The organism is Streptomyces sp. NPDC093510, from assembly GCF_040683555.1.
Taxonomy (GTDB): Bacteria; Actinomycetota; Actinomycetes; order Streptomycetales; family Streptomycetaceae; genus Streptomyces.
On sequence record NZ_JBFBEE010000038.1, the window covers coordinates 1 to 56,099 of the forward strand.

Consider the following 56,099-nt stretch of genomic DNA (forward strand, 5'->3'; position numbering starts at 1 on the left):
CGCGGCCCTGCGCCTGCTGTGCCGCGAGCCGGCGCCGGCCGCGGCGGGCGCGAGGCCGGTGTCGAAGATGAAGGTGCGCGCGGCGTTCACCAGGTGCTCGATGACCTTGGCGGGGCCGAGTACGGCGCCGCCCTGGCTGCCCAGCGACTTGGAGAGGGTGAGGGTGACCACGGTGTCGCCGGCGCCCGCGAGCCCGGCCGCGCTGGGGGCTCCCCGGCCGCCGTCGCCGAGCACGCCGAGCCCATGGGCGTCGTCGATGATCAGTCCGGCACCGAACTCCCGGCAGACCGCGGCCAGTTCGGTGAGCGGTGCCATGTCGCCGTCCACCGAGAACACCGAGTCGGACACGATGACGGCGGGGCCGCCGTGGGCGTCAAGGGTCTTGCGGACCGCTTCGGGGTCGGCGTGCGGCACGACCTGCGTCGTCCCGCGCGCGAGCCGGCACCCGTCGATCAGCGAGGCGTGGTTGCCCGCGTCGGAGACGATCAGCGAACCGTGCGGGGCGAGCGCGGTGACGGCGGCGAGGTTCGCCGCGTAGCCGGAGGAGAAGACGAGCGCCGCCTCGAAGCCGCAGAAACCGGCGAGCTCACGCTCCAGTTCGGCGTGCAGCTCCGTGGAGCCGGTGACGAGCCGGGAACCGGTGGCGCCGCCGCCCCAGCGCCGGGCCGCGGCCGCCGCGCCCTCGGTGACCTCGGGGTGCCGGGTCAGGCCGAGGTAGTCGTTTCCCGCCAGATCGAGGAGGCCGTCCGGACCGGCGGGGCGCGGGCGCAGAACGCGGACGAGCCCGGCGTCCGCACGCAGCCGCGCCTGCTCGTCGAGCCAGCCGAAGGCGGCGCTCGATGCGTCCTCGAGCACGTTGTCCGAAGCTCTGCCCGGTGTGGTGGACGCGCCCGTCGCGGGGTGCCTGTTTGTAGACATTGCACAGACCTTAGTCGCCGTGCCACCTGGCCAGGGTGTGGCAATACCCACACCTCAAACCGTTTCTGTTGTGCGAACTCTCCTTGGCCAGGGAGGCTGCCGTGCGTAAGGATCAGCGCCATGGACCTGCTGAACACGCTGGTGGACAAGGGGCTTCGGCGCGAACTGCCGACCCGAGAAGAGGCGCTGGCCGTCCTGGCCACCTCCGACGACGATCTCCTGGACGTAGTGGCCGCCGCCGGGAAGGTGCGGCGGCAGTGGTTCGGGCGACGGGTGAAACTCAACTATCTGGTCAACCTCAAGTCGGGCCTGTGCCCCGAGGACTGCTCGTACTGTTCGCAGCGCCTCGGTTCTAAGGCCGAGATCCTCAAGTACACCTGGCTGAAGCCCGACGAGGCCTCTCAGGCCGCGGCGGCCGGGGTCGCGGGCGGCGCCAAGCGGGTCTGTCTGGTCGCCAGCGGCCGCGGCCCGACGGACCGTGACGTCGACCGTGTCGCGCAGACCATCGCGGCGGTCAAGGAGCAGAACGAGGGCGTCGAGGTGTGTGCCTGCCTCGGCCTGCTCTCGGACGGGCAGGCCGAGCGGCTGAGGGGCGCGGGCGCCGACGCGTACAACCACAACCTCAACACCTCGGAGGCGACGTACGCGGACATCACGAAGACGCACACGTACGCCGACCGCGTCGACACCGTCCAGAAGGCCCACGCGGCGGGGCTCTCCGCCTGCTCGGGGCTGATCGCGGGCATGGGCGAGAAGGACGAGGACCTGGTCGACGTCGTCTTCTCGCTGCGCGAGCTCGACCCGGACTCCGTGCCGGTGAACTTCCTGATCCCGTTCGAGGGCACGCCGCTGGCCAAGGAGTGGAACCTCACGCCGCAGCGCTGTCTGCGCATCCTCGCGATGGTCCGTTTCGTCTGCCCTGACATCGAGGTGCGCATCGCGGGCGGCCGCGAGGTCCATCTGCGCTCGATGCAGCCGCTCGCCCTGAACATCGCCAACTCCATCTTCCTCGGCGACTACCTGACCAGCGAAGGCCAGGCCGGCCAGGCCGACCTGGACATGATCGCGGACGCCGGTTTCGAGGTCGAGGGCACGGACCAGGTGACGCTGCCGCGGCACCGGGCCGACGCGGCCGCCGCGGCGGGCTGCGGCTCGCACGCGAGCGGAGACGGCGGCTGCGGTTCGCACGAGGGCGGCGGATGCGGCCCCTGCGGGTCGGCGGAGCCCGCCGCCGAGCCGGTGGCCGAGCCCCTGGCCGAGCCCCTGGCCGATGCGAACGAGGCACGTACGGACCTGGTGGCAGTACGCCGCCGGGGCGCGGGAACGGACCTGGCCCCCAATGCCTGACCTGTCCACGGCGGACCTGCTCGCGCTCGATCGACAGCACGTCTGGCACCCCTATGGCCCCATGCCGGGCCGCCAGGAACCTCTGGTCGTCGAATCCGCGAGCGGCGTCCGCATGCGCCTGGCGGACGGCGGCACCGAGCTGATCGACGGCATGTCGTCCTGGTGGTCGGCGATCCACGGGTACAACCACCCCGTCCTCAACGACGCCGTGCGCGGCCAGCTCGACCGCATGAGCCACGTGATGTTCGGCGGGCTCACGCATGAACCCGCCGTCGCGCTCGCCAAACGCCTTGTCGACATGGCGCCCGACGGCCTGGAGCACGTCTTCCTCTCCGACTCGGGCTCGGTCTCGGTCGAGGTCGCGGTCAAGATGTGCCTCCAGCACTGGCGCTCGCTCGGCCGCCCCGAGAAGCGGCGGATGCTGACGTGGCGCGGCGGCTACCACGGCGACACCTGGCAGCCGATGGCCGTGTGCGACCCCGAAGGGGGCATGCACGAGCTGTGGCAGGGCGTCCTGCCGCGGCAGGTGTTCGCGGACGCGCCGCCGGACGGCTTCGACACGTACGAGGAGTCGTACGCCGAGCACCTCCATGAGCTCATCGGGCGGCATGCCCACGAACTCGCCGGCGTGATCGTCGAGCCCGTCGTGCAGGGGGCCGGCGGGATGCGGTTCCACTCCCCCGGCTACCTCCGCGTCCTGCGGGAGGCGTGCGACGCCCACGACGTGCTTCTGGTGTTCGACGAGATCGCCACCGGTTTCGGCCGCACGGGCCAGCTGTTCGCGGCCGACCATGCGGGTGTCACGCCCGATGTGATGTGCGTGGGCAAGGCGCTGACCGGCGGCTATCTGTCGATGGCTGCGACGCTCTGCACGCCGCGCGTCGCCGACGGGATCTCGCGGGGCGAGGTGCCGGTCCTGGCGCACGGGCCAACGTTCATGGGCAATCCGCTGGCCGCCGCGGTGGCCGGCGCCTCGATCGACCTGCTGCTCGGGCAGGACTGGCGGACCGAGGTCAAACGCATCGAGTCGGGGCTGCGGGACGGTCTTGCCGAGGCGGCCGCCCTCCCCTCGGTGCGGGACGTCCGTGTCCTCGGGGCGATCGGCGTCGTACAGCTCGATCATCCGGTGGACATGGCGGCGGCCACGCGGGCGGCGGTGCGCGAGGGCGTGTGGGTGCGACCGTTCCGCGACCTGATCTACACGATGCCGCCGTTCATCACGGGCGACGACGACGTGGCACGGATCGCGCGCGCGGTGTGCGTGGCGGCGAAGGAGGGCTGACGTGACAGTGATCGTGGTGTCCGGTACGGGCACGGAGATCGGCAAGACGGTGACGACGGCCGCGGTGGCTGCCGTGGCCCTCGCGGCCGGGCGCAGCGTCGCCGTGCTCAAGCCGGCGCAGACCGGTGTCGGGCCGGGCGGACCCGGCGACGCGCAGGAGGTGGCGCGGCTCGCGGGGGACGGCGTCACCACGCTCGAACTCGCGCGCTACCCCGAGCCGTTGGCGCCGGACGTCGCGGCGCGGCGGTCCGGCCTCGCGCAGGTCCACCCGCAGGACGTGGCCGACGCGGCGGGGAAGCTCGCCACCGAGCATGACCTGGTCCTCGTCGAGGGGGCGGGCGGGCTGCTCGTGCGCCTCGACGACGAGGGCGGCACCCTCGCGGACGCGGCACGGCTCCTGGACGCGCCGGTGCTGATGGTCGTCTCGGCGGGCCTCGGCACGCTCAACTCGACGGCGCTGACGGCGGAGGCGCTGCGGGCGCGCGGCGTGCGCCTGCTGGGCCCCCTGATCGGCAGCTGGCCGGCCGCCCCCGACCTGGCCTCCCGCTGCAACCTCGCGGACCTTCCGAAGGACGCGGGAAGCCCCCTGCTCGGCGCGGTCCCGGCGGGCGCCGGCTGTCTCGAAGGCCCCGACTTCCGTTCTGCGGCCGGGAGTTGGCTCGGCCCGGAGCTCGGCGGCACGTGGGATGCGGCGGCGTTCGGGGAGCGGGAGGCGCCGGGGGCGTGGGTGGGCTGAGGGTGCGGCTCGCGGGGTGATGTGGTGGGGCGGGCGGACCTGCTGGGGGCGTACGCCCCGGCGCCGGGGCACCATGGCGGTATCCGCTCGCTCCGCCGAGGAGGTCCCATGCCGCCGCGCTCCGCCAAGCCCGTGCCACGGGCCGTCGTGCACCACCCCGTCTTCGCCCGGTTCTACGCCCGTCAGAGCGTGGCCGCCGAACCCATGATCGGTGCTCATCGGCGGGAGCTGCTCGCCGGTCTCTCCGGCCGGGTCATCGAGGTCGGCGCGGGCAACGGTCTCAACTTCGCGCACTACCCGGGCGCGGTCTCCGAAGTCGTGGCGATCGAACCGGAGCGCGTCCTGCGGCGCCTCGCGGTGTCCGCGGCCCTGCGGGCGGACGTGCCGGTGGACGTCGTGCCGGGCGCGGCAGAGGCGCTGCCCGTCAAGAGCGAGGCGTTCGACGCGGCCGTCGTCTCGCTCGTGCTGTGCAGCGTGCGGGACGTACCGCGGGCGCTGGGCGAGCTGCGGCGGGTGCTGCGGCCGGGGGGCGAGCTCCGGTTCTTCGAGCACGGCCGGGCACCGGGAGCATTGATGGCGACCACCCAGCGCGTCCTGGACCGCACGGTGTGGCCGCCGCTGTTCGGCGGCTGTCATGTCGCGCGGGAGCCACTGACCGCCCTCTCCGAGGCGGGGTTCGAACTCGGCGCGCACCGGCGGTTCCTGGTGCCCGCGAAGGGACCGCGCCTGCCGACGTCGTTCTGTGTGCTCGGGACGGCACACCGGCCCGACACCACCGACTGAGAGCCTGTGGCAGCGGCCACCTCATCGGCTCGTCGGCCCGACCGCCGCCGGACGACGGCCGGGCCGACGGTGCCGGTCAGGACAGGATCTCGACGTACCCTTCGGTTCCGTGCACGCGGATCCGCTGCCCGTCCCGGATCAGGCGGGTGGCCTGCTCCACGCCCACGACGGCCGGCAGGCCGTACTCCCGGGCGATCACCGCGCCATGGGTCATCAGGCCGCCCACCTCCGTCACCAGACCCGCGATCCCGACGAACAGCGGCGACCAGCTGGGGTCGGTGAAGGCCGTGACCAGGATGTCGCCCGATTCGAGATCGGCGTCCGCCATGTCGACGATGACGCGGGCCCTTCCCTCGATGGTCCCGGCGGAGACCGCCAGGCCGGTCAGGGCGCCCGCCGGCACGTCGTCGCGCCGGTACGACCCGGTGAGGGCCTCACCGTCGGAGGTGAGCACTCGGGGCGGCGTGAGGGCGTGGTACGACCGGAACGCCTCCTTGCGCCGCTCGATCAGCCGGCCGTCCACCCGGTGCGAGCGCACGACGTCGCGGAGCTCCTGGAAGGTCAGGTAGAAGATGTCCTCCCTGCGGGAGAGCACACCTGCCCGTACGAGGCGCTCGGCCTCCTCCAGCAGGGCCTGCTTGTAGACGTCGTAGCGGCTGACGATGTGGTACTTCGGGTACTCGCGGTAGCCGATGAAGGTTCTGACCCGGTCGATCATCCGCTTGGTCTCGTCGGCTTTCCGGTCCCCGTCCGGCAGGGCCCGCAGCCGTGACAGCACATCCCGCTCCTTCTGCTGCGCCTTCTGCCGCCCTTGCTCGAAGCGTCGCTCGGCGGCGCCCGGTCCGAAGTTCCTGACGTTGTCGAGGATCGCGGGCACGAGCGTGTCGGGGCGCTCGCGCCAACGCGGTCTCGTGATGTCGATCTCGGCGACGCAGCGCATGCCGTACCGGTCGAGGTAGCTCTCGATCGCGTCGCGCGCCTCGGTTCCGCCCGGGAGCTTGGCCAGCTCGTCCAGGAAGTCCTCGTCCTCGACGCCTCGCAGGAACGCCACGACCTCCCGATGCGGGCGGATCACGTCCGCGACATCGAGCAGCTCGAGTCCCATCTCCGACGTGATGTTGGCCGGGGCGGACAGCGTGAGCGCGTCAGCGGCGTTCTTCTCGCCCAGCCAGTCCAGCAGCTTGTCGTTGAGCCACCAGGTGGCCTCCATCCCCGCCAAGATCGCCTGAGAGCTCAGCGGGTCCATGAGCACGCGCTTGTGCTCCTCGAAGGCCTCCAGCAGGAAGTCGAACAGAGCCGGTCCGCTCTTCGTCCGGATCTCGCGCCGCAAGGCGGCGATGGACACCTGACTGCGCTCGATGAGTTCCGTGACGACGGCCGGATCGGTCTCGATCGGGGCGGGCGGGCCGTCGGCCGGCGGCGCGCCCGGAGGCGGGTCCGACGGTGGTGGCGGCGAGAGAACGAAGTCCTCGCGGTCGAGGACGCTCTCCAGGGCGTCCCTGGTCAGCGGATCGCCTCTGCCGATGAGGTCCAGGAGGCCGGCGCGGGCCGTCGGCGAGGCCAGCCGCCGGGCGGTGTCGACGAACAGCCTTCCGCCCGCCTCGTGCATCGGAACCATCGCCGTCAGCCGCCACATGGAGAGGCCCAGGGGCTTCATGGGGTCGGTCATCATCTGCTGATGGCCGACGGAGACGTAGACGTGGTTCTCCCCGTCGTCGGCCTCCGGGATGGGGAACAGCGTGGTGATGGGCCGGCTCTGCACGATCTGGAAGTCGTCGTCGGCCAGGCACCATTCGATGTCCTGCGGGCGACCGAAGTGCGCTTCGATCCGCCGCCCGAGCCGCACGAGACGCAGGGCCTGCGCGTCCGTCAGCGCGGGCTGCTCCTGCCGCCGCGGGTCGACCGCCACCTCCCGCGTACCGCCGGTGGGCAGGGCTTGCACGGCACGCTGCTTGGCGGCGATCGTCCTGGCGACGACCTCGTCCTCCCGCACCCTGAAGACGTCCGGGTTCACCAGGCCGGAGACCAGGGCCTCGCCGAGTCCGAAGCCGGCGTCCACCGTGGCGACCTTCCGGTTGCCCGTGACCGGGTCGGCCGTGAACAGGATGCCGGCCGCGTGCGGGAAGACCATCCGCTGCACGACCACGGCCATGTGGACCGTGCGGTGATCGATGCCGTTCCGCTGCCGGTACGTCACGGCCCGCTCGGTGAACAGCGAGGCCCAGCACCGGCTGACGTGCCGGAGGATCGCCGTCGGCCCCATGATGTTCAGATACGTGTCCTGCTGCCCGGCGAAGGACGCCGTCGGCAGGTCCTCCGCCGTCGCGCTCGACCGGACGGCACAGGCGCTCTGTTCGCCGAGGCGGGCGAGCGCGCGGGTGATCGCCGCCGTGACCTCGCCCGGCACGGCGATCTCTTCGATGGCCTGACGGATGCGCGCGCTGAGCGTACGGATGCCCTCGCGGTCGTCCGGGTCCAGGCCCGCCAGCTCATCGAGCCGATCGCCGAGCGACGGCGCCCCCGCCATGGCCCTCAGGAAGGCGTTCGTCGTCACGCAGAAGCCATCGGGCACTCGGACGCCCTCGATCCGTGAGAGCTCGCCCAGGTGGGCGCCCTTGCCGCCGACGACCGCCGACTGCGTCGCGTCGGCCTCTTGGAGGTCCACCACATACTCCGACGAGTCTGCCCGTCGGCTCCACCACTGGTTCGACCTCACCGCGTCCCCTGTACATCGACAACCACATGAATGTGTCGGGCCACCGTTTACGCAGGTGGTGGCCTCGGCCGATGATTCTGCGGCCTGCCCCGGGCCTTGTGGCAAGCCCCCCTGTGCGCTATATGTTGAGAGTGGCAAGGAGAGGTCTCTCCTTGCCTTTCCCTTTTTCGCGGTCCTCGTCGGCTCCGGCGGCCGTCGTCGGCTCCGGCGGTCGTCGTCGGCCGCGGCCAGGACGAGCCCGCTCACAGGCTCCACTGGCGCAGCTGGTCCGCGATGGCGTGCACGCTCGCGCCGTCCTCCTTCACCAGACGGGCGAGGTCGCGCACCTGCTCGGGCGAGGTGACGACCTTCAGGCCGCTGGAGACGAGGTAGGCGTAGGCGACGGAGGAGGCGAAGAGCGCGTTGGAGCGTTCGAGCGCGGGGATGTGGAGCAGAAGTTGGAGGAGCGCCGCCGCGCGGTCGTGCGGCGTCTCGTAGACGGGCATCCCGAATATCTCCGCCTCGTGTCTGCTGACGGCGGCGACGAGCGCGCCCCAGTCGGTGACCTGCGGGTCTCCGGGCGTCTTGTGTTCGGCGATCATCAGGAGCCAGGCAAGGTCGATTCTGAGGTCCAACGGCTCAGCAGCGACCTTCACGCACCGGGCGGCTGCCCTCGCGCTCGACGCCGAACTCCTCGGCGAACACGGACTCGTACTGCTTCATGAAGTCGGCGGCGGCTTCGACGAAGGTGTGGCCGACCTCGCCGGCGTCCTGTTTGACCAGTTCTTCGATGTAGCGGTTGACGCTCATGCCGCGGGCCAGGGCGCGTTCCCGCGCGGCCCGGGCGGTGTCCTCGTCCACCCGCACGTTCAGCTGTGTCTTCGCCATACCGTCAAGCTAGCGCCGGGGTGCTAGCACGACAAGAGCGCCTGTCCCCTGCCCCTTACATGCGTTTCGGGGCGCGACCTCGGAGGGATACCGGACACCCGGGCGACCCCACTACTCTCGGCGGGGTCACGGGAGTTGGAACGGCCACAACCCAGGAGGCCGCCTTGTCCACACCTGCTTCGGCACCGTCCACGGGCCGCTCGGGGCCCGCCGGTGTCGCCGCGCGCGCCCGCGGCCTCACCAAGGCGTACGGCTCGGGCGAGACGACCGTGCTCGCCCTCGACTCGGTCGACGTGGACATCACGCGCGAGCGCTTCACAGCCGTCATGGGCCCTTCCGGCTCGGGAAAGTCCACCCTGATGCACTGCCTGGCCGGGCTCGACAGCGTCTCCGCGGGCCAGGTGTGGCTCGGCGACACGGAGATCACCGGCCTCAAGGAGCGGGAGCTGACCCGGCTGCGGCGCGACCGGATCGGCTTCATGTTCCAGTCCTTCAACCTCATCCCGACGCTCAACGCCCTGGAGAACATGACGCTCCCGATGGACATCGCCGGGCAGCGGCCGGACCACGACTGGCTGGAGCACGTCATCGACACACTGGGGCTGCGGGACCGGCTCAAGCACCGTCCCGCGCAGCTGTCCGGCGGGCAGCAGCAGCGGGTGGCCTGCGCGCGGGCGCTCGCCGCCAAGCCGGAGCTGATCTTCGCCGACGAGCCGACGGGCAACCTCGACTCACGGGCCGGGCTTGAAGTCCTCGGCTTCCTGCGCGAGGCGGTGGACCAGCTCGGCCAGACCGTCGTGATGGTGACCCACGATCCCGGTGCCGCCGCCCACTCCGACCTGGTGGTCTTCCTCGGGGACGGGCGGATCGTGGACGACATGGAGCGGCCGACCGCGGAGGCGGTGCTCGAACGCATGAAACGGTTCGACGCCCTGCACGCGGTGGCCCCGGGCGCGCACGCGGTGGACCCAGGAGCGCACGCGGTGGACCCAGGAGCGCCGGCGCCCTCCGACAAACCGTCCGAGCAGAGCTGAGCCGGGGGCCTCGGTGCTGAAAGCGACACTCAGGAGTTTCCTCGCGCACAAGGGCCGACTCGCGCTGTCCGCGCTGGCCGTCGTCCTCTCCGTCGCGTTCGTGGCGGGCAGTCTGATCTTCTCGGACACGGTCACGCGCACCTTCGACCGTCTGTTCGCCTCCACGTCGGCCGATGTGACGGTGGCCCCGAAGGAGGACCTCGACGAGGCGGTGCCCTCCGGGCAGACCCCGACGGTGCCCGCGAGCCTGAAGGAGCGGGTCGCAGGGGTCGCGGGCGTCGCGGACACGCACATCGACGCGTCCGTCGAGAACATCACCGTCGTCGACCGCGACAACGAATCCGTGGGGTCCACGACCGGCGCGCCCACCGTCGCCACCAACTGGTACCCCACCGACCGCAGCCCCGTGGAGCTCACTTCCGGGCGTGCCCCGCGCGGTGCGGGACAGGCCATGATCGACGCGGACACCGCCGACAAGAAGGACGTGGAGATCGGGGACACCCTCACCGTTCTCGCGCGCCCCGGGTCGTTCGAGGTCGAGGTCGTCGGCATCGCCACGTTCACCACCACCAACCCCGGCGCCGCCCTCGTCTACCTGGACACACCGACCGCCCAGCGCGAGCTCCTCGGCTCGAAGGACGTGGCCACGAGCATCTCCGTGACGGCCGCCGAGGGCGTCGGCGACACGACGCTCAAACGCCGTGTCGCCGCCGAACTGGGCTCCGGATACGACCTGGAGACCGCCGACGAGCAGGCCGAGTCGGCGGCGTCCGAGCTCGGCGGCTTCCTGGACGTCATCAAGTACGTGATGCTCGGCTTCGCCGGTGTCGCCGTGCTCGTGGGCGTCTTCCTGATCGTCAACACCTTCTCGATGCTCATCGCCCAGCGCACCCGCGAACTCGGCCTGCTGCGCGCGCTCGGCGCCGACCGCAAGCAGGTGCGCCGCTCCGTGCTCTTCGAGGCGCTGCTGCTCGGCCTGGTCGGCTCGACGCTCGGGCTCGCCGCGGGCATCGGGCTGGCCCTCGCTCTGATCGAGCTGATGGGCCTGCTCGGGATGAACCTGAAGTCCACGGAGATGGTCGTCGGGTGGGCGACTCCCGTCGTCTCCTACGTCGTCGGGGTCGGCGTCACCTTCGTCGCGGCGTACCTCCCGGCCCGACGAGCCGCGCACGTCTCGCCGATGGCGGCGCTCGCCGACGCCGAGATCGCCGGGGTGGGGCGGCCGTTGAAGGTGCGGGCCGCCGTCGGCGCCGTCGTCGGGGCGGCCGGTGCCGCCGCGCTGGTGGGCTGCGCGACCGCGAAGGAGACCTCGTCGGCCGCCTCACTGCTGGGGTTCGGGATCGTCCTGACGCTGATCGCCACGGTCATCGCGGGGCCACTTCTCGTGCGCCCGGTGATCCGGGTCCTCGGCGGCGCGTTCCCCGCGGTCTTCGGCTCGGTGGGCCGAATGAGCCAGCGCAACGCGCTGCGCAACCCCCGCCGCACGGGTGCCACGGCGGCCGCGCTCATGGTGGGCCTCGCGCTGGTCGGCGGCCTCTCGGTGGCCAGCGCGTCGATGACGAAGTCGTTCGACCGGCAGATCGACAAGACGCTCGGCGCGGACTTCGTCGTCCAGAACAGCAACTTCCTGCCGTTCTCGCCGGAGATCACCGGGAAGGTCGAGGACACCGACGGCGCCGGCCTGGTCGTACGCCAGCGCTTCACCCCCATCGAACTGGCGCTGCCCGACGGCAAGAACGTCGAGTCGACCGCCGCCGGTTACGATCCGCGGCTCGACGACGTCGCCAAGGTCACGTACGCGCAGGGCAGTTCGCGCGCCGCGCTCGCGGCCGGCCGGATCGGCATGGACAAGGACTTCGCCCAGAAGCACGAGGTGCGGATCGGTGACGCGCTGCCCGCGACGTTCCCGGGCGGGCGCGAGACGAAGCTGACGGTCGGCGCGCTCACCGACCAGGACTCACCGGAGGGCTTCGGCGTCGAGGGCGGGCTCTTCCTCGGATTCAAGACGGTCGACAAGTACGTGCCGGGCGGACAGGACTCCGCGCTCTTCGTGAACGCCGCGCCGGGCACGGACGCGGACACCCTGCGCGAGCGCCTGGAGAAGACCCTCGATCCGTACCCGCAGGTGCAGGTGCGTGACCAGGCCGACTACAAGGAACTGATACGGCAGCAGATCGCCGTGATGCTCTACCTCGTCTACGCCCTCCTCGGCCTCGCGATCGTCATCGCGGTCCTCGGCGTGGTCAACACCCTTGCCCTCTCCGTCGTGGAGCGCACCAGGGAGATCGGCCTGCTGCGCGCCATCGGCCTCGGGCGGCGCCAGTTGCGCCGGATGATCCGTCTGGAGTCGGTGGTGATCGCGGTGTTCGGGGCGCTGCTCGGGCTGGCGCTCGGCCTGGTCTGGGGTGTCGCCGTGCAGCAGGTGCTCGCGTTGCAGGGCATGAAGGAGCTGGCGTTTCCCTGGACGACGATCGTCGCGGTGGTGATCGGCTCGGTGGTCGTCGGGCTCGCGGCGGCGCTGCTGCCCGCGCTGCGCGCATCGCGCATGAATGTGCTGGCGGCCATCGCGCACGAGTGATGGACGGACATCCGTGTCTGCCTGTGCGGGCAGCCAAGTGCACGGCACAGGAGGAGAATTCATGAATCGGCCGTTCCGCTTCGGTGTCAACATGGTCACCCCTGCGGCAGGGGACGAGTGGCGCAGGAAGTGCCGCAAGGCGGAAGAGCTCGGCTACGACGTGATCCTCGTCCCCGACCACCTGGGCATGCCCGCACCGTTCCCCGCGCTCGTCGCGGCCGCCGACGCCACCGAACGTCCGAGGGTCGGCACCTTCGTACTGAACGCCGGATTCTGGAACCCCGCGCTCCTCGCCCGCGAGGTCGCCACGGCGGACGCGCTCACCGGCGGCCGGCTGGAACTGGGGCTCGGCACGGGCTACGTCAAGCCGGAGCACGACGCGGCGGGCCTGCCCTGGGGCTCGCCGGGCGAGCGCGTGAGCCATCTGCTGCGCACGACCGAGGAGTTGGCAAGGCTCCTCGGCTCCGAGGAGCACCAGCCGCAGCCGGTGCAGAAGCCCCGCCCGCCGCTGCTGGTCGGCGGCAACGGCGACCGCATGCTGAAGCTGGCCGCCGACCACGCCGACATCGCGGCGTTCACCGGCGCCCGGGCGATCCCGGGGGACGCGAGCGGGAAGATGCGCCACCTCTCGCCCGCCGAGCTGGACGAGCGGGTCGCCGCCTACCACCGCTTCGCCGCGGGCCGGCCCGTACCGGCCGAGCTGAACCTGCTGGTCCAGCTGGTCGAGGTGACGGGCGACCGGCGCGCCGCGGTCCGGCCCGTCCTCGAGTACCTTCCGCACCTCACCGAGGACGCGGCACTCGACCTCCCGCTCCTGCTCATAGGCACCGTCCGCCAGATCGCCGACCAGCTGCGCGCCCAGCGGGAGCGGTACGGCTTCTCGTACATCACGATCCTGGAGCCCTATTTCGAGGTGTTCGGACCCGTCATCGAGGAACTCGCCGACAGTTGACGACGGCCGCTCCCCCGGCGTCCGCATCCTGAAATCCCGGGCACCGGGGCTCCGGCCGATGATGGGATGCCCGCATGAGCGATCTTCATCCGCAGACGGACGATCTTCATGTGCGGGCCGCGACGCCCGGGGACCTCGACGCGGTGCTCGCCTTCTGGAAGGCGGCCGCCGAGGGCACGAGCATCAGCGACGACCGCTCCGGAGTGGAGCGGCTCGTCGCCCGTGACCCCGAGGCACTGGTCCTCGCGGAGCGTGACGGCGAGCTCGTCGGCACGGTCATCGCGGGCTTCGACGGCTGGCGCTGCCACCTGTACCGCCTCGCCGTGCACCCGGGGCACCGCCGTCGCGGCGTGGGATCCGCGCTACTGGCCGCCGCGGAGGAGCGGTTCGTGCGGCTCGGGGGGCGCCGCGGCGACGCCATGGTCCTGGACCGCAACGCTCTCGCCCACCACGCATGGCGCGCGGCCGGCTACGCCCCCGAACCGCAGTGGAGCCGCTGGGTGAAACCACTCCCTGCCGGGTAACCGGGTAGATCCCGGCAGACCGGCAGACCGGCAGACCCAGACAGAGGTTCGAGTGCTATCCCGACAGAGGTTCGAGTGCTTTGCTGATCCTTTACCATGGACGCACCACTCGTATCCGAATGAAAGGTGTGAGCGTCCGCCCATGGGCGAGCCTCCCAGTACCCGACATCGCGCACTCCTCCCGCTCCTGTCCGATCATGGGACGGAGGTGACCCGATGACCGAAGTGCTCCTGCTCCTCGTGGCGGTGCTGCTCTGCCTGGCGTGCGGCGTGTTCGTCGCCGCGGAGTTCTCCCTCACGACGGTCGAGCGCAGCGAGCTCGAGCGGGCCGTCGAGCGCGGCGAGCGCGGCGCCGCAGGCGCCCTCAAAGCCGTCAAGAACCTCACCTTCCAGCTCTCGGGCGCGCAGCTCGGCATCACCGTCACCAACCTGGTGGTCGGCATGCTCTCCGAGCCGTCCATCGCGAAGCTGATCGCGGGCCCGCTGCGCGGCCTGGGCGTCCCCGCGTCCGCGGCCTCCTCCATCGCCCTGGTCATCGGAACGGCCCTCTCGACGGTCTTCCTGATGGTCATCGGCGAGCTGGTCCCGAAGAACTGGGCGATCTCCTCTCCGCTGGCTGTCGCCAAGCGGGTGGCGACGCCCCAGCGCCTGTTCAGCGCCGCGTTCCGGCCGTTCATCGCGCATCTGAACAACACCGCGAACCGTTCCGTACGCCGCTTCGGCATCGAGCCCACCGAGGAGCTCGCCTCGGCGCGCGGCCCCAAGGAGCTGGTGGCGCTGGCCCGCCACTCCGCCAAGGAGGGCGCCCTGGAGGCGGACACCGCCGAACTGTTCGTGCGCACGCTGAACCTCGCCGACCTCACCGCGGAGAACGTGATGACGCCCCGCGTCCAGGTCATGGCCCTCGACGTGCACGCCACGTGCGAGGACGTCGCCAACGCCACACGCGCCACGGGTCTCTCCCGTTTCCCCGTGTACCGCGGGAACCTCGACACGGTCGTCGGCGTCGCCCACATCAAGGACGTGCTCACCGTGCCCGCCGAGCGCAGGCACCGCGTCTCCGTCGCCGAGCTGATGCGTGAGCCCCTCCTCGTACCGGAGACGCTCACCGTGGACCGGCTCCTCGACCGGCTCTCCGGCAAGCGCACGATGGCCGTGGTCATCGACGAGTACGGCGGTACCGCCGGGGTCGCCACCCTGGAGGACATCGTCGAGGAGGTCGTCGGCGAGGTGCGGGACGAGCACGACCCGCACGAGACGTCCGACATCGCCCTCGCGGGCACCGACGACGACGGCAGGACGCTGTACTCCGCCGACGGCGCGGCCCGCACCGACCAGCTCGCGCGGGTCGGCCTGCGGGTGCCCGACGGGCCGTACGAGACGCTCGCCGGGCTCGTCGCCACGGAGCTCGGCCGCATCCCCGCCGTCGGTGACACCGTCGATGTGGGCGGCTGGCGGCTCGACGTCGTCGACGCGTCGGGCCGGCGCGCCGCCCGCGTACTGCTGCACGCGCCGCCGCTTCCCGGAGACCACGCCGCCCACGACGACCGCGACCACGAGAGGGACGCCCGATGATCGCCATCCAGCTGCTGATCGGTCTGGCGACGCTCGTCGTCAACGCCTTCTTCGTGGGCGCCGAGTTCGCGCTCATCTCCGTACGCCGCAGCCAGATCGAGCCGCACGCGGAGGAGGGCAACAAGCGCGCCAAGAGCGTGATGTGGGGACTGCAGCACGTCTCGGCGCTGCTCGCGGCGGCACAGCTGGGCATCACGCTGTGCACCCTCGTCCTCGGTATCGTCGCGGAGCCGGCCATCGCGCATCTCCTGGAGCCGGCGTTCGACGCGGTGGGCGTGCCGCACGGCCTGGTCCACCCGATCTCGTTCGTCATCGCGCTGGTCCTCGCGACCTATCTGCACATGCTGCTCGGCGAGATGATCCCGAAGAACATCGCGCTCGCGGAGCCGGTGCGCTCGGCGCTGCTCCTCGGCCCGCCGCTGGTGGCGCTGGCGCGGGCGCTGCGCCCGGTGATCTTCGCGATCAACGCGTTCGCCAACGGCCTGCTGAAGCTGCTGCACGTCGAGGCCAAGGACGAGGTGTCGGCGAGCTTCTCCGACGACGACCTCGCCCGCATGGTCAAGGACTCCGGAGACGCGGGTCTGATCGACAACCGTGCGCAGGAGCGGCTGCACGACGCGCTCGAACTGGGCCGTCGTCCGGTCAGGGACGTGGTCCTGCCGCTCGAGGACGTCGTCTACGCACGTGTCGGCGTCACCCCGGAGCAGTTGGAGCAGCTCTCGGCCGAGTCCGGGTTCTCGCGCTTCCCCGTGGTCGACGACGGCCGCCGCATCGTCGGATATCTGCACGTCAAGGACGCCCTGGACCGGGCGCCGCGCGATCTGCCGTTCCGGGTGCCGGACATGCGCAAGATCGCCCAGGTGCGGGAGACCACGCCGCTGGACGACGTGCTGACCGCCATGCGCGGCAGCCGTACCCATGTGGCGGCGGTGCTCGGCTCCGACGGCCGGCTCGCCGGAATGGTCACGATGGAGGACGTGCTGCAGGAGCTCTTCGGCCAGCCGGTGTGACCGGCGCCTGAGCCCTGGTCCGCGGTGGAGGGCCTGTCCGCCCTCCGCCGCGCCGCTCAGAGGGCGGGCTTCCCGACGTCCGTCGCGCCCTTGGTGCCCTTGGCTCCGTTGGTGTGCCCTTGGCGCCCTAAGCGCCCTAAGTGCCCTTGGCTCCCTTGGCTCCCTTGGCGCCCGCCGAAGCGGTGGGCTGCTCGGTGATGCCGGGGCCCGCCGCCCCGACCTCCGCGGCGCCGATCGCGGTCAGGACGGCGAGGACCGCGGCGAGGCCCGCCGTCGCGAAGGCCGCGCCCCACGGGACGTCCAGCAGGCTGGTCGCCCCGGCGACCAGTACGGCGGCCAGCGCCTGCGCGAACGTGCGGACCGCACGCTCCGCGGTGGCCTTCCAGAAGGCTCCGGTCCACATGGCGGGCTCGCTCTCTCGTGACGACGGCTCGCCTATGGCATACCGCCGCCACGCTCCGCTGCCCAGAGCCCGGGCGCGCCGGGTAAGCCCGCTGTCACCTGCGACAGCGCGCCCCGGCGAGATACCATCGCTTCCGCCATGCAGATGAATGCCAACTACACCAGTCTCGTCGCGGTGGGCGACTCCTTCACCGAGGGCATGTCGGACCTCCTGCCCGACGGCAGCTACCGCGGCTGGGCCGACCTCCTCGCCGGCCGGATGGCGGCACACAGCCCCGGCTTCCGCTACGCGAACCTCGCGGTGCGGGGCAAGCTCATCGGCCAGATCGTCGACGAACAGGTCGACATCGCGGCGGCCATGCAGGCCGACGTGATCACCCTGGTGGGCGGGCTCAACGACACTCTGCGCCCCAAGTGCGACATGAACCGCGTCCGCGACCTGCTCGAAGAAGCCGTGGAACGCCTCGCCCCCGCCTGCAAGCAGCTCGTCCTGATGCGCAGCCCTGGCCGCAACGGCCCGGTGATGGAGCGGTTCCGCCCGCGCATGGAGGAGCTCTACACACACGTCGACGACCTCGCCTCCCGGCACGGCGCGGTGGTCGTGGACCTCTACGGCGCCGCCGTCCTCGGTGACCAGCGCCTGTGGGACGTGGACCGGCTGCACCCCACGGCCGAGGGCCACCGCAGGATCGCCGAGGCCGTCTGGCAGGCGCTCGGGTACGACCCGGAGGACGACTGGCAGTCGCCGCTGCCCGCCGCCGTACCGCCGGGCTGGGCCATGCGCCGCATCGCCGACGCCCGGTTCGCCAGGCAGCACCTCGGCCCCTGGATAGGCCGCCGCCTCACGGGCCGCTCCTCCGGCGACGGCCGCGCCCCCAAGCGCCCCGACCTGCTCCCCTACGACGGCCCGCTCCCCTAGCCGGGGCCCGGACACCGACCCACTCCGCCCTCTCGTAGCTTCCGACGAACGGGGGCGTGGCGCTGGCCTGCACTAATGCCCAGTAGAATCCATGCACGTGACTGCTGCGCCTGCAAAGCCCCGTATCCCGAACGTCCTCGCCGGACGTTATGCCTCCGCCGAGCTCGCCACCCTCTGGTCGCCCGAGCAGAAGGTGAAGCTGGAGCGTCAGCTCTGGCTCGCCGTGCTGCGCGCGCAGAAGGACCTCGGGATCGAGGTTCCGGACGCCGCCATCGCCGACTACGAGCGCGTGCTCGACCAGGTCGACCTGGCCTCGATCGCCGAGCGCGAGAAGGTCACGCGCCACGACGTGAAGGCCCGCATCGAGGAGTTCAACGCCCTCGCCGGGCACGAGCACGTCCACAAGGGCATGACCTCGCGCGACCTGACCGAGAACGTCGAGCAGCTGCAGATCCGGCTCTCCCTCGAGCTGATCCGCTCCCGTACCGTCGCGGTCCTCGCCCGGCTCGGCAAGCTCGCCGGGGAGTACGCCGAGCTGGTCATGGCGGGCCGCTCGCACAACGTCGCCGCGCAGGCGACGACGCTGGGCAAGCGCTTCGCGACCGGCGCCGACGAGCTCCTCGTCGCGTACCGCCGCCTGGACGAGCTGCTCGGCCGCTACCCGCTGCGCGGCATCAAGGGCCCGGTCGGCACGGCCCAGGACATGCTCGACCTGCTCGGCGGCGACGCCGACAAGCTCACCGAGCTCGAGCAGCGCATCGCCGGACACCTGGGCTTCGACAGCGCGTTCACCTCGGTCGGGCAGGTCTACCCGCGCTCGCTCGACTACGACGTCGTCACCGCCCTGGTGCAGGTCGCCGCGGCGCCGTCCTCGCTGGCCAAGACGATCCGCCTGATGGCGGGCCACGAGCTGGTGACCGAGGGCTTCAAGCCGGGCCAGGTCGGTTCGTCCGCGATGCCGCACAAGATGAACACCCGCTCCTGCGAGCGCGTCAACGGCCTCACCGTCATCCTGCGCGGCTACGCGTCGATGACCGGGGAGCTGGCGGGCGACCAGTGGAACGAGGGTGACGTCTCCTGCTCCGTCGTACGCCGGGTCGCCCTGCCCGACGCGTTCTTCGCGCTCGACGGTCTCCTGGAGACGTTCCTGACCGTGCTCGACGAGTTCGGGGCCTTCCCCGCGGTCGTGGCGCGCGAGCTCGACCGCTACCTGCCCTTCCTCGCCACCACCAAGGTCCTGATGGCGTCGGTGCGCGCGGGCGTCGGCCGCGAGGAGGCCCACGAGGCCATCAAGGAGAACGCCGTCGCCTCCGCGCTGGCCATGCGCGAGCAGGGCGCCGAGCGCAACGAACTGCTCGACAAGCTCGCCGCGGACAGCCGTATCCCGCTGGACCGCGCGCAGTTGGACGAGCTGATGGCCGACAAGCTGTCCTTCACCGGCGCCGCGAGCGACCAGGTCGCCACGGTCGTCGCGCGGATCGAGGCTCTGCTGAAGGAGCACCCCGAGGCCGCGGCCTACACGCCGGGCGCGATCCTGTAACTCAGTTCGGCGCAGCGGCCCGTCCACCGGATCGGTGGACGGGCCGAGCCATGTGTCACGGCCGGACCGGAACCAGGAGGCAGGAGGCGGGAGGCGGGAGTCAGGCTGCTCGCGCTGTCTCGGAGGTCGCGTAGCCCGCCTCGGCGCGCACGCGGTCGCAGCTGCGGCTGATGAGGCGCGAGACGTGCATCTGGGAGATGCCGAGCTTCTCCGCTATCCGGCTCTGCGTCATGTCCTCGAAGAAGCGCAGGTACAGGATGGTCCGCTCGCGCTCGGGCAGCTTCCGCAGCCCCTGCTTGGCCGCCTCCCGGTCGGTGATGATGTCGTACGCCACGTCGGGCGCCCCGAGCGTGTCGGCGAGGCTGAACCCGTCGGGGTCGGCGGACGAGATCTCGGCGTCCAGCGAGAGGGCGCTGTAGCCCTCCATCGCCTGCATGCCGTCCCGCACCTCGTCCTCGGTCAGTCCCGCGTGCGCGGCGATCTCCGCGATGCCGGGCTCGGGACCGCTGCCCGGCTGATCGACGAGTTCACGGCGGGCGACGCGGACCTTGTTGCGCAGGTCCTGCACGCGCCGGGGCACCCGCACGTCCCACATGCGGTCGCGGAAGTGCCTGCGCAGTTCGCCGGTGATGGTGGGCACGGCGTAGCTCTCGAAGGCGCCGCGGCCGGGCTCGTACCGGTTGACGGCCTTGACCAGGCCCATCGCGGCGACCTGGCGCAGGTCTTCGAGGCTCTCGCCCTTGTTGCGGTAACGACCCGCCAGGCGGTGCGCCATGGGCAGCCACGCCTCGACGATCTCCTCGCAGAGACGTTCCCGCTCGGGGCCGTCCTCGAGCGTGGCGAGCCGGACGAATTCCGCCGCGGTGTCCGGTGCGTCATTGTGGGGGTGCCGGCCCGCCGCACGGCGACCGGCGGAGTATGCAGTGAGGTCGGTAATCATCAGAATCGCTCCTCAACGGTGCCGCCTATTGGTAACCGCGAGAATCGGGGCGCCCCGGCGTCAGGCATCCACCAGGAGTGAGCACACCGCTCCCGCGAACGCGCCTCCGGTCCGAAGCACGACGTTCGCCTGCCCTGCGTATGGGGGGCCAAACAGCCCTGTCGGCAAGGAGATCGGGGCGAATACCTCTCCACTCGTGGGGCACACGGGACGCGGGGTGCGCGGTGCCGGAACGGCCTTCGGGCGCTCGCGTCGCCGGCCGGCCGCATTGGGGTGCGGCCGGCCGGTCTCCTCTTCCCTCCCGCCTAGTTGTTGGTGTTGTTGGCGTTGTCGGCGAGGACCTCGCTGTCCAGGCGGCTCAGCAGCTCGGCGGGATGCGCGTACACGGCCGCGGCGCCGGCCGCCTCCAGGTCGCCCCGGGGAATGCCTCCCGAGAGCAGCGCGATGCTGCGTACTCCCGCCCGGGACGCCGCCCGCATGTCCCACACGGTGTCACCGACGAACAGCGCCTGGTCCGGGGCGCATTCGGCGATCTCCAGGGCGTGGTGGACGGGGTCCGGGGCCGGTTTGCCCGAGGACACGTCGTCCGCGCTCGCGATGCCGACGATGACGTCGTCGGCGTCGATGGCCCGCCGCAGCGCCTCGAGCTCCCGCCCGCCCGCCGAGGTCGCGAGGACGACGCGCCACCCCCGGTCGTGCAGTGCGTGCAGCAGGTCGCTCGCCCCCTCCAGCGCGGGCAGCCGGTTGAAGTACGTGCCGTACAGGGTGCTGTGCGCGGCGCTGATCTCCTCGTCGCGGTCGTGGTCGCGGTCCTCGCCGAGCAGGTGGGCGATGAGGTCGGTCGAGCCGAGGCCGATGGCCCGGTGGATGTCGTGCATCGCGACCTGTTGTCCCGCTTGGCGGAACGCCTCCCACCACGTGGTCACATGCAGGTGGTTGGTGTCGGTCAGTGTTCCGTCGACATCGAACAGTGCCGCACGTCTCATCACTGCGTACCTTTCTCTTGCTCGGCCTTCGCGCTGATGGCAAAGCCGCTGCGGGGCTTGGTCGGCATGCGGTTCAGCGGGATGCGCAGATCCTGCTCGGGGACGTCGTAGTCGAGTCGCGCGAGGCGCGGGAGCAGGGTGCTCAGCACCGCGAGAGTGACGTCCTCGCCCGGGCAGCGGTGTCCTTGGGAGACCTCCCCGCCGCCCTGGGGAACCAGTTCGTCGCGGCCGGGCTCGCGTCCAGTGAAGCGCTCGGGGTCGAACGTGTACGGCGAGTCCCACAGCTGCGGGTCGTGGTTCTGCCCGTACAGGTCGAGGAGAACCATCGTGCCCTCGGCGATGGGCTCGCCGTGCCATTCGATGTCGGCGGGGGCGAGACCGGCGACGAACGGCGCGAAGGGGTAGAAGCGCCTCACCTCGTGGGCGAACGCCCGCGCGTAGTCCTCGTCCTGCGCGGCCAGCCGCTTCCGCAGGGCCGGGTGGCGATGCAGGGCATGTGCCCCGAACACCGTGAACCAGGTGACGGCGACGGTTGGCCGGATGATGTTGAGGACCTCTACGGCGGCCGTACGCGGGTCGAGCAGCTCGCCGTCGGCGTCGCGGTGGAACGCCACGGCCGCCACCACGGACGGCGGCTGCGCGTCCGCGTCCGTGGCCCCGTCCGCGGCCTTTGCCGTGGGCTCCTGCCCCGTCGACCTGAGGTCCTCGATCAGCCGGGCCAGCCGCTTCTCCTGACGCTGCCGGGCGAGCCGGGCCTTCCAGTGCCTCGGCCCGGCCGTGGCGAACCCGTCGACCATGGCCACCAGGTCCTGCGCGGTCCGCCGCGCTTCACCTTCGGGGTACTCCGGAAGGGGGACGCCCGCCCATGCGCACACCGCGCGCGTGATCAGGACGCTCAGCTCGTCGAAGAGCGTGACGCGGGGCCGGTCGGCCCACTCCTTGCAGGACCGCTCCCATTCCTCGGCGACGTGACGCGCCAGTCCGGCGACGCCCTCGGTGTCCTTGAGGACCGTCACGAGGACAGCCTTGCGCTGCCGGTGCTCCTCGCCGTCGAGGGTGTGCACCGCGCCCTTGCCGAAGAGCGTGCTCAGGACGGGTTCGGGCAGGGCCGTCCGGCGGCGTACATGGTCCTCGTCGTAGAAGAACCCGACGGCCGCGGGACCGCGCAGCGCGATGACCGGCTTGCCCAGCAAGCGGGTACGGACCGCGCCCGGGCCCTGACGGCGGCTCAGGTCGGGGAGCCACGCGTAGCCCTGGCTGAGCAGCGGCAGCGTGTTGTCCAGCATGGAGTCCTCCTGTGTGCAAAAGGCGCAGGCCGTGGCAGTCGGCGTACGGCTCGGCCTCCGTGGCCTGCCGATCACCGTCGGGCCTGTCGATCACTGCTCACGGGTTCCCCGGCGCCGCCTCCGCGAATCAGGGCGAAAGGGATCAGCCACGCGAAGGCCATGGTGACGGGGCCGGGCCGGAACACGCTGAAGCAGCCACTTTCGCCCCGTTTCGGGCATGGCGCGGAGGGCACCTGGCGTACGGCCAAGATCGTGAAAGGGGGCCTCCCCCATGCGGGATCAGCAGAACGGCCGTGGTGACGAAGCGCCCCGGCAGCACCAGGGAGCGACCGAGCCCACCCCCGAGTTCTCCGTGCACAAGCAGGTCCCGCCGGGCGTGACGGTCCAGGTGGGGCCGGGCGCGACGACGTTGGCGCGGACGCCCCTGCGGGCCAGGTGCGAGGCGATCGACTTGATGAAGGTGATCAGCGCGGCCTTCGATGCGGCGTAGTCGATTCGGTTTCCTCGACAACTCCGACCCGCACATGCCCAGGGAGGGACTCCAGCTTCACCGTGGGCGAGGTCCTCGCCGTCACGGGCGGCGAGACCGACACGCGCTAGGTCGTGTGTCGGGCAGGCCCTTCCGGCGCAGGCCCTTCCGGTGCAGGGCCTAGAGGCCCACGTCCCGGCTGCGGAAGTCCTCCAGGGATTCGCGGCGGACCAGCAGCCTGGCGTGGGCGTCGGCCACGGCGATCACGGGTGGGCGGCCCACCATGTTGTAGCCGGAGGCCATGGAGAGGTGGTACGCCCCGGCGACGGGGACGGCGAGCAGGTCCCCCGGGCGCACGTCGCCGGGCAGCGGGACGTCCGAGGCGAGGACGTCGCCCGCCTCGCAGTGCCGTCCGACGACCGTCACCGGGGCGGGCGCCGCCGTGGAGCGCCGTCCGACCAGGCGGGGGACGTAGCGCACGCCGTAGAGCGCCGGCCGCGGGTTGTCGCTCATGCCGCCGTCCACGGCGACGAACGTCTGCCCGCCGGTGCGCTTGACCGCGAGGACCCGGTAGAGCGCCACCCCGGCGGGGCCCGCGATGGCGCGCCCCGGCTCCACGATCAGCCGGGGCACCGCGAGGCCCGCCGCCGCGCAGCCCGCTATCAGCTCGGCCCGCACCTTGCGGGCGAGTGCGGCGATGTCGAGTGCCTCTTCGCCGGGGCGGTACGCGATGCCGTGCCCGCCCCCGAGGTCCAGCTCGGGAAGGGTGACCCCGTGCTGGTCCTTGATCCGGGCCATCAGCCCGACCATGCGGCGCACCGCGGCGAGGAAGGGCTTCTCCGTGGTGATCTGCGAGCCCAGGTGGCAGTGCAGGCCCACCAGTTCCAGTGTCGGCTGGCCGAGGATGCGGGCGACCGCGTGCTGCGCGGAGCCGTCCGTGACGGACAGGCCGAACTTCTGGTCGTCGGTGCCCGTCCGGATCTTCGCGTGCCCGCCGGCCGCGATGCCGGGCACCACCCGGACCATCACCTTCTGGCGACTGCCCGGCGCCACTGCCGCGGCGAGGCGGGCGATCTCCGAGGCGCTGTCGATGACGATCCGGCCCACTCCGAGCCGCAGGGCCGCACTCAGGTCGTGCGGGCTCTTCGCGTTGCCGTGCAGGACGATGCGGTCCGCGGGGAAGCCCGTGGTGACGGCGAGCTCCAGCTCACCGGCCGAGCACACGTCGAGGCCGAGGCCCTCCTCGGCCATCCAGTGCGCCATGGCACGGCACAGGAACGCCTTGGCGGCGTAGAGGATCTCCGCGTCGGGGAACGCGTGCCGGTAGGCGCGGCAGCGGGCGCGGACGTCGCCCTCGTCGATGAGGTAGGCGGGCGTGCCGAAGCGCTCGGCGATCTCGCCGAGCGCCACACCGCCGACAGCGAGGTCGCCGTGGGCGAGCCGTGCGGTGGACGTGGGCCAGACGGACAGTTCCGGGTCGGGCGGGGTGCCGGGGGCCGGAGGTGCGACGGGGGTGATGGGGGTGATGGGGGGAATGGGGGCCGGGGGTGCGACGGGGCCCCGCGCCGGGAGCGGCACCGGGGGTACACGCAGTGTGGTCATGACAGGTTCTCTCCTCGCCTCGTCGTCCTCAGCCGTTCCGCGGGGTCAGCGCGCCCACGAGGGCGGCCGTGCCGGTGTCCCGCTGTACACCGCCCTGCTGCGGGGCCGGGCCCCGGCGGACGGCGGTCGTCGTCGGCGGGCCGACGGGGTGGGCGGCGAGCCGCGGGTCGACAGTGACCTCGCTGACGCCGAGCGGCTCGGCGAGGGATCGCAGCGCCGGTTCGCAGAGCCTGATCCACGCCTGCCGGGGTCCGAGGGCGGCGCTCAGGAGCTGAGGTGTCGTGAAGGCGACGGCGGTGCGGCCGCCGACAGGCGTGCGGAACAGGCGGGCCACGCAGCCCGCGGGTCCCGGCCGGACGGGGACGAACAGCGGCCCGGCCGGGCCCGGTTCACAGGGCTCGGGGTCCTCGCCGCACGGGAGCTCTGCCATGGTGGGTTCCTCCAGGGGACAGCAGGGAAGCTGAGGAAGCGCCGCGGGCCCTTTCGGAGAACCTGCGGCTTTCGTCGACGTTATGCCCGGCACAGGGTGCCAACCGACCCTCCATGACGCGACGTTGACGCAACCGCGCCGAGCCCTGACGCGATGCCTGCGCACGCGCCGCCTGCTCGTCAGGGCGGCGTCAAACCGGCGGGACGCTCTTGAGTCGGCGCGTGCAAGCCAGTTGAATGTCCGACGGAGCGGGAACCCGGCGCGGATGCGACCGGCCCCCGGCCACGGACCGGCTGGTGGCTCACCGTTTCGTGGCCCCAGCGTTTCGTGGCCCCAGCGTTTTGCGGCCTCACCGTTTTGTGGCCCCAGCGTCTTGTGGCTCACCGTTTCGTGGCTCACCGTTTCACTCGAAGGTTTCACTCCGGAGGAGCCCGATGATCCAGCTTCCGCCCCAGCACCTGCCCGCCGTGCCCCGCTGGTTCACTCCGGGAGCTCCCGGCCCCGCGTCTCTGCCCGAGCATGTCGCGGCCACCGGCGTGGGTCGCTGGTGGGCCGACCGCGCCCTGGACCCGCGGGCCGTGGCGGTCTCGTGCGCGGGCCATGTGCTGCTGAGCGGCGACCCCCACAGCGTCGTGCCCGACCTGCTCTCCCCCTTCGCGCACAGCCACGTCGAGACCCCGGCCCGTTTCCTGCCGGTCCTGGGCAGCGCCTTCGACCGCGTCGTACCGGACGAACGCATGGTGTACATACACCGCGAACCGGTCGAGCCGCCCCGTCCGCCGCGGGGTGTGACCGTCCGCCGGCTGACGCCCGCCGACGCGCCCGCGCTCGCCGCCCTCGGCCCCGGCTCCGCCTGGATCCACGACAGTTGGGGCGGGCCCGAGGGCCTCTCGGCGTCCGGGCACAGCTGGGCCGCGGTCGAACGGGACGGCAGTGTCGCCGCCGTGGCCTGCGGTTACTTCACCGGACAGACGTACGAGGACGTGGCCGTGCTGACCACTCCCGAACGCCGCCGCGAGCGCCTCGCCCTCGCCTGCGTCACGGCCCTGTGCGCGGACATCACGGCCCGCGGCCGCACGGCGAGCTGGTCCTGCGGGCGCGAGAACCGACCGAGCCGTCTGCTGGCCTGGACGGCGGGTTTCCGGCTGCACCGCGAGTACGTTCAGTACGTCACCGGAAAGCCGGTCGCGCCGCCCCGGCACGTCACGGACGTACCCGCCTGAGGTCCTCGCCCGATGCGCCCACCTGATCTGGCAAGCAATAGCTCTCCGCTCGTTCGAGATCAAGAGCGATCAGAAGAGGGCAAGGTCACAGCCCTGGGTGGCACCGCGTGCCATGGGTTGCGCCCTAGCATCGGGGCATGACGGTCCTGCCTGACGACGGGCTTTCGCTGGCCGCCGAGTTCCCTGATGCGACCCATGAGCAGTGGCACCGCCTTGTGGAAGGCGTGCTGCGCAAGTCGGGTAAGGACGTATCGGGCACGGCGGCAGAGGAAGCGCTGTCCACCGCCCTTGAGGACGGGCTCAACACCCGCCCCCTGTACACCGCGCGCGACGCCGCGCCCGACGCCGGTCTCCCCGGCTTCGCCCCGTTCGTCAGGGGTTCCGTTCCCGAGGGAAACACCCCGGGCGGCTGGGACGTCCGGCAGCGGTACGCGAGCGCCGACCCCGCGGGCACCGCCGACGCGGTCCTCGCCGACCTGGAGAACGGCGTCACCTCGCTCTGGCTGACCGTGGGCCCCGCCGGCCTCCCGGTCTCCGGTCTTGAGCGCGCCCTCGACGGCGTCTATCTCGACCTGGTGCCCGTCGCGCTCGACGCGGGCAGCGAGTCCGTGACCGCCGGACGGGAGTTGCTGCGCCTGTACGAGGCCGCAGGCGTCGCCGACGACGCGGTGCGCGGCACGCTCGGCGCCGACCCGCTCGGGCACGAGGCCCGCACCGGGGAGAAGTGCGTCTCGTTCAAGGCTGTCGCCGAACTGGCCCAGCTGTGCGGGGAGCGCTACCCCGGCCTGCGCGCGCTGACCGTGGACGCGCTGCCGTACCACGAGGCGGGCGCCTCCGCCGCGCAGGAGCTCGGCGCCTCGCTCGCCACCGGTGTTGCGTACCTGCGCGCCCTGTACGAAAAGGGCCTCAGCGTCGAGAAGGCCTTCGCGCAGCTGGAGTTCAGGTTCGCGGCCACCGCCGACCAGTTCCTCACCATCGCCAAGCTGCGTGCCGCGCGCCGCCTCTGGGCGCGCGTGGCCGAGGTGTCCGGGGTACCGGACGCCGGGGCGCAGCGGCAGCACGCGGTGACCTCGCCGGTGATGATGACCCGCCGCGACCCGTGGGTGAACATGCTGCGGACCACCGTGGCCTGCCTCGGCGCGGGCGTGGGCGGCGCGGACGCCGTCACGGTCCTGCCGTTCGACCACGAGCTCGGGCTGCCGGACGCGTTCGCGCGCCGCATCGCCCGCAACACGTCGACGATCCTCCTGGAGGAGTCGCACCTCGCGCGGGTCATCGACCCGGCGGGCGGCTCCTGGTACGTGGAGCGGCTCACCGACGAACTCGCCCACGCGTCCTGGGACTTCTTCAAGGAGATCGAGCGTGCGGACGGTCAGGTCGCGGCGCTGCGCTCCGGCCTGGTCGGCGACCGGATCGCCGCGACCTGGGCCGAGCGGAAGAAAAAGCTGGCCCGGCGCCGCGAACCGATCACGGGCGTCAGCGAGTTCCCGCTGCTCACGGAGCGCCCGGTCGAGCGCGAGCCCGCCCCCGCCGCCCCGTCCGGCGGTCTGCCCCGGGTGCGCCGCGACGAGGCGTACGAGGAGCTGCGCACCCGCTCGGACGCGCACCTCGATACGACCGGCGCCCGGCCGAAGGTGTTCATCGCCGCGCTCGGGCCCGCCGCCGCACACACGGCGCGCGCCTCGTTCGCCTCGAACCTCTTCCAGGCGGGCGGAGTCGAGGCCGTGCACGACCCCGTGTCGGTGGACGTGGAGACGGCGGCCGGCGCGTTCGCGGCGAGCGGCGCCGGCGTGGCGTGCCTCTGCTCCAGCGACGCGCTCTACGCCGAGCAGGCGGACGCGGTCGCGCGGGCCCTGAAGTCGGCGGGCGCGCAGCGCGTGTTCCTCGCGGGGCGCGGGGAGTTCGCCGACATCGACGAGTACGTCTTCGCGGGCTGCGACGCGGTCGCGGTGCTCACCTCCACCTTCGACCGCATGGGAGTGGCGTAATGCGGATTCCCGAATTCGACGACATCGAACTGGGGCCGGGCAGCGGCCCGTCCGTCTCGGACGAACAGTGGCGCGCCGCGGTGAAGGAGTCCGTGGGCAGGTCCGAGGCCGACCTGCTGTGGGAGACGCCCGAGGGCATCGCGGTCAAGCCGCTGTACACGGGCGCCGACGTCGAGGGCCTCGACTTCCTGGCGACGTACCCCGGCGTGGCGCCGTATCTGCGCGGCCCCTACCCGACGATGTACGTGAACCAGCCGTGGACGATCCGGCAGTACGCGGGGTTCTCCACCGCCGAGGAGTCCAACGCCTTCTACCGCCGCAACCTCGCCGCAGGACAGAAGGGCCTCTCGGTCGCCTTCGACCTGCCGACCCACCGCGGGTACGACAGCGACCACCCGCGCGTCACCGGCGACGTCGGGATGGCGGGCGTCGCCATCGACTCGATCTACGACATGCGTCAGCTCTTCAACGGCATCCCGCTGGACAAGATGACGGTGTCGATGACGATGAACGGCGCCGTGCTGCCCGTTCTCGCGCTGTACATCGTGGCGGCCGAGGAGCAGGGCGTACCGCCCGAGAAGCTGGCCGGGACCATTCAGAACGACATCCTCAAGGAGTTCATGGTCCGCAACACCTACATCTATCCGCCGAAGCCCTCGATGCGGATCATCTCCGATATCTTCGCGTACACGTCGCAGAAGATGCCGCGCTACAACTCCATCTCCATCTCCGGCTATCACATCCAGGAAGCGGGTGCGACGGCCGATCTGGAGCTGGCGTACACGCTCGCCGACGGTGTGGAGTACCTGCGGGCCGGGCAGGAAGCGGGCCTGGACGTCGACGCGTTCGCGCCGCGGCTCTCCTTCTTCTGGGCGATCGGCATGAACTTCTTCATGGAGGTCGCCAAGCTCCGCGCGGCGCGCCTGCTGTGGGCGAAGCTCGTCAAGCAGTTCGATCCGAAGAACGCCAAGTCCCTCTCGCTGCGCACCCATTCGCAGACGTCGGGCTGGTCGCTGACCGCGCAGGACGTGTTCAACAACGTCACGCGCACGTGCGTCGAGGCGATGGCGGCGACGCAGGGCCACACGCAGTCCCTGCACACGAACGCCCTGGACGAGGCGCTCGCCCTGCCGACCGACTTCTCCGCGCGGATCGCCCGCAACACCCAGCTCCTGATCCAGCAGGAGTCGGGGACGACGCGGACCATCGACCCGTGGGGCGGCAGCGCGTACGTCGAGAAGCTCACGTACGACCTGGCGCGCCGCGCCTGGCAGCACATCGAGGAGGTCGAGGCGGCGGGCGGCATGGCGCAGGCCATCGAGGCCGGCATCCCGAAGCTGCGCGTCGAAGAGGCCGCCGCGCGCACCCAGGCCCGCATCGACTCGGGGCGCCAGCCCGTGATCGGCGTCAACAAGTACCGGGTGGAGACCGACGAGCAGATCGAGGTCCGGGCGGTCGACAACTCCTCGGTGCGCAGTCAGCAGATCGCCAAGCTGAAGCGGCTGCGCGAGGAGCGCGACGAGGCGGCCTGCCAGGACGCGCTGCGCACGCTCACCACGGCGGCCGAGCGCGGCCCCGGCCAGGGCCTGGAGGGCAATCTGCTCGCGCTCGCGGTCGACGCGGCCCGCGCGAAGGCCACGGTCGGTGAGATCTCCGACGCATTGGAGAGCGTGTACGGGCGGCACGCGGGCCAGATCCGTACGATCTCCGGTGTGTACCGCACCGAAGCAGGCCAGTCGCCGTCCGTCGAGCGGACGCGCGCCCTGGTGGACGCGTTCGACGAGGCCGAGGGGCGCAGGCCGCGCATCCTGGTCGCCAAGATGGGCCAGGACGGCCACGACCGCGGCCAGAAGGTGATCGCCACGGCCTTCGCCGACCTCGGCTTCGACGTGGACGTCGGTCCGCTGTTCCAGACCCCGGCGGAGGTCGCGCGCCAGGCCGTCGAGGCGGACGTGCACATCGTCGGCGTCTCCTCGCTGGCCGCGGGGCACCTCACCCTCGTACCGGCGCTGCGCGACGAGCTGGCCGCCGAGGGCCGCGACGACATCATGATCGTCGTGGGCGGTGTCATCCCGCCGCAGGACATCGAGGCGCTGCACGAGGCGGGCGCCACGGCGGTGTTCCCGCCCGGCACGGTGATCCCGGACGCGGCGCACGACCTGGTGAAGCGTCTGGCGGCCGATCTCGGCCACGAACTGTGAGCCGGTGAGAGCCGACCCATGCCTGTGACGATCGACATCGACGCGTATGTGAAGGGCGTCCTCGACGGGAAGCGCGCGTATGTGGCGCGCGCCATCACCCTCGTCGAGTCGACCCGGCCCCAGCACCGGGCACTGGCCCAGCAGTTGCTGACGGAGCTGCTTCCGCACAGCGGGCGGGCGCGGCGGGTCGGCATCAGCGGGGTGCCGGGCGTGGGCAAGTCCACGTTCATCGACGCGCTCGGCATGATGCTGACCTCGCTCGGGCACCGGGTCGCGGTGCTCGCGGTCGACCCGTCGTCCACCCGCACGGGCGGCTCCATCCTGGGTGACAAGACCAGGATGGAGCGGCTCTCGGTGGCTCCCGACGCTTTCGTACGTCCCTCTCCTTCCGCCGGGACGCTCGGCGGGGTCGCCAAGGCGACGCGGGAGTCGATCGTGGTGATGGAGGCGGCGGGGTACGACGTGGTGCTCGTGGAGACCGTGGGGGTCGGGCAGTCGGAGACGGCGGTCGCGAACATGGTCGACACGTTCCTGCTGCTGACCCTGGCGCGCACCGGCGACCAGCTTCAGGGCATCAAGAAGGGCGTACTGGAGCTCGCGGACGTCATCGCGGTGAACAAGGCGGACGGCCCGCACGAGCGGGACGCGCGCTCGGCGGCCCGCGAACTGGCGGGCGCGCTGCGCCTCATGCACCCCTCCGACGCCGCCTGGACCCCGCCCGTGCTGACCTGCAGTGCCCGTGAGTCGAGCGGCCTGGACACGCTGTGGGAGCGGATCGAGCAGCACCGCGCCCTCCTCGACTCGACCGGACGTCTCGCCGCCAAGCGCCGCGACCAGCAGGTCGACTGGACGTGGGCGATGGTGCGGGACGAACTCCTTGGCAGGCTGCACGGGGACGCGAAGGTGCAGCAGGTGGCCCCGGAGCTGGAACAGCGCGTACGTGAGGGCACGTTGACGGCGACGTCGGCCGCCGAGCAGATCCTCGACGCGTTCCAGGGCGACCGCCCCTGACCGCGTCCCCTACGAACGGAGCCACCCGCACGATGAACGCCACGCCCGACGCCCCTGACGCCCCTGACGCCCCCGATGCCTCCTGCGACGACTCGCCCGTCCTGCTCCGCCGCGAAGGCCGCTCCGCACACCTCGTCCTGAACCGGCCGCGGGCCATCAACGCCCTGAACCACGCCATGGTGCGGATCATGGCGGACGCCCTCGACACCTGGGAGCGGGACGGGTCGGTGGCGACGGTGGTGCTGACCGGTGCCGGGGAGCGCGGGCTGTGCGCGGGCGGCGACATCCGCTCCATCCACGACGACGTCCGCGCGGGCCGGGCGGCGGCCTCGGCGGCTTTCTGGCGCGACGAGTACCGCCTCAACGCCCGGATCGCCCGCTTCCCGAAGCCGTACGTGGCCGTCATGGACGGCATCGTGATGGGTGGCGGCGTCGGGGTGTCGGCGCACGGCGGCGTGCGGGTGGTCACCGAGCGGTCGCGGGTCGCGATGCCGGAGACCGGCATCGGCTTCGTGCCCGACGTCGGCGGCACCTATCTCCTGACGCGGACGCCCGGTGAGCTCGGCACGCATCTCGCGCTGACCGGGGCACCGGTGGGGGCGGGCGACGCGCTGCTGTGCGGGCTCGCCGACCACTTCGTGCCGTCGGAGCGCCTGCGGGAGTTCACAGCGGCGCTCGCGGGGACAGAGGCCGCCGACGCCGTGCGGCAGTACGCCACCGAAGCCCCGGCCGGTGAACTGGCCGAGCACCGCGAGTGGATCGACCACTGCTACGCGGCGGACTCCGTCGAGGAGATCGTCGACCGTCTGCATGCCTGGGGCGGCCGGCACGCGAAGGAGGCGGCCGAGACGATCCTGGCCAAGTCCCCGACCTCCCTGAAGGTCACGCTGGCCGCACTGCGCCGGGCCCGCGAACTGCCGTCTCTGGAGGCCGTCCTCGAGCAGGAGTACCGCGTCTCCTTGGCCGCGCTGGGCTCACCCGACCTGCCGGAGGGCATCCGGGCGCAGGTCGTCGACAAGGACCGCAGGCCGCGCTGGTCGCCCGCGGAGCTGGCACAGGTGACGGAGGCGGCCGTCGGCCGGCACTTCGAGCCGGTGGACGGGGAGTCGCTCGGTCTCCTCTGACGGGGCACTGCTCGGCGGCCGCTCACGGGGCCGCAGGGCCGCGCCTCACGGCGGGTCCGTCTCCGTGACCACGGCGAGGAGCTGGAAGGGCAGTTCCTTGTCCCACTGGGCGACGCCGAGGGCGATCCAGCGGCCCTCCACCTGCCACAGGTGCAGATCCGGCACGCAGGAGCTCAACTGGGCCCACGGCTCCGGTATCTCCTCGTCCGTGTCGCCGAAGTCCACTGCCACGGCGCGTTCGAAGAGGCTCGCCAGGCTGAACCTCTGGGGCGGGCCCCAGCGGTCGGTGAGGAGCACGGTCAGGGCGTCGCGCTCGGCCTCGTACTGCTCCTCGGTGAGCTGCCATCGCGTGCCGTCGTCCTCCCAGAAGGTGTCGCTCGTCAGTAACTCGGCGATGTGGAACCCGGGTCCCGCTGAACCGCCCTGCGACCTGCCGTGCTCCGCGGGGAAGTCCCGGGAGCGCAGCAGGTCGATCGCGGCGAGATGCTGTGCGGTAGTCATGCTGTTCAGTAAACCGGGCGCCACTGACAATCAGTCACGCCGGCCGGTCACGCGTCGCGGCGCCGCACCGCCCACCACCCGGCGAGGAGCGCGGCGGCCGCCCAGGCGGCGCACACCGCGAGTCCGGCCCACGGCCCGAGGGCTCCTGCCGGGTTCTCGTGCAGCACCTGCTGTCCCGCCCTGTCCGGCAGGTAGTCCGCGGCGCCGCCCACCACGTCGCCGACCACGAAGGAGACGATCAGGGTGAAGGGAATGAGGATGCTCAGGACGGCGACTCCGCTGCGCAGCACGGCCGCCAGGCCCGCCGCGAGGAGCGCCATCAGCGCCAGGTAGATGCCACCACCGACGCAGGCCCGCACGGCGCCCGGGTGGCCGAGCCCGATGGCGTACTCCCCCAGGAAGGCCTGGCCGGTGAGGAAGGCGCCGAAGCCGGTGGCGACTCCGGCGAGCAGGGCGAGGCCGCCGACGACCGCCATCTTGGTGCCGTAGAAGAGTCCGCGGCGCGGCACGGCGGCGAGCGAGATCCGCAGGGCGCCGCTCGTGTACTCGGCGGAGACGGCGGTGGCACCGAAGCCGATGGCCGCGATCTGGCCGAAGTTGAGGGCGTAGAAGGCGTCGAAGAGCGGCTCGGCGTCCGCGTTGTCCGCCTCGGCCTGTCCGACGGACGCGAAGGCCAGGGCGGTGACGGCGACGGTGACCAGGAACACGGCGATCAGCGAACCCCAGTTGGACCGCAGGCTCCTGATCTTGATCCATTCGGCGTGGGCCACCGGTAGCACGGCGGTGTTCGTCATGTCAGGCCTCCTGGCGGGACGTGGGCACGGTGGTGGCCCTGAACTGGGTTTCGTCGGCCGTCAGGGCGAGGTAGGCCTGCTCCAGGGATGCCTGTTCGTCGGCGAGTTCGAGGACCGGGACACCGGCTCCCGCGGCGATGGCGCCGATCTCCTCGGCCCTGGCCCCGTCGACGGTCCATCGCCCGTCCGTGGCCTCCCCGAGGACGTAGCCCTTGCCCGACAGGATGCCGCGGAGCCGGTCCGGGTCGGTCGTGCGCACACGGACCCGCGCCTGGCTGTGCGCCGCGATGAACTCGCGCATCGGGTGGTCCGCGAGGAGTCTGCCGCGGCCGAGGACCACGAGGTGGTCGGCGAAGGTCGCGGTCTCGTTCATGAGGTGACTGGAGACGAGGACGGTACGGCCCTCCCGGGCCAGGCGCCGCATCAACTCGCGTATCCAGATGATGCCTTCGGGGTCGAGTCCGTTGGAGGGCTCGTCCAGCAGCACGACCTCGGGATCGCCCAGGAGCGCCGCGGCGATGCCGAGACGCTGCCGCATGCCCAGCGAGAACGTCTTGATCCTCTTGCCCGCGACCGACTCGAGACCCGTCTCGCCGAGGACCTCGTCGACGCGGTGCGCCGGGAGGCGGTTGCTGACCGCGAGGGCGAGGAGGTGGTTGCGGGCGGTGCGCGAGCCGTGGGCCGCCTGGGCGTCTAGGAGCGCCCCGACGTGGCGCAGTGGGTCGGCGAGTTCGGCGTAGTGGCGGCCGCCCACCGTGGCCGTGCCGGAGGTGGGGCGGTCCAGGCCGAGAACGAGGCGCATGGTGGTGGACTTGCCCGCGCCGTTGGGTCCGAGGAATCCGGTGACCCGGCCGGGGCGGACGCTGAACGTGAGGGCGTCCACGGCCCGGGTGGTGCCGTACTCCTTGGTGAGGTCTTGGACGTCGATGCTGGTCATGGCAGCCAGCCTGGCCGCCACCGCTGCCCGCGGTCTTCCCCCGCGCGGGGATGCCGTCTCCCCCTCACGGGGGAGCCGCGCGGCCCGATGGGCCTGGCACGATGACGCAATGCCCGGCTTCCTGAGACCCCTGACGCGTGCGGTCACTTATACGCGGGGGTTGCATCTCCTCATCGGTTCGGGGGTCGCCTGGGTCCTCGGCGCGATCTACCCTGGCCTCTCCAGTCCCTCGTACACCGAGGGGCTGCTCGTCCTGGTCGATCCCATTCCCTTTCTGATGCTTGCCGGAATGGTGCCCGCCATGCGGCGGGCGGAGGGGCTCCAGGCCCGGATGATGCTGTTCCCGGGGCCGCACGCGCGCGTGGAGGGCGACGGGGCGGATCCGGGTGTGTCGGTGGCGCCGTCCGCGTCCTGGCGTGAACGGGCCAGGACCGCGGGCTGGCTCGTCCTCAGGGTGGAGGCCGGCTGCGCCGTCATCCTGCTCACGGGGCAGTTCATGGGGATCGTGTTCGCGGCCATGGGCGCGATCGACCAGCCCGGGGACAGCGACGGTCTGCTCCTTCCCGTCGTGCACGGCTGGGCCACTGTGCCTGTAGCCGTCCTCGCCGTCCTGGCGCAGCTCGCGATGTTCGTCGTGGCGGGCCACCTGCTGAGCCGGGCGGCGCGCCGTCTCCTCGGCCCCTCCCCCGCCGAGCGCCTCGCCGCGCTGGAGGAGCGCACGGAGCAGCTCCTCGAACGCAACCGCATCGCCAGGGAGTTGCACGACTCCATCGGCCACGCGCTGACCGTCGCCGTCGTGCAGGCGGGCGCCGCGCGGGCCGCCGCCGACCCGGCGTTCACCGACCGTGCCCTGGAGGCCGTGGAGGAGACGGGGCGGGCCGCGCTGGAGGATCTGGAGCGGGTGCTGCGCGTGCTGCGGGAGGACGGGCGGCCCGCGAGCGGCCGGCCCACGCTCGTCGACGCCGAGCGCCTTCTCGACTCCGCCCGCGCCTCGGGGGCGAAGGTCGAAGTGGACGTGACGGGTCCGGTGGAGCGGGTGCCGGGGCCGGTCTCCCGCGAGGGCTACCGCATGCTCCAGGAGGCGCTGACGAACGTGCTGCGTCACTCGGGTGCGGTTCCGGTGCGGCTGCGCATAGCCGTCGACGACGTCCGCCTGGTCATGGACGTACGCAATGCGCTCCCTCCGGAGTCCTCCGGCGTCACCGGACGTGGTGGCAGCGGGCTCCGCGGAATCCGGGAGCGGGCCACGCTGCTCGGCGGGCGGGCCACGACCGGTCCGCGGGACGGTGAATGGCAGGTGCACGTCGAGCTGCCCCTCAAGTGATCTACGCTGGCCGGATGCCGGTCACAGTGCTCCTCGTCGACGACGAACCCCTCGTACGCGCGGGTCTGCGTGCCGTCCTGGAGGCGCAGCCCGACATCCGCGTGGTGGGTGAGGCGGCGGACGGCGCGGCGGTCATCCCTCTCGTACGTGAACTGCGTCCCGACGTGGTCGCCATGGACGTCCGCATGCCGCTGCTCGACGGCATCGAGGCGACCCGCGCGGTGCTGCGCACGGTGCAGGACCCGCCGAAGATCCTGGTGGTGACGACCTTCGAGAACGACGAGTACGTGTACGAGGCGCTGCGCGCGGGCGCCGACGGGTTCCTGCTGAAGCGGGCCAGGCCCGCGGAGATCGTGCACGCCGTGCGGCTGGTCGCGGAGGGCGAGTCGCTGCTCTTTCCCGCGGCGGTCCGGCAGCTGGCCGGCGAGTACGGCGCGGAGCGGGGCAATCCGCAGGCCCGGGACGCCCTGGAGAGGGCCGCGCTGACCGAGCGCGAGGCGGAGGTGCTGCGGCTGATGGCGCGCGGTCTGTCGAACGCGGAGATCGCCGCCCGCCTCGTCGTCGGCACGGAGACGGTCAAGTCGCATGTCAGTGGTGTTCTCGCGAAGCTGGGGGCGCGGGACCGGACGCAGGCGGTCATCGCCGCGTACGAATCCGGTTTCGTCTCTCCGGGATGACGGCCTTGTCCGCGGGGACGGCGGCCCTGGGTGCGGTGGAGGCGGGCCCGGCACTCGCCGCCGAACCCCCGTGCGAGTACGATCCGGCCATCATGCGCACGAGCTGGGAGGACGGACGTTGGGGCGGCTGACCGGCGGGGACCCCTCTCTGTTGCGGCGGATCAACTCCGCGGTGGTGCTGCACGCGCTGCGCGCCGCGGACTTGGCGACGCTCACGGAGATCACCCGCGTGACCGGGCTCTCCCGGCCCACCGTCGAGGGGGTCGTCGAGGGGCTCATAGAGGCCGGGCTCGTGGTGGAGTCCGCGGCCGAGGACGTCGGTGCCCGGCGTCAAGGGCGGCCCGCGCGGAAGTTCCGGTTCCGGGCCGAGGCGGGTCATCTGCTCGGTCTGGAGATCGGTCCGCACCGGGTGGCCGCCGTCCTCTCCGACCTGGACGGCAAGGTCCTCGGCACGGCGTCGAAGGGCGTCTCCGAAGAGGCACCCGCGGACGACCGGCTCGAACGTCTGCGGACGGCGGTCGCCGATCTGCTGCGCCGTGCCGGGATCGCCCGCAGTTCGCTGCGCGCCGTCGGGGTGGGCAGCCCCGGCATCCTGGACGCGGACGGCACGGTGCGGCTGAGCACGGCGCTGCCCGAGTGGACGGGGCTCCAGCTCGGCGAGCGGCTGCGCCGGTCCTTCAAGTGCCCGGTCCTGGTGGAGAACGACGCCAACGCCGCGGCCGTGGCCGAACACTGGAAGGGTGCGGCGGCCGACACCGACGACGTGGTGTTCGTCCTCGCGGGGCTGAGCCCGGGCGCCGGATCGCTGATCGGCGGGCGGCTCCACCGGGGCTACGGCGGTGCGGCCGGTGAGATCGGCGCACTGCACCTGCTGGGCCGGGAGGTCACTCCGGAGACGCTGCTCTCCACCACGGACGAGCCGCTGCACCCGCTGGACGAGCCGGCCGTCGCCGAGGTCTTCGCGCATGCGCGCGAGGGCGACGAGCGGGCGCAGGCGGCCGTGGAGCGCTTCATACAGCGGCTCGTGCACGACGTGGCCGCGCTGGTTCTCGCCCTCGATCCCGAACTGGTCGTGGTGGGCGGCTGGGCGGCGGGCCTGGACGGTGTCCTGGAGCCTCTGCACCGGGAACTGGCGCGCTACTGCCTGCGGCCGCCGCGGGTCGCGCTGTCGATGCTCGGCGAGGCGGCGGTGTCGACCGGGGCGCTGCGGCTGGCGCTCGACCATGTGGAGGAGCAGTTGTTCGCCGTCGAGGGGACCGTGACCGCACGGCACTGACGGTCCCCCAACGGCTCAACGGCTCAACGGCTCAACAACTCGACGGCCGGCGTCACGAGCGGCGTCAGGAGGCGTCGGGCTCCGACTCGTGGTGGATCTCCACGCCACCGGCGTCGCCGAAGGTGAGCCTGCACGTGTCCGCGCGGTAGGTGGCCACGGACACGGCCGCCGTGCTGCCCCCGGCGAAGAAGCGGGTCGTCACGACGAGCACCGGCGCTCCGGGGAGGCGGTCGAGTGCCTTGGCGTCGTCGGCGCGGGCGGAGCCGAGCTCGACGGCCCGGTCCTGCCCTTCGAGGCCGAGCCGGGCCAGCTCGCCCAGGACTACACGGGCGCGGGCCGCGCCGGACGGCGCGTCCATGCCGGTCAGCTCCGCGACCGAGGACATGGGCACGTACAGGAGCTCGGCGGCGACGGGCTGGCCGTGCGAGACGCGGGTGCGGCGCACCACGTGCACCTGCTCGTCCGCGGGGGTCCCCAGCATGCGGGCGACGTCCGCGGGCGGGGCCGCCGGAGCACAGTCCGCGGGCTGCCAGGCGTCGCCGACCGCGCCCGGCCAGGTGCCCTGCGCGGATCCGACGGCCACGCCCATCCGCGGCGGAGCGACAGTCGTGCCCACTCCACGGCGGCGCTGCAGCCTGCCTTCGAGTTCCAGTTGTTCCAGTGCCTGCCGGAGCGTGGCGCGGGCGACACCGAACCGGGCGGCGAGATCGCGCTCGTTCGGAAGGATCTCGCCCACGGCGAATTCGGAGTCGAGCGCCTCACTGAGCACCGTCTTCAGGTGCCAGTACTTCGGCTCCGGCGCCGTTTCGAGCTGCGTGGTCCCCACCCTGTCCTCCGCAATCGCCGTCGTGCGGCGGCGTTTTAGCGCCCTTGTTTATTAAAGGTTCCTGCACTATCCCTGCGACCATAGAGCCGCACCCACCCTTGGTCAAGACCAATCCTCGATCCGTTACAGCCTGCACAGGGGTGATGCCACAGAGCATTCATGCGGAGTTCGCGCGGGGCCAAGCAGGCGTAATCGGCCACCCGTGTGTGAACGGCGCGCAACGGACGCACGACGAAGCCCCCACCCTTCCCAGGCGGGGGCTCTGTACAGCGCAAACGCGCCTCTGAGGACGGTCGGGGGGCAGGGTGCTACCGGACGAGCGCCGCGAGCTTGTCCGGATTGCGGACGATGTATACGTCCTGGATGCGACCGTCGGCGACACCCAACTGGAAGACGTTGTCGGGTTTGCCGTCGACGAGGATGAACAGGGATTCGGCGCCGTTGATCTCGATGAAGCGGACTTCCACCTCGCCCGCTTCCCCGACCACCTTGGCGACGACGCTGTGCAGGAACCGGCCCACCTTGTCGGCGCTCTCCAGGACGCGCAGCGGAGCCTTCGCCTTGCCGCCGCTGTCGCCGACCAGCCGGACGTCCGGCGCGAGGAGCGACATCAGCCCCTCGAGGTCGCCCTCGACCGCCGCGGCGAGGAAACGCTCGGTCAGGTCGCGGCGCTCCGCGGGGTCCACCTTGTAGCGCGGGCGGCCCGCGTCGACGTGCTTGCGGGCCCGCCCGGCGAGCTGGCGCACGGCCGCCTCACTGCGGTCGAGCGTGAGCGCGATCTCGGAGAAGGGGAACCCGAAGGCCTCGCGGAGCACGAACACGGCGCGCTCCAGGGGCGAGAGGGACTCCAGGACCACGAGGACCGCCAGGGAGACGGAGTCGGCGAGCACGGCCCGCTCCGCGGTGTCGGGGACCGTCGGCCCGAACTCGGTGACACAGGGCTCGGGGAGCCACGGCCCCACGTACGCCTCACGGCGGGACTGCAGATGGCGCAGGCGGTCGATGGCGAGCCGGGTGGTGACGCGCACCAGGAAGGCGCGGGGTTCGCGCACTTGGTCGTGGTCGGTCGCCGACCAGCGCAGCCACGCCTCCTGGACGACGTCCTCCGCGTCGGCCACGCGGCCGAGCATGCGGTAGGCGACGCCCATCAGGACGGTCCTGTGCTCTTCGAAGACTTCGGTGACGTCGGTGACGTCGGTGACGTCGGTCATTCTGTCGGTGGACACCCTCCCATCCCAGCTCACGGGAGCATGCCTGTCCAGGCACTTCGGGTGCGGTACGCAGCACAGTGACCGCCGGCCGAGGCCACTCTCCGCAGGAGGCGGGGCCGCCCTCTTGAACTGGGGGCTACTGAGCGGTAATTGTTGCTGACAACGTGTCTAACGTATTGAGGAGCCGTCGCCCTGCGGCGGGGACAGGAGCAGCCATGGCCGCAGAGGTCTCGTTCGGCGTCGCGTCACCCGGCGGCCCGCACACCGTGACGATGTCCTACGAACGGGCGGGCGCGGGCGAGCCGTTGCTGCTGCTCCACGGCATCGGCCACCACCGGCAGGCCTGGGACCCGGTGTTCGACATCCTGGCCGCCGAGCACGACGTGATCGCGGTGGATCTGCCGGGCTTCGGCCGTTCGCCCGCGCTGCCGGGCGGCCTCGCGTACGGACTCCAGACGGTCGTCCCGGCCCTGGCCGCGCTGTGCGAAGCCCTGGGGGCGGAACGCCCGCACGTGGCGGGCAACTCGCTGGGCGGGCTGCTCGCCCTCGAACTGGGCCGCGAGAAGCTGGTCCGCTCCGTCACCGCCCTCTCCCCCGGGGGCTTCTGGTCGCCCGCCGAGCGCCGGTACGCGTTCGCCACGCTCCTCGCGATGCGGCAGGGCGCGCGCCTCCTGCCCCTGCCGGCGATAGAGCGGCTGGCCGGCAGCGCGGCCGGGCGCGCGGCGCTCACGAGCACCATCTACGCCCGCCCCTGGCGCCGTTCACCGGAGGCCGTCGTCGCCGAGACGCTCGCGCTGCGCGACGCCACGGGGTTCAAGGAGACCCTGACGGCCGGGCGCGACGTCCTCTTCCAGGAGGATGTGACGGGCCTTCCCGTCACCGTCGCCTGGGGCACGCGGGACCGGCTGCTCCTGCGCCGTCAGGGAATCCGCGCCAAGCACGCCATCCCGGGCGCGCGGCTGGTCCGGCTCCCCGGCTGCGGCCACGTCCCGATGAACGACGACCCGGCCCTCGTCGCCCGCGTCATCCTCGACACCTGCCGCTGACCGGCGCCGCCCGCCGAGGACCCCGGACCCCAGCGCCACCCGGCACCGACCAGCACGCCGCCGACGGCCTGGGGCGCTCCGAACGTGCCCGCCCCCGCCAGAGGCGCGGTACAGGCCACCGCGACAGGAATGAGACCGGAGAAGAACGTGGCCCGCTCGGCTCCGATGCGCCGCAGTCCCGTGCACCAGAGCACGAAACCGACGACGGTCACGATCACCGCCTGCCACAGCAGGGGAGCGGACAGGCGAGGCCGTATTCGGCGACGCGCCGCGCCGACCTCCTTCAGTGGGCAGCCGAGCCGCAGCCCCGGAGCGAGGGATTCGCTGACCGACCCGGCTGCTGATGCCGGACTGGCGCAGGCGGTTCAGGAGTTGGCCCACGCGCGTGTGGAGAGCACCAGCCGGTAGCCGTCCGGGTCCTCGACGGTGACGCCCCACTCGTTCCAGTAGGGGTTGGGCGAGAGGACCCGCTTCCCGCCACGCTCCTCGAGCCGTGCCACCAGCTCGTCGGGGACCTCTCCGTCCAGGTAGACGACGAGCAGGTCCTCCTCCGTGGGACTCGGCCGGACGGGAGCGGCCGCCTCGTGGACGAGTTCCAGGTGCCAGGACGCGTCGGGCCAGCCCAGCATGAGCAGGTCGTGCTCCCCGGGATTGCCGCCGCCCTCCGCCCGGTACAGGACACTCAGCCCGAGCCCATCGGCCCAGAACCGCTCGGCCGCCACCAGGTCGCGGGAGGGGCGGGCGATACGGATGTGGCTCTGCCCGTTGGCAGGCATGGGACTCCCCCTTCGATGCGGCACGCCCGGCGGCGCGCCTCCTGAGTCCCGAGCGTAGACAGTTGTGGATCTTGCGAACATCGGTCGTACGACCCCCGGGCTTCCCGCCCTTGGACGTAGGCCCGCGGACCCAGGGCCTGTGCCGGAAGTCCCGACCCGGAGCGAGGACATCCCCGCGCGGCGGTTCCCCCTGCCCGTAGGGAGTTGTTCACTTGTGCTTCGCGTGGACGCTGTGGCGCGGTACCGGCCGGGCACCCGCACACTGGTCACACCCGTCAACTGGAGGCGCATTCATGTCGCAACGTCAGCCGAGCCCGACCCCCCGCCGCCGCAGCGTGCTGCGCGGATCGCTCGCCGTACCGGCGGCGCTGGCCGTGCCCGCTCTGGCCGGGGCGGCTCCCGCGCTCGCCCTTTCGGGACGTCCGAAGGCCGAGTGGGGTGTGCAGGCCGGAGACGTGGGCGCGCATTCGGGGCTCGTGTGGGTCCGGTCCGACCGGCCGGCCCGGATGATCGTGGAGACGTCCACGACCGAGTCGTTCCGCGATCCGCAGCGGTGGCGCGGCCCGCTGCTCGGTCCGGGTACGGACTTCACGGGAACGACGCGGCTGCGCGGCCTGCCCGCGGGCGAGCAGATCCACTACCGGGTGCTGCTGGCCGATCCCGACGATCCGCGACGTACGGGGAGGCCGGTCGGCGGCACGTTCCGCACGACACCGAAGGGCCGCAAGAAGGACGTGCGTTTCCTGTGGTCGGGGGACATCGCGGGGCAGGGCTGGGGCATCAACCCAGACCGCGGCGGTTTCCGCGTCTTCGAGGAGATGCGCCGCCGGAACCCGGACTTCTTCCTGTGCAGCGGCGACAACATCTACGCCGACGGCCCCATCCTGCCGAGCGTCACGCTGCCCGACGGCACCGTGTGGCGGAACGTCACGACGGAGGAGAGGTCCAAGGTCGCGGAGTCCCTCAAGGAGTTCCGCGGCGCGTTCCGCTACAACCTCCTCGACGAGAACCTGCGCCGGTTCAACGCCCAGGTGCCGTCCATCGTCCAGTGGGACGACCACGAGGTGCGCAACAACTGGTATCCGGGGCAGATCCTGGACGACCCGCGGTACACGGAGAAGAACGTGGACGTCCTCGCGGGCCGTTCCCTGCGGGCCTTCAGCGAGTACTTCCCCGTCTCCACCCTGCCGCCGGGCGACGAAGACGGCCGGGTGTACAGGGTGCAGCGGCACGGCCCGCTCCTGGACGTGTTCGTGCTCGACATGCGCACCTACCGCAACGCCAACTCCCCCAACAGACAGACCGACGACGCCACCGGCATCCTCGGGGCCCGCCAGCTGGCCTGGCTCAAGCGTGAGCTGTCCCGCTCGCGGGCCGTGTGGAAGGTCATTGCGTCCGACATGCCGCTGGGCATCGTCGTGCCCGACGGCAGGACGAACTTCGAGGCCGTGGCGCAGGGCGACCCCGGCGCCCCGCTGGGCCGGGAACTGCAGATCGCCGAGCTGCTGCGGCACATCAAGCACCGCAAGATCACGGGCACGCTGTGGCTGACCGCCGACGTGCACTACACCTCCGCGCAGCACTACGACCCGTCGCGTGCGGCGTTCAAGGACTTCGCGCCGTTCTGGGAGTTCGTGTCCGGGCCGCTGGCCGCGGGCGGCTTTCCCGCGACGCAGCTCGACGCGACGTTCGGTCCCGAGCAGAAGTTCGTCAAGGCCCCGAGCCGCGCCAACACCTCTCCGGCCGAGACCCCGCAGTACTTCGGCGAGGTCGACATCGACGGCGGCAGCGGCGAGTTGACGGTGCGGCTGCGGCAGGAGGGCGGCGGTGTGCTGTTCAGCCAGGTCCTCCAGCCGGGCCGGGTGGGGCAGTAGCAGCACGGGTGCGGCGGCGGCACCCGCCGGGGGCCGAATCGCCGCCAAAGGGGCAGATGACCTCTTTACCCATCAGTCACAGAGCGTTCGTGATCACGAAACACCGGTCCAGCACAGTGAACGTATGAGAGCTGACATGTCTGACGTGACACGAACCAAGCACGGACGCCCCGTTCACCACTGGCGGCGCGACGTGGTCGAACTGGCGGCCCTGTTCACCGCCGTCGCGGTGGCCGACGCGGTGGCGAACATGGTGGGGCACGGGCCCGACGGGCCCGGCCTGCTCGTCGTGTCGGCCGTGGTGCTGCTCGCCACGGCCGGCTTCCACATCTGGTGGGCACGACGCCACGACCACGCGCCGCCGCCGGCGCACGATACCGTCGCCCGGCCGCCCGCGGACGCGGAGCAGGCCGGGCGCACGACGACCACCCCCGCTTCCCCGGCACCTTCCGCGGAACCGGCGCCGCCCGGCGCGACCACCCTGTGGCGGATGCGCACGACCGTGCGGGACGAGCCGGGTTCCCTGGCCTCGCTGTGCGTGACCCTCGCCGACCGCCGCATCGACATCCTCAGCCTCCAGGCACACCCGCTGGCCGAGGGCACCGTCGACGAGTTCCTGCTGCGCGCCCCCGCGGAGCTGCCCGGCGCCGAGATCACACGGTCGATCGCCGGCGCGGGCGGCACCGGCACCTGGATCGAGCGCGCCGACGCCCACGACCTGGTGGACGCCCCCACCCGCATCCTCGGCCTGGCCACCCGCACCGCGCTCGACGCGGCCGAGCTCCCCCTGGCCCTGCGCCATCTCCTGGGCCGGTGCACCATCCGCTCCCTGCCCGCCACGTCGCGGCCCGGGTCCCGGCAGGACGAGACCACGCCATCGGACGGGACCCCGGTCGACGGCGTACTCGAAGGGACCGTCCTGCGCCTGAGCGGCCCCGACGGCGAGGTCATCACCGTGGAGCGGCCCTATCTGCCGTTCACGCCCACCGAGTTCGCCCGCGCCCGGGCCCTCGTGGAACTCGACACGCGGCTCGGCCCGCGCATTCCGCGCAGCCAGGACGTCCTGACGCTTTCCGAGGGCAACTCCATCACCGTCCAGCGGGCCGGCACCGCGGACATCGAGGCCGCCAAGGCCATGCACGAGCGCTGCTCGCGACGCACGCTGGACATGCGCTACCACGGTCCGGTGCACGACGCCGACCGCTATCTGAACCACCTCCTCAGCCCTCGGTTCGGCCGGACGCTCGCGGTGCGGACCGCGTCCGGGCGGATCGTCGGCATCGGGCATCTCCTCTGGGACGGCGACGAGACCGAGGTCGCGCTGCTCGTCGAGGACGACTGGCAGCGCCGCGGCGTCGGCGGCCAACTGCTCGGCCGCCTGGTGACGATGGCGGTCGAGGCGGGCTGCGAGAGCGTGTACGCGGTGACGCAGGCGTCCAACACCGGCATGGTGGCCGCGATGCGCGGGCTGGGCCTGCCGCTGGACTACCAGATCGAGGAGGGCACGCTGGTGATCACTGCCCGCCTGGACGCGACACCGGTCGGCTCGCGGCTGCCGTACGACCACGCTCAGCCGCACGACGGCCGCCTCGACCACCCCCAGCAGGCGGAGCGCTGACGCTCCCGGCTGCGGGGAAAAGGGCACGGACCGGTCCCAGCGCCCGGTCCAGGTCGCGCCACAGATCCTCGACGTCCTCCAGACCGCACGACAGGCGCAGCAGCCGGTCGCTCACCCCGGCCGAGCGCCGGTCCGCGGCGTCCACCACGCGGTGGCTGATGGACGCCGGGTGCTGGATCAGCGAGTCGACGCTGCCGAGGCTGACCGCCGGGGTGATCAGCCGTACACCTGCGATCACCTCGTGCGGGTCGCCAAGCACCTCGAAGGCGACCATGGCGCCGCCGAGCCGCGGATAGTGGACGCGGTCCACGCGCGGGTCGGCGGCGAGCCGGCGCGCGAGTTCCGCGGCGGACGCCGAGGCCGCCCGCACCCGGACCGGCAGCGTGGCGAGGCCGCGCAGCAGCAGGTATCCGGCAAGGGGGTGCAGCACCCCGCCCGTGGCGAACCGCACCTGCCGCAGCCCGCGCGCGAGCTCCTCGTCGCACGCGACCACTCCCCCGAGGACGTCGCCGTGACCGCCCAGGTACTTCGTGGCGCTGTGCAGCACGAGCCGGGCCCCGCTCTCGGCGGGCCGCTGCAGCACCGGTGTGGCGAAGGTGTTGTCGGCGAGCAGCGGCACCGTGCCGCAGGCGCGGGCGACCTGGGCCAGGTCGAGTTCGGCGAGGGTGGGGTTGGCGGGCGACTCGACCATCACCAGGCCGGTGTCGGGGCGGATGGCGTCGGCGATGCCGTCCGGGTCCACCCAGGTCACCTCCGTGCCGACGAGCCCCGCGGTGAGCAGGTGGTCGCTGCACCCGTACAGCGGCCGGACGGCCACGACATGACGCAGCCGCGCGGACCCTCGTACGAGAAGCACCGCGGTCAGCGCCGCCATGCCGCTCGCGAACGCGACCGCGCTCTCGGTGCCTTCGAGCCGGGCGATGGCGGTCTCGAAGCGGGCGACGGTCGGGTTGCCGAGCCGGGCGTAGACCGGCGGCCCGTCGTCGACGGTGCCTTCGGCGGCGAAGGCGTCGATGCGGGCGGCCTCGGTCCTGCTGTCGCGCGAGGGGTAGGTCGTGGAGAGGTCGATCGGCGGGGCGTGCAGGCCGATTTCGGCCAGATCGTCCCGTCCCGCGTGCACGGCCTCGGTGGCCAGGGCGCGCGGCGGTGGCGTCCGGTCGGCGGCGGGTTCGTGCGGTGCTGTCCCGGTGTTCGCTTCCATGTGCCACAGGCTGAACATCGTCCGGGGCCCCCGGACGATCTCCCGTGCTACGTTCGGCCGATGGCTGATTCTGTCGCACTGGACCCGGTGGACCTCCACATTTTGCGTGTGCTGCAGAACGACGCCCGGACCACTTACCGCGACCTGGCCGCGCAGGTCGGTGTCGCGCCGTCCACGTGTCTCGACCGCGTGACGCGGCTCCGGCGTTCGGGGGTGATCCTCGGGCATCAACTGCGGCTCGACCCGGCGAAGCTCGGCCGCGGGGTCGAAGCGCTGCTCTCCGTACAGGTGCGGCCGCACCGCCGGGACCTGGTGGGTCCTTTCGTGGAGCGTGTCAGGGCGCTGCCCGAGGCCATGTCCCTGTTCCACCTCACGGGGCCCGAGGATTTCCTGGTGCACGTGGCGGTGGCCGGTCCTGCGGATCTGCAGCGGCTCGTCCTCGACGAGTTCACCGCGCGGCGCGAAGTGGCGCGCGTGGAGACCCGGTTGATCTTCCAGCAGTGGTCGTGCGGCCCCCTGCTGCCGCCCGACGCGGTGGGCGACGCGGTGGGCGGCGTCGTCCAGGATTCGCCGGGTGAATCCTGGTGACGCGCACCCGTTCCTCGTACGAGGATGTCCGCATGTCAGCCACGAAGAACCCACATCCGAACACCGGACCCCTGCCGCGCGCCGTCGCCGACACCTACGTCGACGAGCTCGTCGCCCTCGACCCCGTCACGGGCACCTATCTCGGCGTGAAGGAGAGCAACAGCAGGCTCCCCGACACCTCTCCCGAGGGTCAGGAGGCCTTGGCGCGGCTGGCGCGCACGACCTTGGCACGGCTGGACGAGGCGGAGGCGCGGCCCGGCGCGGACAGCGAGGCCGAGCGCCGCTGCGGCCGCCTGCTGCGCGAGCGGCTCACCGCTCAGCTGGCCGTGCACGAGGCCGGGGAAGGGCTGCGTTCCGTCGGCAATCTGCACACGATGCCGCATCAGGTGCGGGAGATCTTCACCGTGTCCCCCATGGAGACGGAGGAGGACTGGGCGGCGATCGCCGAGCGGCTGCGTGCCGTCCCGGCCGCCATGGGGGGCTACCGCGCCTCGCTCGAACTCGGCCTTGAGCGCAAGCTGTTCGGCCCCCCGCGCCCCACCGCCACCTTCATCGGGCAGCTCACCGAGTGGGCCGGGGAAGGCGGTGACGGCGCGAGCGGACGCGGCTGGTTCGAGGACTTCGCGTCGGCGGGTCCCGACAAGCTGCGCGCCGACCTGGACGCCGCTGCGCAGGACGCCACCGCGTCCGTGGTGGCGCTGCGCGACTGGATGCGGGACGTGTACGCGCCCGCGATCCAGGGCTCCCCCGACATCGTGGGCCGCGAGCGCTACGCCCGCCTCTCCCGCGAGTTCAACGGCACGGACCTGGACCTCGACGAGGCGTACGCGTACGGCTGGTCGGAGTTCCACCGGCTGCTCGCGGAGATGCGGACCGAGGCCGAGAAGATCCTGCCCGGCGCGGCCACGCCGTGGGTGGCGCTCGCCCATCTCGACGAGCACGGGGCACACATAGAGGGCGTCGACGAGGTCCGGGTCTGGCTGCAGGAACTGATGGACGAGGCCATCGAGGCCCTGGACGGCACCCACTTCGAACTCGCCGAGCGGGTACGGAAGGTGGAATCCCACATCGCTCCGCCGGGCGGCGCCGCGGCCCCCTACTACACGGGCCCCTCCGAGGACTTCTCACGCCCCGGCCGCACCTGGCTGCCGACGATGGGCGAGACCCGCTTCCCGGTCTACGACCTGGTCTCCACCTGGTACCACGAGGGCGTTCCCGGCCACCACCTCCAGCTCGCCCAGTGGGCGCACGTCGCGGAGAACCTCTCCCGCTACCAGGCGACGGTCGGCCTCGTCAGCGCCAATGTCGAGGGCTGGGCGCTGTACGCGGAGCGGCTCATGGACGAGCTGGGCTTCCTGACCGACCCCGAGCGCAGGCTCGGCTATCTCGACGCTCAGATGATGCGCGCGCTGCGGGTCATCGTCGACATCGGCATGCACCTGGAGCTGGAGATTCCCGCGGACTCGCCGTTCCGCCCCGGCGAGCGCTGGACGCCCGACCTCGCCCAGGAGTTCTACGACGCGCACTGCGGCCGCCCCACGGACTACGTGGCGAGTGAGATGACCCGCTACCTCACCATTCCGGGCCAGGCCATCGGCTACAAGCTGGGTGAGCGCGCCTGGCTGCTCGGCCGGGAGAACGCGCGACGGCGGCACGGCGACGCGTTCGACGCCAAGGCATGGCACATGGCCGCGCTGTCGCAGGGCTCGCTGGGCCTGGACGACCTGGTGGACGAGCTGTCCGGGCTGTGAGCGCCTCGTTCCTCTTCCCGTCCGACCCCCTGCGCGCCGCGCGGCCCGACCCCGAGTTCGCAGCGGAGGTCGCGGCCGCGCGCGCGACGGGTGCCGGGGTCGCCCTCGTCGACCATGACGCACTGACGGCCGGCGAAACGGCTCGCGCCGTCGCACGGGTGCCGCGCGGGTCGGGGCCGTACTGGTACCGGGGATGGATGGTGCAGGTCGCGCGCTACGAAGAGCTGGAGCGGGCTCTCACGGCGCGCGACTGTGCCCTGTTCACCGGGTGCGAGGCGTACGGTCGCGCCCATGAACTCCCCGGCTGGTACGCCACGTTGGAGAGGGCCTCGCTCACGCCGCGCAGCGTCTGGTGCGCGGCGGCTCCCGGTACACCGCCCCCGGCCGAGCGGCTCACGGAGCTCGTGGCGCCGCTCGGCCCCGGCCCGGGGATCGTCAAGGACTACGTCAAGTCCCGCAAGCACGAGTGGGACGAGGCGTGCTTCGTGCCCGAACTGGCGGACGGGGCGCGGCTGTCCGCGGTGGTCGACCGCTTCTTCACACTGCAGGAGGAGACACTCGCGGGCGGGCTGGTGGTACGCGCCTATGAACCCTTCGTCGCGGGAGGCGAGGCCCGCGTGTGGTGGCTGGACGGCGCGCCGCTGCTGGTGACCGCACATCCGGACACACCGGACCGCACCCCCATGCCCGAACTCGACGGTGTGCGCGAGGCGGTGGCGGCCCTGGACTGCCGGTTCGTGACGACCGACCTCGCGCTGCGCGAGGACGGGCAGTGGCGGGTCGTGGAGGTCGGCGACGGGCAGGTCAGCGGAGTGCCGCGAGGCACCGGTGCCGTCGGCGACCAGATCACGGCCCTGTTCACGGCGCTGGCCGACGCCACGCCCTAACGGCGGAAGCCGCCCTCGGAGTCGATGACCTGTCCGGAGATCCACTCGGCCTCATCCGTGGCGAGCCACGCGATGAGCCGGGCCGGATCGTCCGGCATCCCCCAGCGGCCCGCCGGGAACCGGGCCGCGATCTGCGCGTAGGCCTCGCCGGTGAGGTAGTCCGTGTCCACGGGGCCGGGGTTGACGCAGTTGACGGTGACGGCGAGGTCGGCGAGCGCTGTGGCGAGCGTGCGGGTCGCCGAAGCCAGCGCGCCCTTCTGCAGGCTGTACGCGATCTCGTCCGGCATGCCACCCGCGATGTCCTGCCCGGACGTCATCATGACGACACGGCCGCCGGGTCTGCGGGCAGGCGATCGCGCGCGAAGCCGGGCGTACGCCTGGACGAGGAGGATCACTGAGCGGGTGTCGACAGCCCAGTGCGCGTCGAGCATCGCCGCGTCGATCGCGTCGAGTGTCCCGTCGCGGCCGCTCAGTGCGTGGTTGGCGACAAGGATGTCGATCCGGCCACCGAGCGCGTCGGCGGCCGTGTCGATCAGACGGGCCGGGGCGCCGGCCTCCGTGAGGTCACCCGGTCCCGCGCACACCGGCGCGTCCGGGTCGCCGAGCGCTGCGCGCACCCCTGCGACGACGTCCTCCGGGCGGTCGGCGCCCCAGGGCATCGCCGCGTCGTGCGGGACGTGATGGTGCAGGTAGACCCCGGCGCCGTACGCGGCGAGCCGCCGGGCGACGGCGTATCCGATGCCGCCGCGCCGACTGGCACCGGTGACGAGCGCGGTGCGTCCACGCAGCGGGAGCGGGTCGCGACGGAGTTGCGCGGGCGAGGGAGGCGGCAGGTGCGGCATGACAGATCATGATGGACGACAGGGCTCCGGTGTGCAGGCGGATTTCTCGCCCCTCGCGACCCGGCCGGCCCGGCCAGCCCGGCCGGCTCGGTCCTGTCCTGTCCTCTCCGGTCCTCTCCGGTCCGGCCGGTCCGGTCCGGTCCGGTCAGCAGCCGCAGTCGTCGGCGTCGAGCGGCGCGGTGAGCGCGTCGGGAGTGCGGCGCTCGCGGCCCTCCCACGTCTCGAACTCGAAGCCCTCGCGCGCCCAGTACTCGAAGCCGCCGAGCATCTCCTTGACCTGGAAGCCCAGTTGGGCGAGGGCGAGGGCCGCGCGGGTCGCGCCGTTGCAGCCGGGGCCCCAGCAGTACGTGACGACCGGTACCGACTTGTCGAGGAGGACCTCCGCCTGCTCGGGGACGAGGGCGGTGGGCAGGTGCACGGCACCGGGGAGGTGCCCCTGGTCCCAGGAGGCGGTGGAGCGGGTGTCGATGACCACGAAGCCCGGGTCGCCTCCCGCGGCGAGGGCGGAGGCCACGTCCGAGACGTCGGCGTGGAAGGCGAGGCTCGCCCCGAAGTAGGCGGCGGCCGCCGCCGGGGACGCGGCAGGGACTCCCAGGACCGGGTGCGTGTGCGTGTTGTTCATGACGGAAAATCTACGGTCGGCCGCCGGAAGGCTGAAGGGATGATGCCCGGCGTCTCCGCTGGAGCGCCGTCGAATCCCCGGTGGGTCGCGGCCCTTGCACCTCGTTCCCCGGCCGGCCACATCCGAAGGCCCGGCGGCGGGCTGCTTGGCTGACTGGATGCCGTGAAAGCAGTTTGATCATGCAGTGAGCTGCAAGTTCACCCACGGCTCCTCATCCGGCACCCGGCCACCGAAACGGCGCACCGGAAAGGAAGCACGACCGAAGCGCCGCCAGCCCCTTGCGCCGCCCGCAACTCCTCTGCCACATTCACCCCTGCCAGCGATGGCATGCACGCGACAGGAGATACCCGCCTCCCAAGCGTGCCCTAGGGCTGCATACCTATGCGGTCCCGTCCTCATCCGGGACGTCTCATCCCCACACAATGGAGACGAACGTGCGAATATCCAGACTCGTCCCCGCGCTCGCGGCCACCGCACTCGCCGTCCTCGGGCTCGCCCCCACGGCAGTGGCCCAGTCCGCGGCCCGCGCGGACACTCCGGCCGTGGCGTCCAGCAACGGACCCCAGCCGATCATCGGCGGCGGCTACGCCAGCAACGCGCCGTGGGCCGCCAGGCTCTTCTCCAACGGCCGGCAGACCTGCAGCGCCACGATCATCGCCCCGACCTGGATCCTCACCGCGAAGCACTGTGTCAGCGGCGGCGGCCTCTCCTTCCGGATCGGCAGCCTCGACCAGACGTCCGGCGGCACCACGGCCAACGGCATCAGCGTCAGGAACCACGCGTCCTCGGACCTGTCCCTCGTCCAGCTGGACCGCTCCGTGGCGGGCACCTACGCGCGCCTCGGCAACCCCGGTTCCGTGTCCGTGAACCAGACCGTGCAGGTGTACGGCTGGGGAGCCACCTCCCAGTGCGGCTCGGAGATCAACTGCCAGTCCCGGCTCCTGAAGGTCGCCAATGTCGTCGTGACCGGCGGCTGCCGCGACGCCTACCAGGGCCAGGCCATCTGCGCCCGGCGCGGCGACGGCATCACCGCGGGCGGCGACTCGGGCGGCCCCATGATGGCCAACGGCGTGCAGGTCGGCGTCGCCTCCACCAGTGACCGCCAGACCACGACCGCGTACACGAACGTGACCGCGTACCGCTCCTGGATCCAGAGCATCGCGGGCGTCTGACGCCTGACGGGAGTGACAGGAGTACAAACTATCCCCGGCCGCCTCTTGAACGGCCGGGGATTTCCCTGTTACCTCTCGGGCATGACCGGTTATTCCACGGACGCCACCGACTGGCGCATACTCGACGTCCTCCAGCGGGAGGGCCGCGCCAGCTACGCCGAACTGGCGCGCGCCGTCTCGATGTCCGCGAGCGCCGTGACCGAACGCGTGCGGCGCCTGGAGGAGGCGGGTGTGATCCAGGGGTACGCGGCGGTCGTGGACCCGGACCGCCTCGGACTGCCCATTCTCGCGTTCGTGCGCCTGCGCTACCCGAACGGCAACTACAAGCCCTTCCACGACCTGGTCGAGGCGACCCCGGAGATCCTGGAGGCGCACCACGTCACGGGCGACGACTGCTTCGTCATCAAGGTCGCCGCCCGCTCGATGCGGCATCTCGAAGAGGTGTCGGGCAGGATCGGCGCGCTGGGGTCCGTGACGACCAGCGTCGTCTACTCCTCGCCGCTGCCGCGAAGGCCCCTCGGGCGCTGACCGAGGCGGTGGTTCAGCCGGACTTGCGTGCCACGCCGCCGTAGATGCCGATGGTCTCGGCCCCCGCGGGCGGCGGGGCGTCCGGGCGCCAGAACGGGACCTGCGCGAGTCCGGGTTCCACGAGCTCGAAGCCGTCGAAGAACCGCGTCACTTCGGAACGGGACCGCAGGTTCAGGGTGGCGGTCGCCTGGCTGTAGACGGCTTCGGCGTCGCGACGGTCGGCGAAGTCACCGGTGGCGTGCGAGAGCACCAGGTAGCTCCCGGCGGGCAGGGCGTCGCGCAGGGTGGCGACGATCTGCTCGGGCTTCTCCGCGTCGGTGAGGAAGTGGACGATGGCGACGAGGAACAGGGCGACCGGCTCGTCGAAGTCGATGACGCGGCGGATCTCGGGATGGTCCAGGAGGGCCCGCGGGTCCCGCAGGTCGCCGAGGACGGTGCTGGTCGCGCCGGAGCCGCTGAGCAGCGCGCCGGCGTGCGTGTTCACGATCGGGTCGTTGTCCACGTAGGCGACGCGTACGTCCGGCGCGATCTCGTGGGCGGTCTCGTGCACGTTCGGAGAGGTGGGCAGCCCGGTGCCGATGTCGAGGATCTGGCGGATGCCGTCGCCGACCACGTGGCGCACGGCACGCCGCAGGAAGTCGCGGTTGGCCTGCACGCCGATCCGCACCTCGGGCGCCGCGGCGGCGAGTTCGTCACCGGCCCTGCGGTCCACGTCGTAGTTGTCCTTGCCGCCCAGCAAGTAGTCGTAGATCCGGGCCGGGTGCGGCCTGCTGGTGTCGATCTCCTCGGCACGGAAGCCGCCGTCCTGTCTCACACTGCGCTCCTCTCGACGGCCGCCGCGGCGCCCTGGCCCGCGGACGGCTGGCGACAGCCTCCCATATCAACTTCCCTGCAAAGAAAGGGGAGGTCGGGTCAGATCACGCGGAACAGGTCGGCGGCGGCGTGGATGTCGGTGAGGTCCTCGACGGAGCGGAGGTTGTCGCACAGGGCGTCCAGGACCGAGCCCTCCTCGGCGGCGGGCGGGGCGCCGACGGCGACGCCGAAGACGCGGAAACCCAGGAGGCGTTTGGCCTCGTTCCAGTCGCGCATCCACTCCTCGGTGACGCCGCATTCGTCGTCGGTGAGCATCACGATGTCGCCGCGCGCGCGGGAGGCGTCGTCGAACTCCTCCGCCAGCAGATCGCGGGCCACCGACAGGGGCGCCTGATAGCTGGTGCCGCCGCCGAGGAAGGTCTCCGCGAAGTCGATCACTTGGGCGATGTCGGCGGACGCGTCGCCCGGGAAGCGGAAGACCTGGACCTTGTCGGCGGCGGAGAACAGGATACCGACGAAGTCACGCCCCGCGTGGCGGGCCTGGTCCAGCAGGGCCAGGGCGCACGCCTTGGCCCACGCCTCCCGGGTGACTCCGCCGGGCCCCTCCATGTACATGGAGTGCGAGGTGTCGACACACGCGATGACGGCGCCCTGGCCGGTGGTCTGCTCCCCCTGGCTGTCGAAGAGCATCAGTTCCCCGGCGGCGTAGCGCGCGGCGAACACCGCACGCAGCCCGGGCAGTCCGAGGTTGGCCAGCTCGGAGGGGACGATGCGGGAGAGGTCGTTGCCGAGCGTGACGCCAACCAGTTCCCCGGTGGCGTTCTCCACCTTGCGGGCGCGCTCGCCGTCGGCCATCTGCCGGAAGCGACCGATCAGTTCGGCCCACTGGGCGAGACGGCTGGTGCGCAGCCGCTCGGCGAGACGGGCACGCCGGTCGAACGGCATGCGCTCCAGCTCGCCGGGGCCGACGCCCCACGCCCGCATCAGGGAGGCTTCCTCCCGTGCGGCCTTCGCGGCCTTCGTCACCGCGTTCCGGACGGCGGCCCGGATGCCGGGGGCCGCGGCGCCGAGGGCCTGCGCGGCTTTCTGGGCGGACTGCCGTGCGGCGGCCTCGGCGGTCTTTGCGGCGTCAGCGGTCTCTGCGGCCTCCCCTCCGGTCTGCGCCTGATCTTTCTCCGCCCGCTCGGCCTGTTCCTGGGCTTCGCGGGAGCGCTCGAGGATCCGGCGCAGCGCGGTCGCCTGGGCGAGTACGGCCATGGCGGCGGCGTAGGGGTCTCCGGCCGTCTCCCGGCGCAGGTCGGTGAAGTCCGATGAGTCCACCAGGGCGGAGATGACCTGGTGGTTGACCAGTCGGCCGAGGTCGATCTCCGCGCGTTCGCGCACCCTCGGGGCGGCTTTGTAGGCGGCCAGGAACACGTCGGCCAGCAGGTCGGTGGCGTGGGCGTACCGCTCGTTGAGCTCCTCGGCGAGCTCGCGCAGGCCCGCCGACTGCTCGTAGGTGTCGCGCCAGGTGATCCGGTCGAACCGGTCCGCGACCACGGCCGTGGTGTGCACGGTGTGCGTGACGTGTCGCCCCGAGGAGGCCGGTCCCCCGGTGTTCAGAGCTGGGCCTGCACTGTGCTCGCGTCCATGCCGAGGGCTTCGGTGAGGACGCGCGCGCGGACGGCCCGCTGGCGGCCGGTGACCCGGTCGACGGTGGCGGTGGAACGGCCGGCGAGGGCCGCCTCCTCGCGCAGCCTCTCCAGCCGCTTGCCGGCCATGGCGAGCTTGTTGTGGGCCTTCTTGATGACCCACTCGCTCAGCGCCTCCCGGGACTGCCCTGCCATGGCGTCGAGTTGGGTCTCCAGCTCGTCGATGGTGTCGGCCAGGTCGAGCGCCTCCTTGGCGTCGGGGTTGATCAGGTGCAGCACCTCGCGCTCCACGATGGGGCGCTGGGCGGGCGAGTCCCACAGCACATGGGTGAGCACCGACAGGTCGATCTCGCCGACCGCCGTGCGGCCGTCCAGGTACGCGGACGCCTGGAGCAGGCCCACCGCCTGCCGCCAGCGGCGGTCCGAGGCGATGAGTTCCTTGCGGCGCAGGGCTGCCCGCAGCGTGCACACCGCGTCCACGATCCCGTCGGGCACCTCGACGGCCGGGACGGCTTCGGTCACGGCCTGCTGCAAGTCGGCCAGCTCGACGGTCGTCCGTGCCGGCGCCTGCGGGCGGCTGACGGCGGAGCGGACCAGCGCGGCGAAGTTCGAGGGGTCCTCTAGGTATCCGACCTCCACCCGCACCAGCAGCCGGTCGTATATCGCGGCCGTACCGTCTCCGCCGGGCAGTTCGTTGCTCGCCGTGATGGCCCCGATCAGGGGGCAGCGGATCGGCTCACCGCCGCTCTCGGGGTGGTAGA

52 protein-coding genes and 1 pseudogene (1 of these 53 running past the window's edge) are annotated in these 56,099 nt (G+C 72.1%); 29 read left to right on the plus strand and 24 right to left on the minus strand.

The genetic code is table 11. From position 1 onward, the window contains the following. A partial coding sequence (locus AB0N81_RS38295; protein ID WP_365366870.1) for an aminotransferase class I/II-fold pyridoxal phosphate-dependent enzyme occupies positions 1-918 on the minus strand: 918 nt, incomplete at its 3' end. 120 nt (positions 919-1,038) lie between these two features. On the opposite strand from AB0N81_RS38295, the gene bioB reads away from it, so the two are divergent. From bioB to AB0N81_RS38315, 4 genes are all read left to right on the plus strand, one after another. Continuing rightward, a complete protein-coding gene (gene bioB / locus AB0N81_RS38300; protein WP_365366872.1) occupies positions 1,039-2,265 on the plus strand; it encodes a biotin synthase BioB in 1,227 nt (408 codons plus the stop codon). Continuing rightward, entirely contained in the window at positions 2,258-3,547 is a 1,290-nt protein-coding gene (locus AB0N81_RS38305) for an adenosylmethionine--8-amino-7-oxononanoate transaminase (RefSeq protein ID WP_365366874.1), read from the plus strand. The genes bioB and AB0N81_RS38305 overlap by 8 nt, the downstream gene beginning before the upstream one ends. A gap of 1 nt (position 3,548) precedes the next feature. Next, positions 3,549-4,283, plus strand: a complete 735-nt coding sequence (gene bioD, locus AB0N81_RS38310) for a dethiobiotin synthase (protein ID WP_365366876.1) — start codon at positions 3,549-3,551, stop codon at positions 4,281-4,283. 108 nt (positions 4,284-4,391) lie between these two features. Next, complete coding sequence (locus AB0N81_RS38315) at positions 4,392-5,066, plus strand: class I SAM-dependent methyltransferase (RefSeq protein WP_365366878.1); 675 nt, start codon at positions 4,392-4,394, stop codon at positions 5,064-5,066. Positions 5,067-5,142: 76 nt separating this feature from the next. On the opposite strand, the gene rph is transcribed toward AB0N81_RS38315, so the two are convergent. The 3 genes from rph to AB0N81_RS38330 all read right to left on the minus strand — a co-directional run bounded on the left by rph (position 5,143) and on the right by AB0N81_RS38330 (position 8,649). Then, the gene (gene rph, locus AB0N81_RS38320) at positions 5,143-7,731 is read right to left on the minus strand and encodes a rifamycin-inactivating phosphotransferase (protein ID WP_365366880.1); all 2,589 of its coding nucleotides are present in this window, start codon (positions 7,729-7,731) and stop codon (positions 5,143-5,145) included. 293 nt (positions 7,732-8,024) lie between these two features. Beyond that, on the minus strand, positions 8,025-8,396 hold the full coding sequence (locus AB0N81_RS38325; RefSeq protein ID WP_365366882.1) for a fic family toxin-antitoxin system, toxin component: 372 nt from the start codon (positions 8,394-8,396) through the stop codon (positions 8,025-8,027). Positions 8,397-8,400: 4 nt separating this feature from the next. Next, entirely contained in the window at positions 8,401-8,649 is a 249-nt protein-coding gene (locus AB0N81_RS38330; RefSeq protein WP_365366884.1) for an antitoxin, read from the minus strand. A 164-nt stretch (positions 8,650-8,813) separates the two neighbouring features. On the opposite strand from AB0N81_RS38330, the gene AB0N81_RS38335 reads away from it, so the two are divergent. The 6 genes from AB0N81_RS38335 (at position 8,814) to AB0N81_RS38360 (ending at position 16,322) form a co-directional block, all read left to right on the plus strand. After that, positions 8,814-9,683 (plus strand): ABC transporter ATP-binding protein, encoded by an 870-nt coding sequence (locus tag AB0N81_RS38335; RefSeq protein WP_365366886.1) that lies wholly within the window; start codon positions 8,814-8,816, stop codon positions 9,681-9,683. Between the two features lie 13 nt (positions 9,684-9,696). Further along, a complete protein-coding gene (locus AB0N81_RS38340) occupies positions 9,697-12,261 on the plus strand; it encodes an FtsX-like permease family protein (protein WP_365366888.1) in 2,565 nt (854 codons plus the stop codon). A gap of 61 nt (positions 12,262-12,322) precedes the next feature. Continuing rightward, positions 12,323-13,213: an LLM class F420-dependent oxidoreductase gene (locus AB0N81_RS38345; protein WP_365366890.1), complete on the plus strand. Its 891-nt coding sequence runs from the start codon at positions 12,323-12,325 to the stop codon at positions 13,211-13,213. 74 nt (positions 13,214-13,287) lie between these two features. Next, positions 13,288-13,737: a GNAT family N-acetyltransferase gene (locus AB0N81_RS38350; RefSeq protein WP_365366892.1), complete on the plus strand. Its 450-nt coding sequence runs from the start codon at positions 13,288-13,290 to the stop codon at positions 13,735-13,737. Between the two features lie 216 nt (positions 13,738-13,953). Further along, the gene (locus AB0N81_RS38355) at positions 13,954-15,312 is read left to right on the plus strand and encodes a hemolysin family protein (protein ID WP_365366894.1); all 1,359 of its coding nucleotides are present in this window, start codon (positions 13,954-13,956) and stop codon (positions 15,310-15,312) included. Further along, positions 15,309-16,322, plus strand: coding sequence for a hemolysin family protein (locus AB0N81_RS38360; protein ID WP_365366896.1), 1,014 nt, complete (start codon positions 15,309-15,311; stop codon positions 16,320-16,322). Before AB0N81_RS38355 ends, AB0N81_RS38360 begins: the two co-directional genes overlap by 4 nt. A 136-nt stretch (positions 16,323-16,458) precedes the next feature. Here AB0N81_RS38360 and AB0N81_RS38365 read toward each other — a convergent pair whose 3' ends face one another. Then, positions 16,459-16,725 carry a holin gene (locus AB0N81_RS38365; RefSeq protein WP_365366898.1) on the minus strand — a complete coding sequence of 89 codons (267 nt, stop codon included), beginning with the start codon at positions 16,723-16,725 and terminating at the stop codon, positions 16,459-16,461. A 138-nt stretch (positions 16,726-16,863) separates the two neighbouring features. Between AB0N81_RS38365 and AB0N81_RS38370 the strand changes: the two genes are divergently transcribed. Both AB0N81_RS38370 and purB read left to right on the plus strand, forming a co-directional pair. Continuing rightward, the gene (locus tag AB0N81_RS38370; protein ID WP_365366900.1) at positions 16,864-17,643 is read left to right on the plus strand and encodes an SGNH/GDSL hydrolase family protein; all 780 of its coding nucleotides are present in this window, start codon (positions 16,864-16,866) and stop codon (positions 17,641-17,643) included. A 97-nt stretch (positions 17,644-17,740) separates the two neighbouring features. Next, positions 17,741-19,183 (plus strand): adenylosuccinate lyase, encoded by a 1,443-nt coding sequence (gene purB, locus AB0N81_RS38375; RefSeq protein ID WP_365366902.1) that lies wholly within the window; start codon positions 17,741-17,743, stop codon positions 19,181-19,183. 100 nt (positions 19,184-19,283) lie between these two features. Here purB and AB0N81_RS38380 read toward each other — a convergent pair whose 3' ends face one another. From AB0N81_RS38380 to AB0N81_RS38405, 6 genes are all read right to left on the minus strand, one after another. Next, the gene (locus AB0N81_RS38380; protein ID WP_365366905.1) at positions 19,284-20,123 is read right to left on the minus strand and encodes a SigB/SigF/SigG family RNA polymerase sigma factor; all 840 of its coding nucleotides are present in this window, start codon (positions 20,121-20,123) and stop codon (positions 19,284-19,286) included. Between the two features lie 305 nt (positions 20,124-20,428). Then, a complete protein-coding gene (locus AB0N81_RS38385; protein WP_365366907.1) occupies positions 20,429-21,109 on the minus strand; it encodes an HAD family hydrolase in 681 nt (226 codons plus the stop codon). Then, positions 21,109-22,395 carry a cytochrome P450 gene (locus AB0N81_RS38390; RefSeq protein WP_365366909.1) on the minus strand — a complete coding sequence of 429 codons (1,287 nt, stop codon included), beginning with the start codon at positions 22,393-22,395 and terminating at the stop codon, positions 21,109-21,111. Before AB0N81_RS38390 ends, AB0N81_RS38385 begins: the two co-directional genes overlap by 1 nt. Before the next feature lie 279 nt (positions 22,396-22,674). Further along, complete coding sequence (locus AB0N81_RS38395; protein WP_365367000.1) at positions 22,675-22,890, minus strand: SDR family oxidoreductase; 216 nt, start codon at positions 22,888-22,890, stop codon at positions 22,675-22,677. Positions 22,891-23,044: 154 nt separating this feature from the next. Further along, positions 23,045-24,466: a diaminopimelate decarboxylase gene (gene lysA / locus AB0N81_RS38400; protein ID WP_365366911.1), complete on the minus strand. Its 1,422-nt coding sequence runs from the start codon at positions 24,464-24,466 to the stop codon at positions 23,045-23,047. 28 nt (positions 24,467-24,494) lie between these two features. Continuing rightward, positions 24,495-24,896 carry an SAV_915 family protein gene (locus AB0N81_RS38405; protein WP_365366913.1) on the minus strand — a complete coding sequence of 134 codons (402 nt, stop codon included), beginning with the start codon at positions 24,894-24,896 and terminating at the stop codon, positions 24,495-24,497. 434 nt (positions 24,897-25,330) lie between these two features. On the opposite strand from AB0N81_RS38405, the gene AB0N81_RS38410 reads away from it, so the two are divergent. The 5 genes from AB0N81_RS38410 to AB0N81_RS38430 all read left to right on the plus strand — a co-directional run bounded on the left by AB0N81_RS38410 (position 25,331) and on the right by AB0N81_RS38430 (position 32,443). After that, positions 25,331-26,119 carry a GNAT family N-acetyltransferase gene (locus tag AB0N81_RS38410; protein ID WP_365366915.1) on the plus strand — a complete coding sequence of 263 codons (789 nt, stop codon included), beginning with the start codon at positions 25,331-25,333 and terminating at the stop codon, positions 26,117-26,119. A gap of 137 nt (positions 26,120-26,256) precedes the next feature. Next, the gene (gene mutA, locus AB0N81_RS38415; RefSeq protein ID WP_365366917.1) at positions 26,257-28,107 is read left to right on the plus strand and encodes a methylmalonyl-CoA mutase small subunit; all 1,851 of its coding nucleotides are present in this window, start codon (positions 26,257-26,259) and stop codon (positions 28,105-28,107) included. Next, positions 28,107-30,308, plus strand: coding sequence for a methylmalonyl-CoA mutase (gene scpA / locus AB0N81_RS38420; RefSeq protein WP_365366919.1), 2,202 nt, complete (start codon positions 28,107-28,109; stop codon positions 30,306-30,308). Before mutA ends, scpA begins: the two co-directional genes overlap by 1 nt. A gap of 18 nt (positions 30,309-30,326) precedes the next feature. Beyond that, on the plus strand, positions 30,327-31,319 hold the full coding sequence (meaB, locus tag AB0N81_RS38425; RefSeq protein ID WP_365366921.1) for a methylmalonyl Co-A mutase-associated GTPase MeaB: 993 nt from the start codon (positions 30,327-30,329) through the stop codon (positions 31,317-31,319). Positions 31,320-31,351: 32 nt separating this feature from the next. Beyond that, positions 31,352-32,443 (plus strand): enoyl-CoA hydratase/isomerase family protein, encoded by a 1,092-nt coding sequence (locus AB0N81_RS38430; protein WP_365366923.1) that lies wholly within the window; start codon positions 31,352-31,354, stop codon positions 32,441-32,443. A 45-nt stretch (positions 32,444-32,488) separates the two neighbouring features. Here the strand turns inward: AB0N81_RS38430 and AB0N81_RS38435 are convergent, their stop codons facing one another. The 3 genes from AB0N81_RS38435 to AB0N81_RS38445 are packed head-to-tail and all read right to left on the minus strand — an operon-like array spanning position 32,489 to position 34,675. Beyond that, entirely contained in the window at positions 32,489-32,944 is a 456-nt protein-coding gene (locus AB0N81_RS38435; protein WP_365366925.1) for a hypothetical protein, read from the minus strand. A 47-nt stretch (positions 32,945-32,991) separates the two neighbouring features. Further along, on the minus strand, positions 32,992-33,738 hold the full coding sequence (locus AB0N81_RS38440) for an ABC transporter permease (RefSeq protein WP_365366927.1): 747 nt from the start codon (positions 33,736-33,738) through the stop codon (positions 32,992-32,994). Position 33,739: 1 nt separating this feature from the next. Further along, positions 33,740-34,675: an ATP-binding cassette domain-containing protein gene (locus AB0N81_RS38445; RefSeq protein WP_365366929.1), complete on the minus strand. Its 936-nt coding sequence runs from the start codon at positions 34,673-34,675 to the stop codon at positions 33,740-33,742. A gap of 109 nt (positions 34,676-34,784) precedes the next feature. On the opposite strand from AB0N81_RS38445, the gene AB0N81_RS38450 reads away from it, so the two are divergent. From AB0N81_RS38450 to AB0N81_RS38465, 4 genes are read left to right on the plus strand one after another with little or no spacing between them, the layout of a single operon-like run. After that, the gene (locus AB0N81_RS38450; protein ID WP_365366931.1) at positions 34,785-35,999 is read left to right on the plus strand and encodes a histidine kinase; all 1,215 of its coding nucleotides are present in this window, start codon (positions 34,785-34,787) and stop codon (positions 35,997-35,999) included. A gap of 14 nt (positions 36,000-36,013) precedes the next feature. Then, positions 36,014-36,676: a response regulator transcription factor gene (locus AB0N81_RS38455; protein WP_365366933.1), complete on the plus strand. Its 663-nt coding sequence runs from the start codon at positions 36,014-36,016 to the stop codon at positions 36,674-36,676. Then, a complete protein-coding gene (locus AB0N81_RS38460; protein ID WP_365366935.1) occupies positions 36,673-36,807 on the plus strand; it encodes a hypothetical protein in 135 nt (44 codons plus the stop codon). Before AB0N81_RS38455 ends, AB0N81_RS38460 begins: the two co-directional genes overlap by 4 nt. Continuing rightward, on the plus strand, positions 36,795-37,952 hold the full coding sequence (locus tag AB0N81_RS38465) for an ROK family transcriptional regulator (RefSeq protein ID WP_365366937.1): 1,158 nt from the start codon (positions 36,795-36,797) through the stop codon (positions 37,950-37,952). The genes AB0N81_RS38460 and AB0N81_RS38465 overlap by 13 nt, the downstream gene beginning before the upstream one ends. A gap of 64 nt (positions 37,953-38,016) precedes the next feature. On the opposite strand, the gene AB0N81_RS38470 is transcribed toward AB0N81_RS38465, so the two are convergent. Both AB0N81_RS38470 and sigJ read right to left on the minus strand, forming a co-directional pair. Next, the gene (locus tag AB0N81_RS38470; protein WP_365366939.1) at positions 38,017-38,778 is read right to left on the minus strand and encodes a GntR family transcriptional regulator; all 762 of its coding nucleotides are present in this window, start codon (positions 38,776-38,778) and stop codon (positions 38,017-38,019) included. Between the two features lie 308 nt (positions 38,779-39,086). Further along, a complete protein-coding gene (sigJ, locus tag AB0N81_RS38475; RefSeq protein ID WP_365367002.1) occupies positions 39,087-39,989 on the minus strand; it encodes an RNA polymerase sigma factor SigJ in 903 nt (300 codons plus the stop codon). Between the two features lie 215 nt (positions 39,990-40,204). Here sigJ and AB0N81_RS38480 point away from each other — a divergent pair, with 215 nt between their 5' ends. Further along, entirely contained in the window at positions 40,205-41,035 is an 831-nt protein-coding gene (locus AB0N81_RS38480) for an alpha/beta fold hydrolase (protein ID WP_365366941.1), read from the plus strand. Positions 41,036-41,073: 38 nt separating this feature from the next. On the opposite strand, the pseudogene AB0N81_RS38485 reads toward AB0N81_RS38480, so the two are convergent. Together AB0N81_RS38485 and AB0N81_RS38490 are read right to left on the minus strand one after the other, a co-directional pair. After that, positions 41,074-41,274: pseudogene (locus AB0N81_RS38485) on the minus strand (EamA family transporter); the annotation flags it as partial. Positions 41,275-41,400: 126 nt separating this feature from the next. Further along, positions 41,401-41,811 (minus strand): VOC family protein, encoded by a 411-nt coding sequence (locus AB0N81_RS38490; RefSeq protein WP_365366943.1) that lies wholly within the window; start codon positions 41,809-41,811, stop codon positions 41,401-41,403. A 293-nt stretch (positions 41,812-42,104) separates the two neighbouring features. Between AB0N81_RS38490 and AB0N81_RS38495 the strand changes: the two genes are divergently transcribed. Then, positions 42,105-43,685: an alkaline phosphatase D family protein gene (locus tag AB0N81_RS38495; protein WP_365366946.1), complete on the plus strand. Its 1,581-nt coding sequence runs from the start codon at positions 42,105-42,107 to the stop codon at positions 43,683-43,685. Positions 43,686-43,821: 136 nt separating this feature from the next. Further along, positions 43,822-45,303, plus strand: coding sequence for a GNAT family N-acetyltransferase (locus AB0N81_RS38500; protein ID WP_365366948.1), 1,482 nt, complete (start codon positions 43,822-43,824; stop codon positions 45,301-45,303). Here AB0N81_RS38500 and AB0N81_RS38505 read toward each other — a convergent pair. Then, positions 45,200-46,504 carry a PLP-dependent transferase gene (locus tag AB0N81_RS38505; RefSeq protein ID WP_365366950.1) on the minus strand — a complete coding sequence of 435 codons (1,305 nt, stop codon included), beginning with the start codon at positions 46,502-46,504 and terminating at the stop codon, positions 45,200-45,202. The two genes, AB0N81_RS38500 and AB0N81_RS38505, sit on opposite strands and share 104 nt — an antisense overlap. A 60-nt stretch (positions 46,505-46,564) precedes the next feature. On the opposite strand from AB0N81_RS38505, the gene AB0N81_RS38510 reads away from it, so the two are divergent. From AB0N81_RS38510 to AB0N81_RS38520, 3 genes are read left to right on the plus strand one after another with little or no spacing between them, the layout of a single operon-like run. Then, positions 46,565-47,092 (plus strand): Lrp/AsnC family transcriptional regulator, encoded by a 528-nt coding sequence (locus AB0N81_RS38510; protein ID WP_365366952.1) that lies wholly within the window; start codon positions 46,565-46,567, stop codon positions 47,090-47,092. A 32-nt stretch (positions 47,093-47,124) separates the two neighbouring features. Further along, positions 47,125-48,843 (plus strand): DUF885 domain-containing protein, encoded by a 1,719-nt coding sequence (locus AB0N81_RS38515; RefSeq protein ID WP_365366954.1) that lies wholly within the window; start codon positions 47,125-47,127, stop codon positions 48,841-48,843. Then, on the plus strand, positions 48,840-49,730 hold the full coding sequence (locus tag AB0N81_RS38520; protein WP_365366956.1) for an ATP-grasp domain-containing protein: 891 nt from the start codon (positions 48,840-48,842) through the stop codon (positions 49,728-49,730). Before AB0N81_RS38515 ends, AB0N81_RS38520 begins: the two co-directional genes overlap by 4 nt. On the opposite strand, the gene AB0N81_RS38525 is transcribed toward AB0N81_RS38520, so the two are convergent. Both AB0N81_RS38525 and AB0N81_RS38530 read right to left on the minus strand, forming a co-directional pair. Beyond that, a complete protein-coding gene (locus tag AB0N81_RS38525) occupies positions 49,727-50,572 on the minus strand; it encodes an SDR family oxidoreductase (RefSeq protein WP_365366959.1) in 846 nt (281 codons plus the stop codon). The genes AB0N81_RS38520 and AB0N81_RS38525 overlap by 4 nt on opposite strands. A gap of 145 nt (positions 50,573-50,717) precedes the next feature. Beyond that, a complete protein-coding gene (locus tag AB0N81_RS38530; RefSeq protein ID WP_365366961.1) occupies positions 50,718-51,194 on the minus strand; it encodes a rhodanese-like domain-containing protein in 477 nt (158 codons plus the stop codon). A gap of 434 nt (positions 51,195-51,628) precedes the next feature. On the opposite strand from AB0N81_RS38530, the gene AB0N81_RS38535 reads away from it, so the two are divergent. After that, positions 51,629-52,366 carry a trypsin-like serine protease gene (locus AB0N81_RS38535; RefSeq protein WP_365366963.1) on the plus strand — a complete coding sequence of 246 codons (738 nt, stop codon included), beginning with the start codon at positions 51,629-51,631 and terminating at the stop codon, positions 52,364-52,366. Between the two features lie 81 nt (positions 52,367-52,447). Next, a complete protein-coding gene (locus AB0N81_RS38540; protein WP_365366965.1) occupies positions 52,448-52,894 on the plus strand; it encodes an Lrp/AsnC family transcriptional regulator in 447 nt (148 codons plus the stop codon). 13 nt (positions 52,895-52,907) lie between these two features. Here AB0N81_RS38540 and AB0N81_RS38545 read toward each other — a convergent pair whose 3' ends face one another. The 3 genes from AB0N81_RS38545 to AB0N81_RS38555 form a co-directional block, all read right to left on the minus strand. Then, positions 52,908-53,708, minus strand: coding sequence for an SAM-dependent methyltransferase (locus tag AB0N81_RS38545; RefSeq protein ID WP_365366967.1), 801 nt, complete (start codon positions 53,706-53,708; stop codon positions 52,908-52,910). Positions 53,709-53,806: 98 nt separating this feature from the next. Beyond that, on the minus strand, positions 53,807-55,261 hold the full coding sequence (locus AB0N81_RS38550) for a VWA domain-containing protein (RefSeq protein ID WP_365366969.1): 1,455 nt from the start codon (positions 55,259-55,261) through the stop codon (positions 53,807-53,809). A gap of 44 nt (positions 55,262-55,305) precedes the next feature. After that, positions 55,306-56,099 carry the 3' portion of an AAA family ATPase gene (locus AB0N81_RS38555; protein WP_365366971.1) on the minus strand. Its footprint extends 397 nt past the window's final position, so only the last 794 of its 1,191 coding nucleotides appear in the window; its start codon lies off the right edge, out of view; the stop codon is at positions 55,306-55,308.

Bases quoted from the DNA above. Each gene is read 5' to 3' on its own strand.
- bioB (WP_365366872.1), top strand. From the start codon at position 1,039: ATGGACCTGCTGAACACGCTGGTGGACAAGGGGCTTCGGCGCGAACTG.
- AB0N81_RS38305 (WP_365366874.1), top strand. From the start codon at position 2,258: ATGCCTGACCTGTCCACGGCGGACCTGCTCGCGCTCGATCGACAGCAC.
- AB0N81_RS38315 (WP_365366878.1), top strand. From the start codon at position 4,392: ATGCCGCCGCGCTCCGCCAAGCCCGTGCCACGGGCCGTCGTGCACCAC.
- AB0N81_RS38330 (WP_365366884.1), bottom strand. From the start codon at position 8,649: ATGGCGAAGACACAGCTGAACGTGCGGGTGGACGAGGACACCGCCCGG.
- AB0N81_RS38345 (WP_365366890.1), top strand. From the start codon at position 12,323: ATGAATCGGCCGTTCCGCTTCGGTGTCAACATGGTCACCCCTGCGGCA.
- AB0N81_RS38350 (WP_365366892.1), top strand. From the start codon at position 13,288: ATGAGCGATCTTCATCCGCAGACGGACGATCTTCATGTGCGGGCCGCG.
- AB0N81_RS38355 (WP_365366894.1), top strand. From the start codon at position 13,954: ATGACCGAAGTGCTCCTGCTCCTCGTGGCGGTGCTGCTCTGCCTGGCG.
- AB0N81_RS38360 (WP_365366896.1), top strand. From the start codon at position 15,309: ATGATCGCCATCCAGCTGCTGATCGGTCTGGCGACGCTCGTCGTCAAC.
- AB0N81_RS38365 (WP_365366898.1), bottom strand. From the start codon at position 16,725: ATGTGGACCGGAGCCTTCTGGAAGGCCACCGCGGAGCGTGCGGTCCGC.
- AB0N81_RS38370 (WP_365366900.1), top strand. From the start codon at position 16,864: ATGCAGATGAATGCCAACTACACCAGTCTCGTCGCGGTGGGCGACTCC.
- AB0N81_RS38380 (WP_365366905.1), bottom strand. From the start codon at position 20,123: ATGATTACCGACCTCACTGCATACTCCGCCGGTCGCCGTGCGGCGGGC.
- AB0N81_RS38385 (WP_365366907.1), bottom strand. From the start codon at position 21,109: ATGAGACGTGCGGCACTGTTCGATGTCGACGGAACACTGACCGACACC.
- AB0N81_RS38390 (WP_365366909.1), bottom strand. From the start codon at position 22,395: ATGCTGGACAACACGCTGCCGCTGCTCAGCCAGGGCTACGCGTGGCTC.
- lysA (WP_365366911.1), bottom strand. From the start codon at position 24,466: ATGACCACACTGCGTGTACCCCCGGTGCCGCTCCCGGCGCGGGGCCCC.
- AB0N81_RS38405 (WP_365366913.1), bottom strand. From the start codon at position 24,896: ATGGCAGAGCTCCCGTGCGGCGAGGACCCCGAGCCCTGTGAACCGGGC.
- AB0N81_RS38410 (WP_365366915.1), top strand. From the start codon at position 25,331: ATGATCCAGCTTCCGCCCCAGCACCTGCCCGCCGTGCCCCGCTGGTTC.
- mutA (WP_365366917.1), top strand. From the start codon at position 26,257: ATGACGGTCCTGCCTGACGACGGGCTTTCGCTGGCCGCCGAGTTCCCT.
- scpA (WP_365366919.1), top strand. From the start codon at position 28,107: ATGCGGATTCCCGAATTCGACGACATCGAACTGGGGCCGGGCAGCGGC.
- meaB (WP_365366921.1), top strand. From the start codon at position 30,327: ATGCCTGTGACGATCGACATCGACGCGTATGTGAAGGGCGTCCTCGAC.
- AB0N81_RS38430 (WP_365366923.1), top strand. From the start codon at position 31,352: ATGAACGCCACGCCCGACGCCCCTGACGCCCCTGACGCCCCCGATGCC.
- AB0N81_RS38435 (WP_365366925.1), bottom strand. From the start codon at position 32,944: ATGACTACCGCACAGCATCTCGCCGCGATCGACCTGCTGCGCTCCCGG.
- AB0N81_RS38440 (WP_365366927.1), bottom strand. From the start codon at position 33,738: ATGACGAACACCGCCGTGCTACCGGTGGCCCACGCCGAATGGATCAAG.
- AB0N81_RS38445 (WP_365366929.1), bottom strand. From the start codon at position 34,675: ATGACCAGCATCGACGTCCAAGACCTCACCAAGGAGTACGGCACCACC.
- AB0N81_RS38450 (WP_365366931.1), top strand. From the start codon at position 34,785: ATGCCCGGCTTCCTGAGACCCCTGACGCGTGCGGTCACTTATACGCGG.
- AB0N81_RS38455 (WP_365366933.1), top strand. From the start codon at position 36,014: ATGCCGGTCACAGTGCTCCTCGTCGACGACGAACCCCTCGTACGCGCG.
- AB0N81_RS38460 (WP_365366935.1), top strand. From the start codon at position 36,673: ATGACGGCCTTGTCCGCGGGGACGGCGGCCCTGGGTGCGGTGGAGGCG.
- sigJ (WP_365367002.1), bottom strand. From the start codon at position 39,989: ATGACCGACGTCACCGACGTCACCGACGTCACCGAAGTCTTCGAAGAG.
- AB0N81_RS38480 (WP_365366941.1), top strand. From the start codon at position 40,205: ATGGCCGCAGAGGTCTCGTTCGGCGTCGCGTCACCCGGCGGCCCGCAC.
- AB0N81_RS38490 (WP_365366943.1), bottom strand. From the start codon at position 41,811: ATGCCTGCCAACGGGCAGAGCCACATCCGTATCGCCCGCCCCTCCCGC.
- AB0N81_RS38495 (WP_365366946.1), top strand. From the start codon at position 42,105: ATGTCGCAACGTCAGCCGAGCCCGACCCCCCGCCGCCGCAGCGTGCTG.
- AB0N81_RS38500 (WP_365366948.1), top strand. From the start codon at position 43,822: ATGTCTGACGTGACACGAACCAAGCACGGACGCCCCGTTCACCACTGG.
- AB0N81_RS38505 (WP_365366950.1), bottom strand. From the start codon at position 46,504: ATGGAAGCGAACACCGGGACAGCACCGCACGAACCCGCCGCCGACCGG.
- AB0N81_RS38510 (WP_365366952.1), top strand. From the start codon at position 46,565: ATGGCTGATTCTGTCGCACTGGACCCGGTGGACCTCCACATTTTGCGT.
- AB0N81_RS38515 (WP_365366954.1), top strand. From the start codon at position 47,125: ATGTCAGCCACGAAGAACCCACATCCGAACACCGGACCCCTGCCGCGC.
- AB0N81_RS38525 (WP_365366959.1), bottom strand. From the start codon at position 50,572: ATGCCGCACCTGCCGCCTCCCTCGCCCGCGCAACTCCGTCGCGACCCG.
- AB0N81_RS38530 (WP_365366961.1), bottom strand. From the start codon at position 51,194: ATGAACAACACGCACACGCACCCGGTCCTGGGAGTCCCTGCCGCGTCC.
- AB0N81_RS38540 (WP_365366965.1), top strand. From the start codon at position 52,448: ATGACCGGTTATTCCACGGACGCCACCGACTGGCGCATACTCGACGTC.